The 57671-nt window shown below is 40.7% G+C and carries 55 protein-coding genes and 1 riboswitch (1 of these 56 only partly in view); of the genes, 5 read left to right on the plus strand and 50 right to left on the minus strand.

Translation table 11 applies throughout. The features are described 5' to 3' along the window. The 6 genes from N4597_RS05445 to dapB form a co-directional block, all read right to left on the minus strand. On the minus strand, positions 1–123 hold the 5' end (the start) of the coding sequence (locus N4597_RS05445; RefSeq protein WP_260902761.1) for an SGNH/GDSL hydrolase family protein. The gene continues 816 nt to the left of window position 1, outside the view; 123 of the gene's 939 nt are visible here — the first part of the coding sequence; the start codon lies at positions 121–123; its stop codon lies beyond the left edge, outside the window. 205 nt (positions 124–328) lie between these two features. Further along, on the minus strand, positions 329–838 hold the full coding sequence (locus N4597_RS05450; RefSeq protein ID WP_260902763.1) for a dihydrofolate reductase: 510 nt from the start codon (positions 836–838) through the stop codon (positions 329–331). A 14-nt stretch (positions 839–852) separates the two neighbouring features. Next, on the minus strand, positions 853–1809 hold the full coding sequence (locus tag N4597_RS05455) for a thymidylate synthase (protein WP_260902764.1): 957 nt from the start codon (positions 1807–1809) through the stop codon (positions 853–855). Positions 1810–1822: 13 nt separating this feature from the next. Further along, positions 1823–3718 (minus strand): ABC-F family ATP-binding cassette domain-containing protein, encoded by a 1896-nt coding sequence (locus N4597_RS05460; protein ID WP_260902766.1) that lies wholly within the window; start codon positions 3716–3718, stop codon positions 1823–1825. 15 nt (positions 3719–3733) lie between these two features. Continuing rightward, positions 3734–4945, minus strand: a complete 1212-nt coding sequence (locus N4597_RS05465; RefSeq protein ID WP_260902767.1) for a CCA tRNA nucleotidyltransferase — start codon at positions 4943–4945, stop codon at positions 3734–3736. Beyond that, the gene (gene dapB / locus N4597_RS05470; RefSeq protein ID WP_050612220.1) at positions 4942–5727 is read right to left on the minus strand and encodes a 4-hydroxy-tetrahydrodipicolinate reductase; all 786 of its coding nucleotides are present in this window, start codon (positions 5725–5727) and stop codon (positions 4942–4944) included. Before dapB ends, N4597_RS05465 begins: the two co-directional genes overlap by 4 nt. A gap of 164 nt (positions 5728–5891) precedes the next feature. On the opposite strand from dapB, the gene N4597_RS05475 reads away from it, so the two are divergent. Next, complete coding sequence (locus N4597_RS05475; protein WP_260902768.1) at positions 5892–6776, plus strand: YitT family protein; 885 nt, start codon at positions 5892–5894, stop codon at positions 6774–6776. Positions 6777–6867: 91 nt separating this feature from the next. On the opposite strand, the gene N4597_RS05480 is transcribed toward N4597_RS05475, so the two are convergent. From N4597_RS05480 to yaaA, 3 genes are all read right to left on the minus strand, one after another. Then, the gene (locus N4597_RS05480) at positions 6868–7050 is read right to left on the minus strand and encodes a hypothetical protein (protein WP_260902769.1); all 183 of its coding nucleotides are present in this window, start codon (positions 7048–7050) and stop codon (positions 6868–6870) included. 115 nt (positions 7051–7165) lie between these two features. After that, on the minus strand, positions 7166–8644 hold the full coding sequence (locus tag N4597_RS05485; RefSeq protein ID WP_260902771.1) for a glycoside hydrolase family 1 protein: 1479 nt from the start codon (positions 8642–8644) through the stop codon (positions 7166–7168). 149 nt (positions 8645–8793) lie between these two features. Further along, on the minus strand, positions 8794–9534 hold the full coding sequence (gene yaaA, locus N4597_RS05490; RefSeq protein ID WP_260902772.1) for a peroxide stress protein YaaA: 741 nt from the start codon (positions 9532–9534) through the stop codon (positions 8794–8796). Positions 9535–9636: 102 nt separating this feature from the next. Here yaaA and N4597_RS05495 point away from each other — a divergent pair, with 102 nt between their 5' ends. Further along, the gene (locus tag N4597_RS05495) at positions 9637–10467 is read left to right on the plus strand and encodes a site-specific integrase (protein WP_260902774.1); all 831 of its coding nucleotides are present in this window, start codon (positions 9637–9639) and stop codon (positions 10465–10467) included. Positions 10468–10518: 51 nt separating this feature from the next. Here the strand turns inward: N4597_RS05495 and N4597_RS05500 are convergent, their stop codons facing one another. From N4597_RS05500 to N4597_RS05525, 6 genes are all read right to left on the minus strand, one after another. Next, positions 10519–10671, minus strand: coding sequence for a hypothetical protein (locus N4597_RS05500; RefSeq protein ID WP_167588743.1), 153 nt, complete (start codon positions 10669–10671; stop codon positions 10519–10521). Positions 10672–10696: 25 nt separating this feature from the next. After that, positions 10697–12364, minus strand: coding sequence for a LeoA/HP0731 family dynamin-like GTPase (locus tag N4597_RS05505; RefSeq protein WP_260902777.1), 1668 nt, complete (start codon positions 12362–12364; stop codon positions 10697–10699). Positions 12365–12378: 14 nt separating this feature from the next. Further along, complete coding sequence (locus N4597_RS05510; protein WP_260902778.1) at positions 12379–14622, minus strand: GTPase; 2244 nt, start codon at positions 14620–14622, stop codon at positions 12379–12381. Positions 14623–14762: 140 nt separating this feature from the next. Beyond that, positions 14763–15725 (minus strand): hypothetical protein, encoded by a 963-nt coding sequence (locus N4597_RS05515; RefSeq protein WP_260902779.1) that lies wholly within the window; start codon positions 15723–15725, stop codon positions 14763–14765. Positions 15726–16212: 487 nt separating this feature from the next. Continuing rightward, positions 16213–16464, minus strand: coding sequence for a hypothetical protein (locus N4597_RS05520; protein WP_050612229.1), 252 nt, complete (start codon positions 16462–16464; stop codon positions 16213–16215). Between the two features lie 589 nt (positions 16465–17053). After that, complete coding sequence (locus N4597_RS05525; RefSeq protein ID WP_260902780.1) at positions 17054–17308, minus strand: hypothetical protein; 255 nt, start codon at positions 17306–17308, stop codon at positions 17054–17056. Positions 17309–17825: 517 nt separating this feature from the next. On the opposite strand from N4597_RS05525, the gene N4597_RS05530 reads away from it, so the two are divergent. Next, positions 17826–18797: a helix-turn-helix transcriptional regulator gene (locus N4597_RS05530; RefSeq protein ID WP_260905226.1), complete on the plus strand. Its 972-nt coding sequence runs from the start codon at positions 17826–17828 to the stop codon at positions 18795–18797. Between the two features lie 57 nt (positions 18798–18854). Here N4597_RS05530 and N4597_RS05535 read toward each other — a convergent pair whose 3' ends face one another. The 14 genes from N4597_RS05535 to N4597_RS05600 form a co-directional block, all read right to left on the minus strand. Beyond that, positions 18855–19253, minus strand: a complete 399-nt coding sequence (locus N4597_RS05535) for a hypothetical protein (RefSeq protein WP_260902782.1) — start codon at positions 19251–19253, stop codon at positions 18855–18857. 30 nt (positions 19254–19283) lie between these two features. After that, entirely contained in the window at positions 19284–20150 is an 867-nt protein-coding gene (locus tag N4597_RS05540; RefSeq protein ID WP_260902784.1) for a hypothetical protein, read from the minus strand. A 276-nt stretch (positions 20151–20426) separates the two neighbouring features. Next, a complete protein-coding gene (locus N4597_RS05545) occupies positions 20427–22067 on the minus strand; it encodes a hypothetical protein (protein WP_260902787.1) in 1641 nt (546 codons plus the stop codon). 247 nt (positions 22068–22314) lie between these two features. After that, positions 22315–22893, minus strand: coding sequence for an ECF transporter S component (locus N4597_RS05550; protein WP_170092173.1), 579 nt, complete (start codon positions 22891–22893; stop codon positions 22315–22317). Positions 22894–23010: 117 nt separating this feature from the next. Beyond that, a riboswitch (FMN riboswitch) is annotated at positions 23011–23130 on the minus strand. A gap of 76 nt (positions 23131–23206) precedes the next feature. Next, positions 23207–23929, minus strand: coding sequence for a pseudouridine synthase (locus N4597_RS05555; RefSeq protein WP_101812116.1), 723 nt, complete (start codon positions 23927–23929; stop codon positions 23207–23209). Continuing rightward, positions 23929–24522 carry an SMC-Scp complex subunit ScpB gene (scpB, locus tag N4597_RS05560; RefSeq protein WP_260902792.1) on the minus strand — a complete coding sequence of 198 codons (594 nt, stop codon included), beginning with the start codon at positions 24520–24522 and terminating at the stop codon, positions 23929–23931. The genes N4597_RS05555 and scpB overlap by 1 nt, the downstream gene beginning before the upstream one ends. Next, the gene (locus N4597_RS05565; RefSeq protein ID WP_056976612.1) at positions 24512–25267 is read right to left on the minus strand and encodes a segregation and condensation protein A; all 756 of its coding nucleotides are present in this window, start codon (positions 25265–25267) and stop codon (positions 24512–24514) included. Before N4597_RS05565 ends, scpB begins: the two co-directional genes overlap by 11 nt. Next, on the minus strand, positions 25257–25619 hold the full coding sequence (locus N4597_RS05570) for a RibT protein (RefSeq protein WP_050612237.1): 363 nt from the start codon (positions 25617–25619) through the stop codon (positions 25257–25259). Before N4597_RS05570 ends, N4597_RS05565 begins: the two co-directional genes overlap by 11 nt. A gap of 65 nt (positions 25620–25684) precedes the next feature. After that, positions 25685–26569 (minus strand): site-specific tyrosine recombinase XerD, encoded by an 885-nt coding sequence (xerD, locus tag N4597_RS05575; protein WP_260905230.1) that lies wholly within the window; start codon positions 26567–26569, stop codon positions 25685–25687. Then, the gene (locus N4597_RS05580; RefSeq protein WP_089144710.1) at positions 26565–27446 is read right to left on the minus strand and encodes a CvfB family protein; all 882 of its coding nucleotides are present in this window, start codon (positions 27444–27446) and stop codon (positions 26565–26567) included. The genes xerD and N4597_RS05580 overlap by 5 nt, the downstream gene beginning before the upstream one ends. Positions 27447–27460: 14 nt before the next feature. Beyond that, entirely contained in the window at positions 27461–27916 is a 456-nt protein-coding gene (locus N4597_RS05585) for a DUF441 domain-containing protein (protein ID WP_050612239.1), read from the minus strand. A 53-nt stretch (positions 27917–27969) separates the two neighbouring features. Next, positions 27970–28206 (minus strand): hypothetical protein, encoded by a 237-nt coding sequence (locus N4597_RS05590; RefSeq protein ID WP_056976609.1) that lies wholly within the window; start codon positions 28204–28206, stop codon positions 27970–27972. Between the two features lie 113 nt (positions 28207–28319). Next, the gene (locus N4597_RS05595; protein WP_260902798.1) at positions 28320–29978 is read right to left on the minus strand and encodes a formate--tetrahydrofolate ligase; all 1659 of its coding nucleotides are present in this window, start codon (positions 29976–29978) and stop codon (positions 28320–28322) included. A gap of 114 nt (positions 29979–30092) precedes the next feature. Further along, a complete protein-coding gene (locus tag N4597_RS05600) occupies positions 30093–30467 on the minus strand; it encodes an EbsA family protein (RefSeq protein ID WP_260902799.1) in 375 nt (124 codons plus the stop codon). 101 nt (positions 30468–30568) lie between these two features. Between N4597_RS05600 and N4597_RS05605 the strand changes: the two genes are divergently transcribed. Beyond that, positions 30569–30955 (plus strand): ribonuclease HI family protein, encoded by a 387-nt coding sequence (locus N4597_RS05605; protein ID WP_260902800.1) that lies wholly within the window; start codon positions 30569–30571, stop codon positions 30953–30955. Positions 30956–30989: 34 nt separating this feature from the next. On the opposite strand, the gene pepT is transcribed toward N4597_RS05605, so the two are convergent. From pepT to N4597_RS05655, 10 genes are all read right to left on the minus strand, one after another. Beyond that, positions 30990–32231 carry a peptidase T gene (pepT, locus tag N4597_RS05610; protein WP_089144715.1) on the minus strand — a complete coding sequence of 414 codons (1242 nt, stop codon included), beginning with the start codon at positions 32229–32231 and terminating at the stop codon, positions 30990–30992. A gap of 12 nt (positions 32232–32243) precedes the next feature. Continuing rightward, entirely contained in the window at positions 32244–33026 is a 783-nt protein-coding gene (locus tag N4597_RS05615; RefSeq protein WP_260902801.1) for a Nif3-like dinuclear metal center hexameric protein, read from the minus strand. Continuing rightward, on the minus strand, positions 33013–33717 hold the full coding sequence (locus tag N4597_RS05620; RefSeq protein WP_260902802.1) for a tRNA (adenine(22)-N(1))-methyltransferase: 705 nt from the start codon (positions 33715–33717) through the stop codon (positions 33013–33015). The genes N4597_RS05615 and N4597_RS05620 overlap by 14 nt, the downstream gene beginning before the upstream one ends. A 70-nt stretch (positions 33718–33787) precedes the next feature. Next, positions 33788–34861: an RNA polymerase sigma factor RpoD gene (gene rpoD / locus N4597_RS05625; protein WP_235804502.1), complete on the minus strand. Its 1074-nt coding sequence runs from the start codon at positions 34859–34861 to the stop codon at positions 33788–33790. 79 nt (positions 34862–34940) lie between these two features. After that, positions 34941–36770: a DNA primase gene (dnaG, locus tag N4597_RS05630; RefSeq protein WP_172585202.1), complete on the minus strand. Its 1830-nt coding sequence runs from the start codon at positions 36768–36770 to the stop codon at positions 34941–34943. 170 nt (positions 36771–36940) lie between these two features. Continuing rightward, positions 36941–39019 carry a glycine--tRNA ligase subunit beta gene (gene glyS, locus N4597_RS05635; RefSeq protein ID WP_260902805.1) on the minus strand — a complete coding sequence of 693 codons (2079 nt, stop codon included), beginning with the start codon at positions 39017–39019 and terminating at the stop codon, positions 36941–36943. Position 39020: 1 nt separating this feature from the next. Next, entirely contained in the window at positions 39021–39938 is a 918-nt protein-coding gene (gene glyQ / locus N4597_RS05640; RefSeq protein WP_050612249.1) for a glycine--tRNA ligase subunit alpha, read from the minus strand. Between the two features lie 473 nt (positions 39939–40411). After that, positions 40412–42172, minus strand: a complete 1761-nt coding sequence (gene pyk / locus N4597_RS05645) for a pyruvate kinase (protein WP_050612250.1) — start codon at positions 42170–42172, stop codon at positions 40412–40414. A gap of 98 nt (positions 42173–42270) precedes the next feature. Beyond that, positions 42271–43236: a 6-phosphofructokinase gene (pfkA, locus tag N4597_RS05650; RefSeq protein WP_056976598.1), complete on the minus strand. Its 966-nt coding sequence runs from the start codon at positions 43234–43236 to the stop codon at positions 42271–42273. A gap of 128 nt (positions 43237–43364) precedes the next feature. Continuing rightward, the gene (locus N4597_RS05655) at positions 43365–46670 is read right to left on the minus strand and encodes a DNA polymerase III subunit alpha (protein ID WP_260902811.1); all 3306 of its coding nucleotides are present in this window, start codon (positions 46668–46670) and stop codon (positions 43365–43367) included. A 129-nt stretch (positions 46671–46799) separates the two neighbouring features. On the opposite strand from N4597_RS05655, the gene N4597_RS05660 reads away from it, so the two are divergent. Then, positions 46800–46982 (plus strand): YjzD family protein, encoded by a 183-nt coding sequence (locus N4597_RS05660; RefSeq protein ID WP_050612253.1) that lies wholly within the window; start codon positions 46800–46802, stop codon positions 46980–46982. Positions 46983–47224: 242 nt separating this feature from the next. On the opposite strand, the gene N4597_RS05665 is transcribed toward N4597_RS05660, so the two are convergent. From N4597_RS05665 to N4597_RS05715, 11 genes are all read right to left on the minus strand, one after another. After that, positions 47225–47401: a hypothetical protein gene (locus N4597_RS05665; protein WP_260902812.1), complete on the minus strand. Its 177-nt coding sequence runs from the start codon at positions 47399–47401 to the stop codon at positions 47225–47227. Between the two features lie 108 nt (positions 47402–47509). Next, positions 47510–48100 (minus strand): NUDIX hydrolase N-terminal domain-containing protein, encoded by a 591-nt coding sequence (locus N4597_RS05670; RefSeq protein WP_260905232.1) that lies wholly within the window; start codon positions 48098–48100, stop codon positions 47510–47512. Positions 48101–48140: 40 nt separating this feature from the next. Beyond that, positions 48141–48905, minus strand: a complete 765-nt coding sequence (locus N4597_RS05675; RefSeq protein WP_050612265.1) for a DeoR/GlpR family DNA-binding transcription regulator — start codon at positions 48903–48905, stop codon at positions 48141–48143. 74 nt (positions 48906–48979) lie between these two features. Continuing rightward, a complete protein-coding gene (locus N4597_RS05680; RefSeq protein WP_260902815.1) occupies positions 48980–49648 on the minus strand; it encodes a fructose-6-phosphate aldolase in 669 nt (222 codons plus the stop codon). Positions 49649–49671: 23 nt separating this feature from the next. Further along, a complete protein-coding gene (locus tag N4597_RS05685; protein WP_260902817.1) occupies positions 49672–52128 on the minus strand; it encodes a glycyl radical protein in 2457 nt (818 codons plus the stop codon). A gap of 13 nt (positions 52129–52141) precedes the next feature. After that, a complete protein-coding gene (locus N4597_RS05690; protein ID WP_260902820.1) occupies positions 52142–52918 on the minus strand; it encodes a glycyl-radical enzyme activating protein in 777 nt (258 codons plus the stop codon). A 252-nt stretch (positions 52919–53170) separates the two neighbouring features. After that, positions 53171–54565, minus strand: a complete 1395-nt coding sequence (locus tag N4597_RS05695) for an MFS transporter (protein WP_056976762.1) — start codon at positions 54563–54565, stop codon at positions 53171–53173. A 107-nt stretch (positions 54566–54672) separates the two neighbouring features. Then, the gene (locus N4597_RS05700) at positions 54673–55530 is read right to left on the minus strand and encodes a metallophosphoesterase family protein (protein WP_260902822.1); all 858 of its coding nucleotides are present in this window, start codon (positions 55528–55530) and stop codon (positions 54673–54675) included. Positions 55531–55631: 101 nt separating this feature from the next. Further along, complete coding sequence (locus N4597_RS05705) at positions 55632–56267, minus strand: DUF998 domain-containing protein (RefSeq protein ID WP_167588712.1); 636 nt, start codon at positions 56265–56267, stop codon at positions 55632–55634. Between the two features lie 70 nt (positions 56268–56337). After that, complete coding sequence (locus N4597_RS05710; protein ID WP_167588711.1) at positions 56338–56820, minus strand: ECF transporter S component; 483 nt, start codon at positions 56818–56820, stop codon at positions 56338–56340. Beyond that, positions 56795–57646, minus strand: a complete 852-nt coding sequence (locus tag N4597_RS05715) for a PfkB family carbohydrate kinase (protein WP_260902823.1) — start codon at positions 57644–57646, stop codon at positions 56795–56797. The genes N4597_RS05710 and N4597_RS05715 overlap by 26 nt, the downstream gene beginning before the upstream one ends. Between the last annotated feature and the right edge of the window lie 25 nt (positions 57647–57671).

Raw genomic sequence — 57671 nt, forward strand, 5'->3', positions numbered from 1 at the left:
ACTTACAGTCGGGCTGACTTCTTGATGAGTCTTGCTACTGGTTAGCCTCATAATAGAAAAAAATGCCCCAACCAATACTAGCACAACGCCTAAGAAGATTAGTCCTTCTTTTACTTTCGACATACATATTCCCTCTCATGAATTTACTAGGTTAGTTCCCTTTATTTTAACGCATCGACGTAAAAATGCCTAGTTTATCAATTGGCGAACTTACGTTTTTATAATACAACTTTAAGGATGAAAAGACCAATATTTTGTCCTAACAAAAAGTGATTACCGGAAATTACCGATAATCACTAAAATTTTTGGTGCATATTATCCTTTTAAATTAATTTTCTTTACGCTTATAAACCCGGAATTCGTAAGGATATTTATTTCTTTCATCAACTTGACCAGGGGTTACCGAGATTAAGTCAAATTTTTGGTAATCTATCTCAGGGAAGGTAACGTCCCCAGCAAACACGGCGTCAATCTTAGTTTGATATAAAATATCTACCTGGTCTTTTAATAACTCAAAGAGACTAGCCCCGCCAATCACAAAGACTTCCTCAGCTTGATGTTTTGTTAGCCAAGTTAACATTTCTTCGACTGAGTTAAATACAGTTAGGTTTTCAGTCGTTGCTGCTTGCTTTTTGAGGGCGGCACTGCGAGTTAAAACTAAGTGCAAGCGATGAGGTAATAACCCCGGGAAACTGTCAAAGGTCTTGCGGCCCATTAACATGGGGTGGCCCATAGTTTGTTTTTTAAAGTAAGCCAAATCGGCAGGTAAATTCCAAGGGAGTTTACCCTCGTTACCAATATGCCCCACTTGATCTTCTGCCCAAATGTACGCTAACATCTAACTCCTCCTAACTAAACAGCCACAGGCGCTTTGATAGCCGGACCGCTTTGGTAATCTAACACTTTAATGTCACTCATTTCAAAGTCCATAATGTCTTTTTTAGCCGGATTTAGCCATAGGCTCGGCGCATCAAATGGGGTCCGTTTTAGTTGCTCTTCGACCTGGTTAAAGTGGTTCTTATAGATATGAGCATCACCTAAGGTATGAACGAATTCGCCAACTTCTAATCCGGTTTGGCGGGCAATTAGGCTCGTTAACAAGGCATAACTAGCAATGTTAAACGGCACCCCTAAAAAGACATCCCCGCTTCGTTGGTAAAGCTGACAACTTAGCTTATTGTCAGTAACATAAAATTGGAAGAGGGTGTGGCAAGGTGGTAGCGCACTAGTTGGGACGTCCTCTGGATTCCAAGCGGAGACAATTAACCGTCTAGAATCTGGGGTTTTCTGAATGGCTTCGATTACGTTCTGGATTTGGTCGATGGTTTCGCCCTGGCGGGGTTGCCAGTGACGCCACTGGGCTCCGTAAACGTCGCCTAAATTACCAAACTTAGCGGCAAACTCGTCATCATTGACAATCCGGGCGCAGAAAGCTTGTTTTTGCGCCTGGTAGACCTCATTAAAAGCAGGATCTGCTTGAGCTCTGAGGCCAAAATCTGTCATATCCGGCCCCTGGTAGTCGCTACTTTGAACCCAGTTTTTAAAGGCCCATTCGTCCCAAATATGGTTTTTATGTTTTAGGAGGTATTGGATGTTAGTGTCTCCTCTCAAAAACCACAGTAATTCACTCTTGATCAAACCAAAAGGTACCCTTTTGGTGGTTAGTAAGGGAAAACCCTGACTTAAATCAAAGCGCATTTGGTAGCCAAAGAGACTCTTAGTCCCTGTTCCAGTGCGGTCAGTTTTTTCGTGCCCTTTTTCTAAGATATCACGAATTAATTGCAAGTAAGGTTGCTCTACAACAGTCATTTTTTAGTCCTTTCTAGTCAACGTACTGGCTAAGTTCATCCCAACGGTCCATCTTGCTTAAAATTTCTTCATCAAGCTGGTCGATTTGGCCTTGGAGCTCCCCTAACCGTCCATAATCGGTTCCGGGTACCTGCCCCATTTCGGCTTCTAATTGAGCCTTTTTAGACTCTAGTTTATCGATTTGCTCTTCTAGTTGGTCATATTCCATTTGTTCTGCGTAGGTCAACTTAGTTTTGACCTTGCTTTGGTTGGCACTAGGAGCCTTGGTGGGCGCGGTCTTAGCCTTTTTCTTTTGGGCCTGACTTTGCTTCTCATTTGTTTGCGCTAGGTAATCAGTAAACCGGCCCCGGTAGTGGTCGATTTTAGCAGCCCCTTCAAAGATTAACAGCCGGTCAGCTACCTTGTCTAAGAAGTAACGGTCGTGGGAAACAGTAATTACGGTCCCGTTGAATTTATCTAGGTAGTCTTCTAAGACTGTCAAGGTACCAATATCTAAATCATTGGTTGGTTCATCCAATAGTAAAACGTTAGGTTGTTCCATTAAAAGTTTAAGTAGGTACAACCGACGCTTTTCTCCCCCAGACAACTTCCTAATTAAAGTCCCGTGCATAAACCGAGGGAAGAGAAATTGCTCTAGGAGGCTCGTTGTTGAGATTCGTTCGCCATCCTTATTAACGACGCTTTGGCCCACTTCATTTAAGTAGTTAATGACCCGCTTATCATCTGGAATATCCTCAGTTTGTTGGCGGTAGTAAGCCATTTTCACGGTTTCACCCTGGATTACCTGGCCAGAATCAAGGGGTAAATCACCGGCTAAGGCGTTTAGAAAACTTGACTTACCAGCGCCATTGACCCCAGTAATCCCGATTCTTTGCCCGGCTTGAATTAAAAGGTTAAAGTCTTGAATAATCTTGTGGTCACCTAATGTTAGGCTACCGTCCTTAACCTCTAGGACCTTTTTACCCAGCCGTTGTTGACCTAGGTTAATATCAACGTCGGCGTCGACTTGGAGGGTGTTTAGATTGTCCTTTAATTCATTAAAGCGATTAATTCTTGCCTGTTGCTTAGTAGTTCTAGCTTTAGCCCCAGTCCGCATCCAGGCTAATTCTTTTTTATAGAGCTGTTGTTGCTTGTGCTCAGCCGTGATTTCCCGCTCTACGCGCTCGGCTTTTTGGCTAACAAAGGCTTCATAGTTACCGGTGTACTCATATAATTTACCAAAAGATAATTCCATGATTTTAGTAGCCACTTGGTCTAAGAAATAGCGGTCGTGAGTAACAACTAGCAAGGCGCCCTTATAACTAGCCAGGTATTCCTCTAACCAGGCGATAGAATCAAAGTCAAGGTGGTTAGTTGGCTCGTCTAAAATCAGTAAATCAGGTGCTTGAATCAAAACTTGGGCTAACCCTACCCGCTTTCTTTGCCCCCCAGAAAGGGTGGCTACTTTTTGATCCATGTCCTTAATATGCAACTGGGTTAAAATGGTGCTGACTTCGCTTTCAACATTCCAAGCGTCCTCTTTAGTCATTAGCCGTTCTGCTTCATCAAACCGGGCCTGTAACTTTTCATCCGTTGGGTTAGCACTATAAGCAGTCAGAACTTCTTCGTAATGACGGATGGTTTTAAAGACTGGACCTGCCCCGTCATAAATTGCTTCCATGATGGTTTTTTCGTCGTCTAACTTAGGTTGTTGCATTAAGTAACCAATCCGGTAATCATTGGGCTTAATCAACGCCCCCTTATCGGCCGGATCCACCTCGGTTAACGCGTTCAATAATGTTGTCTTTCCTGAACCGTTAGTCCCGATTAACCCAAGCCGGTCATGTTCATTGATTATGAAATTTAAATCTTCAAATAGGGTCTTTTCACCATATGTTTTGGTAAGCCCTTCAACACGTAATGTCTGCATTTACTCTAGTTAACCTCACTCTTCTAATTGACTACGCCCGTACTCTAGTAAAGCGAGTTTATCATTTTTTACTTGGCGGTTTAAAACGGCCTCTTCAATCTGGTCTAATAACTGTCCTAAAATTGGACCTGGCTTTAAATTAAGCAGCGTGATTAAATCCTTGCCATTAACAGCTAGCTCAGCCCGACTGTGGATAGGTAAGCCCTCGTAGGCTAATAGTACTGCCATACTGCTATAATCGGCCAAGCCTAATAAGCGTGCCACCCGACAAGCTACAGCCAACATTTCTGAACCGGTTAGGTATTGCAGCTTAGGACTCAAGTCTCCGGCTTTCATGGCTTCTAGCGCACGCAAAGCCTTGGTTACTTGGACCTTGAGTTCATTTGAGCCCTTCCAAGCATGGACCAGCTGTCCTCCTTGTTCAGGATGATAGTCAAAGCAAGCGGCTAATAAGGTCCAAACCTCGGCTTCATTATCAAGGTGTAAATTTTCAATGGTTAGCAGGCTTTCTAACTGGGCTTGGTGTTCCTTAAATTGAGGACAGTAAGCAAACAACCCGGTGGCCATGAAGTCCGCTAACCCCGCCTTAGGATTTTTGCCTAGCATTAACTTAACCCACTCGACGTTAATTCGTTCTAGGGCAATTTTTGCTAATAGAGCCGCGTTTTCCTTAATAGCAGCTAGAGTTTGGGCTTCAATTTCAAAGTCTAGCTGACTGGCAAAGCGAACCGTCCGCATCATCCGCAAGGCGTCTTCATGGAACCGTTCGCGAGCTTGTCCTACCGCCCGAATCGTTTTTGACTCAAGGTCGGCTAACCCATTAAATAGGTCGATTACTTCGCCGTCTGGCCGTAATGCTAAGGCATTGATTGTTAAATCCCGCCGTTTTAAATCTTCTTTTAAGGAGCGGACAAATTCAACTTTATCTGGACGCCTAAAATCTTGATAGGTAGATTCGGTCCTAAAGGTTGTAATTTCGTAACCAATTCCATGGTCGATAACCATTACCGTGCCGTGTTCAATCCCGGTATCGACTGTTTTAGCAAAAAGTTCCTTAATTTCTGCTGGGTAAGCGCTGGTTGCGATATCCACATCATGAATAGGGAGATTTAAAATGGTATCACGAACGCTGCCGCCAACAAAATAAGCCTCAAAACCAGCTGCCTGGATTTTTTCCAAGATGGGCAAAGCTCGTTTAAAGGCTTGCGGTAGATTAGTTACTCTCACAGAATGTTTTCCAATCCAACCATTAATTCGGAGTAGTTACGGATTTTTTCCGTAGCTACGGCCACACCAGACATAAAGGAAATCCGGTCAAATGAATCTTGGCGAATTGTGAGGGCTTCTCCCTTACCCCCGAAGAGAACTTGTTCATGTGCTACGTATCCAGGTAAGCGTACGGCGTGGATGCGCATTCCTTCGTAGTTTGCTCCCCGTGCACCTGGTAATGTTTCTTTTTCATCTGGGTTACCTTGGTAATGTTCCTTACGAACTTCGGCAATCATTTTAGCCGTATTTAAAGCAGTCCCTGACGGAGCATCTAATTTATTATCATGGTGCATTTCAATAATTTCAACGTCAGGGAGGTACTTAGCAGCTTGCTTAGCAAATTGCATTAACAAGACTGCTGAAATCCCAAAGTTAGGTGCAATCAAGCCCCCTACTTGCTTTTCTTTGGCTAGGGCTTGTAATTCCTTAACTTGATCATCAGTCATCCCTGTAGTCCCAATCACTGGCGAAATACCATGTTCTAAGGCAAACTTGGTATTCTCAAAAACAGAAGTTGGGCGGGTAAAGTCAATCCAAACTTCAGCGTCCGTCTTAATGTCGGCTAAGTTTGTAAACACTGGGACATCCGTTTGACTATAAGCTGGATTTTCGTTTAAGTTCTTTTCACTTGCCATTGGGTCAAAGACACCCACTAAGTCAAATCCTTCGTGTTCTAAGACCATTTGAACTGTGGTATTACCCATCCGACCCTTAAAGCCGGCAACTAATACTTTCACCATGAGCAAAATCATTCCTTTACAATTTTATTTACCAATATATTAATCTTATTCTAACACATAACTAAGCTTTGAGAAAATAATGAGAATTGAGTAGCTTTTTCGTTTTTCAGCCTTTAAAAATGCTATGATGGACTAGAAAACTTAATAAATTGAGGTGAGTTTTAATGGTCGCAAGTGATGAAAAAGAAAAAATTAGCTTCTTAGACCTTTTAATGATTACAATTGGCTGTGGTTTGTATGCACTTGGCTTTGTCAAAGTTAATATGGCCAACAGCCTGGCAGAAGGTGGAGTGACCGGGATTACCTTAATCGTCCGCTACTGGTTACACATTGACCCTGCTTATACTACGCTAGCACTCAACATCCCTCTGATTTTAATTGGTTGGCGCTACCTTGGTAAACGAGCGCTCATTTATACCATTTATGGTACCGGCATTCTCTCAGCCTGGATTTGGGTCTGGCAACGACTTGATTTTCAGCTAAATATTCACCACGACATGTTTATTGCTGGGATTTTAGCTGGGCTTATCGGGGGCCTTGGCTCTGGGATTGTTTACCGCTTTAACGGCACCACCGGGGGTTCTGACGTCGTTGCCCGTATTTTTGAAAAGGAGCGCGGGATAGCCATGGGTAAGTCCCTTCTGGCCGTTGATACCTTGGTTTTAGTGGCCTCTCTTTCTTATATCGACACCCGCAAAATGATGTATACTTTGCTGGCATCTTATGTCTTTTCACGGGTCGTTAACTTTACCCTTGAAGGTGCCTACGCGGCCCGGGGAATGATTATCATCTCCCAGTTTAACGAAGCGATTGCCCAAGACATTATGAAAGAAATGGACCGCGGGGTAACCTACCTTGACATTGAAGGTGGTTATTCTAGGGAAGCTGGGCGGGCAATTTATTGCGTTGTCAGTCCGGGAGAAATTATCACCGTTAAACGGATTATCGCCCGCTATGACAAACGGGCCTTTATTTCAATTATGGATGTGGCCGAAGTAACTGGTGAAGGCTTTACCTACCGGGTAACCAAAAAGAAATTATTTGGATAAATAAGAGACTGCCCCAACGACTCAAAACAAAAAAATCGCTGGTAATTAACGTTTTAAGTAACGCAATTACTAGCGATTTTTGTAATTTAAATTAAGCCTCTTCCCTTGCAACTTCATTTTTCATTCGAATGAAATAAGTTGGTAAACTTTCGTAGCTTGTTAAATTCTTATTAGCAATCATTGCTGCCGTTTCTTTAAATGCTGCAAATGTTTCTTCATTTGGAAGATAGATATTCACTTCATCTTCATTACTAGTGTCTATAAATTTTGTCAAGGTAGCCTCACCTGTACTAAATATACTATTTCCCCTCAAAAACATTAAACCATAAAAGTGTACGACCGTATCCAAATAATATGTGCATTATCTTAAAAGCTTTTTGAATATAGTTTTAGTCTAAATCTGCCCCGTTAGAAGCGATAACTTTCTTATACCAGTAGAAGGAATCTTTAGGGAGCCGCTCTAAGCTACCATGGCCTTCATCATCACGGTCAACGTAGATAAAACCATAACGCTTAGACATTTGCCCGGTTCCGGCAGAAACACAGTCAATGCAGCCCCAAGTCGTGTAAGCTCTGAGGTCTACCCCGTTAGCGACTGCTTTGTCCATGGCTTGAATGTGTTGACGAAGGTAGTCAATCCGGTAGTCATCGTGGACTTTGCCATCTTCAAGCTTATCAACAGCGCCTAGACCATTTTCAACAACCATCATTGGTAAGTGATAGCGATCATAGATTAATTCTAGGTAGTATTGTAAGCCAGTTGGATCGGTAGCCCAACCCCAGTCAGAATACTTAAGATATGGGTTCTTAGCACCTGCAGAGAAGTTACCACTAGCCTTATCTTCAACTTCATGGGTGGTTACCATGTTAGACATGTAATAAGAGAAGGTGTACATATCAACTTTCCCTGCCTTAAGGTCTGCTAAATCTTGGTCGGTAATATCCAGGGAAACATTATGTTCATTCCATAAACGTTTAGCAAATGATGGGTATTCACCCTTACATTGAACATCACCACAGTAGTGAATATTTTGTTCCCAGGCATAGCGGTTTGCCAAGATATCCTTAGGATCTGGTGAACCAGGATAATTAGCAATTCCACAAATCATATTCCCAATCATAAAGTCAGGATTAATTTCATGCCCAATCTTTACTGCCTTAGCAGAAGCCACAAATTGGTAGTGCAGTTTTTGGTAGGCATGTTGGTAAGCTTCATCAGAAATGCCCCGGCCTTGATTGAACATTTCCATTAAGAGCAAAGCAGAGTTAATTTCGTTAAAGGTTAGCCAATACTTAACTAAGTCCTTGTACTCGGTAAATAGGACCTTCGCATAGTTAACGTAAGCATCAATCATGCCGCGGTCTGACCAGTCACCATACTTTTCACTCAAAGCCAATGGGTCTTCGTAGTGAGAAATAGTTACTAATGGTTCGATATTATACTTACGTAGTTCTTCAAAGACCCGGCGGTAGAAGTCAAGCCCCGCTTGGTTAGGTTCACTCCCCTCACCGTTAGAAAAAATTCTAGTCCAGGCGATTGAGAGCCGGTAGGTCTTAAAGCCCATTTCAGCAAAGAGCTTAATATCTTCCTTATACCGATGATAAAAGTCAATCGCAACGTGGTTAGGATAGTATTCATCATCAAAGATGGCACCCTTAGCCCCCTTAGGCAATCCTTCTCCCGGAGCGCCTGCAATCTTATCTTTTTTGCCATTTAAGGTATAAGTTAAATACCGAGGTGAAGTTAAACTACCAGCGGTTTGAATATCTGTCACTGATAAGCCCTTACCGCCTTCATCATAGCCACCTTCAACTTGATTAGCTGCTGTAGCGCCACCCCACAGGAAGTCTTTTCTAAAATTAGCCATTTAGCATCCACCTTTCATATTTTTCTTAACGGTACAATAATAACATGTTGGTACAAATTTGTAAAGCGGTAACATTTGCTTGTAGAATAAACAAGAGATAGAATTCCCCTGTTTCTTTTTGTTTTTTTATCAAAAGTTAAAGTAACCTTCTATTGTTTAATAAAAACTAACTCGCTAGCCGTAGAGTCTGCTTCACTATAGTGGTAGCCATAGCCTTGATAACTCTTTACAGCTTCTACCCCCTGAGCCTTAACTTTAGCTAAATAAGCAACCATGTCGCCTCGCGCTTGCTTAGCGGCGGTGGCTTTTACGACTAACTTCCCATTTTGACGCTGGGCAAAGCGACAGCTTACAAAGCAGTCACCTGCTTGCAGATAAGGACTAACCGCCTTGGCATACTCCTTAGAGGCCAGGTTTAAGACTAACTCCCCGGGTGCAAATAGCTCGCGATAAAGTTTGTCAGCCCAGAATTGGTAGAGAGTTGGACTTGAAAAGCCCTTAAGCTTAGCCTGCATTTCCAGGCGGTAGAGATTAATACCGTCAAAAGGACGTAGTAAGCCATAAAGGCCTGAAAGGATGTAGAGGTGCTTTTGAACGTAATTTAACTGGGCTTGGGTAAAAACATCCGCCCCTAGCGCTTGAAACTGTAGGCCCACGTAGGTAAATACGGCCGGACTTAGTTGCCTTTCAAAACTAAAATCCTGGATGCGCTGATAATTCTCTAAGGCTAATTTATCGCTGCAACGCCACAAAGCCTGTAGCTCTTCTAAACTCAAAGCCTGTAAGTAAGTCATTAAGAGCTTACTTTCATTTAAAAACCGTGGTTGACCAAGCACTTCAAAATCATCACAGGCTTTCATTTGCTTGGCCGGTGAAATAATTATTTGCATCTATTGCTCACTTCCTTAGCTTTATTCTAGCAAAGTTTTCCTCCTGTCACCAAGTGTGATATAATCATCTTAGTTAAAGTAACTTTTTATGGAGGAACTAACATGGACTTTCCCTATGCCGACCGCTTTAGTCACTACCTTAAACATGACCGTCTCCTAGCAGACAATACCATCAACGACATCAACCACGACGTGGCCGACCTCTTTAATTACTTGCGCCACTTCAACGTCTTATACCAAGTCAATCCCGACTTAGACCAGCTCGAAGAAACGGATATCCGGGCCTATTTCAATATGCTCCAAGTCGAACGTAACATTAAAAACACCACCTACAATAAGGTCTTAACCCACCTTACCACCTACTTCAACTTTCTCTTTCAAAATAAACTAACTACCAGCCTCCCCACCATCGGCTTAAAGGGTCTAAAACGCCAAACAGATGACAGCCTGCCCCTTAACTGGGTTGACCAACTCCCACTCCTGTTAAGTGATGACAGCCTGTCTTATTACGGCCGCTTGGTTTTGTTGTTAACCAGTCACTTTTATACCGTTAAGGAAATGCTTCAACCCGGCTTTTACCAGATCCTGGACCGTGAAAGCTGGTTGGACTTTGAACAATCCTTTTTAGCCGAATTTAAAAACCACCAAGCCGACTTACAGGCCCGCCAAAATAGCTTGGAGCTCTTCTTAAAACAACGGCTCAACTTGGCTAACCCCACCCTAACCTTGCCAGCTTTACACAAGTATTTGAAGCAAGACCAAGCCCAGCTTCCTTTTAGCTTTAAGCCCAGCCAACTTTACCAAAACGCCGTCTGCTACTTCTTAGTCAGCCACCAAGATTTAAGCGACCAGCAACTAGCCACCCGCCTGCGCCTAGATTTAACCTCGCTTAACTACTACCGCCAACTAAATCAACGCCTCAACCAAAACTAACAGGGTGCCTGCCAGACGGCAGGCACCCTGTTTAGCGTCTAATATCCCAAATTAGTCTTTCTTCTTGCGTGGTTGGCCGGCATCGCTACGCTTAGCCCGCCAAGCACCGTCCTTATTGCGTGACCTATTTTGCCCCGCAGTTGGCCCCGTCTTCACCACTGGTCCATGGGTATCCTTTGGTGATTTGCTTCCAAAAATTGACATAACTCTCGCCTCCTTTTAGTAAAACTTAGCCTTGAAGTAATTTGGCATATTCTTTTTCAATTTGCTTCCCACGATCCTGCCATGCTTCAATATCATTCAGAGTTTTTTCTAATTCGTGAATTCCATTTTCCTGTTCTTCTATAATCTTATCTGTTTCCAAATACTTAGGGAAATAACTTTTCTTAAACTCTTCATCATTATTGACTATCCCTAAGAAAATGTTAACAATCTCTTCAATCGCATTGGCGAGCCGTTCTCTATCTTCTTCAAATTTGACTTGATCATTGATTTCCTTTGCATAGCCAACAATGCTAACAGCAGTTCCAATAATCGGAATCGCCTTATTAAGCCCAGAAGCTACCTTGATAGCACCCCAAGGTTTAAATTTAAAACCAGACGCAACCACATCACGAATTGCTAATACAGACTCATTATTAAATCTAAATGCAAATAATTTAGGAATTTCTTTCTTTAATGCATCAGTAACTAATTTTTCTGTTTTACTTACCTGCGTTACGTATGTGTCAATAGTATTATCCAAACTGTTATTGATACTTTCTACATAGGACCTAAGTTCATTTTCGATATCTGTTTTAATAATTTCACCGTTTTCTCCTACCTGTCTGTGTACAATTTCTGGCAAGGTCTCTTGTACAGATGATCTTATATCTGCAATCGTCCCCTTACGAATCCCGTTTAAGTATTCTCTCATCTGTTTTTGTGCACGAGTAATCTTATCTTTATCTTCTTTATGGTTACTCTTAATTTCTGCTAAAGCATCCTTTTTATCTGTTACTAATTTGTTGAGTTTATTCACTACTTCCGAAATCTCATCTTTATTTTGAGTGACAACATCCTTGATAATACTCTTGTTAGTTTCTAAGAGTATTTCTTCCGTACTACCTAATTTTGAGACTTTTTTAGCCGTTGTTTCTTGGAGAATTTTAATATGTGACAACCGCTCATACTCATCCTTATTTTGTAACCAATAATCTACTCCTGAATCAAATGGATTAGCAGAAACAGCTACCACATCAATTTCTTCATCCCCACTAATAATATCGAAGTTCCTTAAACTCTCAATCACTGTATCACGTTTAATCTTATAGCTTTCCTTATAGTCTTCCTCATCTTCAACATCAGCAACCTCATCAAACCTTCCCAACACGAAAATTGTCCGTGACAGTAATCCTAAATCCTTAAATAACCATACTAATTCCTCTTTATGACTAGCTTTAATCGGATTTTCAGGATTCATCACATATAAGACAAGGTGTGCTTCACTTACATATTTCTCTGTAATATCCCGGTACTTAATATCATCTTCAGTACTACCAGAACCAAACAAACCCGGAGTATCAACCAATTTGATCTTATTATCCACATCATATATTTCTACTTTATCAGACGATTCGGCTAAACTTATCTTCATAGAACTCTTATCTAATTTTCCCGTCCAAGCAGCTGCAATCGTTGTTTTCCCTTCTGAAAAAGCCCCGATTAAAGCAACATTTAACTCATCGTTTTCTTTGTTAAAGTTAGCAATACTATCTTTAACCTTTTGAATAGTATCGTCACCAATCTCTAAACCATAACTTTGACCGGCTTGCAAATACTCTTGTAGTTCACTAAGAACCTTATTAACTTTTTCCTTTTTTACTTCAAATGCACCCACTGTATCAACATTTTTCATGATTACACCTCATTTTATAAGTTAGTTACAATTTTGCTTAACTTTTCTTCAGTTTCAATGTATTTTTGCTTGGTTATTTCAAACGCCCTGGCTTTTTCATACAAAGTAGCACAGACTTTATTTAATTGTTCTTTAACCTTTTCGAATAGCTGTTCATTTTTTTCATCAAAAGTGCTATCAATTTCTGTGCAGCATTTCTCTATATACTCACTTCTAGCTTCTCGTTGTTTAGATTTTCTATACGAATGGTCGAAGAACCCCCATACCAACTTACCAAAAGATACAATCGCACTTAAAATACTTATAAACATACCACCTGGAAATAAAAGAGCAACTAAACTCGTAACTAAGCCAATAGTTTCGCCCAAGTAACTTTTATTCTTCACATTAATGGTTAAATTTTTTAACTCTTTTCCTAAATCTAAATCCATATCACTTTTTCTAAAGTCTAATTCAGTTTGAATACTACTTGTTGCTTTCTTAATACACTTCTCAATGTCTTTCGACAATTCCACTATTTGCTGTTCTAGTCTAGCAGCATATTCTGCTTGTAAACTCTCTATGTTCTTTTCTGATATTTCTTTTAAAATACCTTCAAACTCCTTATTATTAATATCACTCTCTATTTCAGTGTCAATTTCAGCCCTAGTCTCATTTCTAAAGTTAGATATAACTACTCTTTTTATTGTAGCTACTTCTAGTTTAAAATTATCTAACTGCTTTTTAATATCTTTAGTGGCATGATTTAAATGTTTACGGATAACTTTAGTCTGCTCATCCCACTCCGTAAATCCAGTGTGAACACTACTACTTGCCCCTTCAATAGCATGTCTAACCTTTTTAATATTAGCTGATTTAATTTTCCTCTGGCTATCTCCAATAAGGCCCGTTTTGTTATCGGTCATCCAGTTAGCAAAGTCTTGTAACTTTGACTCCCGTAACATTTCTTCCTCTGTAAATTTCTTTAAGAAGCTATTCTTATTTCTGTAGAATTTCCTCATATCCTCATTTTCTTCAGACGCATATACATTCGCTAATGCTAAGAAAGCGGGATAGGCGCTTACAACTTTATAGCCTTTATATGCCCCTTCCAATTCAGTCATTAAAAAGTCACTCGTTGCTTCTAATTGTTCTCTTTCCTCCGAAGTTAGTAGCTTACCTTTAAGTGCTACCAATTTTCCTGGACTAGGTATCGGCTTATTGTATAGTAAGTACACTTCTTGTTCTTGAGAAAGATGCTTTTTTATCTTATCAAGTTCGCTTGTGTCATCATTACCGCCTGCTTCTTGTAATTTTTTAGCAGCTTTCCGCATATATATTACCGCATGAGCTTTTTGAACAGCTTCTTCAATCTGAGCCTTAACCAGTCCCTCCTTACCTTCAATCCCTGGAAGATCTAGCAGCTTAAAGTTTTGTCTATTAACAGTAAATTCATAAGAAGTTACATCCCTTGTAAAATCTTGTTTAAGGCCAATAATTGCACCGTCCGCATACTGTTTAACTTTTTCATCTAAGTCAGCAATACTCTCAGTTATCTTGTTTAATTCAGTTTCTAACTGCTGTAGCTGCTCAGTATTACGAAGTTTTTCATTTTGTAATGTTTCTTCCACATCATCTATCTTAGCAATTAACTCACCATCTTCATTTCCTTTCAGACTGTCAGCTAAATCTCGATATTCTATTTGTTCAGGGAGTTTCTTAAACAACGCAGCTAATAAATTCTTATTAGAAGATACCATCTTCATTAAAATTTTATAATTTAAATCAGATAATTTATTTTTTTCTGCATATATCTTTCCTTCAACGTTGCCTAGTTGCTTTGAAAGCTCTGTTAATTCGCTTTGTAAGATCCGCTCTTTATTCTTAAAAACTTCAGTAACTTGGTTTTTTTCTTCCTCGATACGATTCTTTTCTTGCATAGCACTTTCAAATGCAACTGCTTGCTTTTTATACTGCTCTCGCTGTTTAACTTTGGTTTTCTCGTTAAGTAAAATTCGCAAAGCTTCAATGGTTGTTGATTTACCTGCATTAGTTTCACCATAGAAGGCAATAGTAAATGTATTCCAGTCAGAATTTTTTTCTAATTCCTTAATAAGGTCACTTAAGTCCTGTTTATTTTTGGAAATATTTCCAATCGCTTTTTCTTGGAGAGATTTAATATCTTGATTATCACTTAAATCAACCTTTAAAGTTGCTAGTAAGTCGTCAAGACTATTCTCAACTGAGCTATATATCTCTCTTCCGTTAAAGTTTTCCATAACTATACCTCAACCTAACATCGTATTTTTCTCTATACCATCCCTAATGTTTGCTGTTACCCTCTGCAAAATTTTATTGCATTAGGTTATTCAATGTAGCTGTTTACATTATTTTCTGCCTGCTTTAAACTATCAGACAGTTAGTCGTCACCTTCTTCTAATACTTGATTGCGTCTACTTACTACATCTTCGATAATAGGTATTAAAACATCTCTTGCATATTCTTCTTTATCATCACTTTTATATACATACTCCAATGACTCTCCATCTAGTTCTTCCATTAATTTATCGACAGCTTTTTCTGCTTCCTTTATGTTCAGTCGGTAAGCTTTTGCCAGTTTTTTAAATTCAGATTGAAGTATCTTTATCATTTCATTAATGTTTTCACCAATGAAAGCTTCATGAATCTTGCCAGTTGCCGCACCAACAGTAGCAGAAACAGCCGCTGAACCTAGCGTCATCCCAAGCTTGCCAATAGGGTTAAGGCCCACACCCTTACCAATCGTCTTCTTCAAAGCTAGCTTAGAAGTTGCCTTAGCTCTTTTCGCAGTGGTAGCTGTTAAATTTTTAGCTAATCGTTTACTAGAGATTCTTTCTCTAAAAATATTAGCGATTTCAAACGAAGATAGTTCCTCATCAGAAACATCCAAATCTTGTTCCTCATTTTTAGGGGATTCAGCAACACATTCAGCCATTTCTTGCAATAATGAACACAAGGGAGTTTTATTTACAAGAGTTTCATTAATAGTTATAGACATCCCGTCATGAAAGAACACTAATAACTCATTATTACAGTCTTTTTCTTCGAAATCTAAAAGCTCCACACTCTCTATATCTTCATACCAAAACATACCTGGTTTTTCTAAAGCTTGATGGTAATATACTTTTTCATCTGTAAAAATATACCCACTTGTGCCATTACCCATAATGCTAGTATCATAAAAACCGAGAACCGTTTCAGTTTTTAGGCCCCTAGCAAATTTTTTAATTGCATTTTCAAGTTTCTTAGATGAAACATCTTTCCAAGTGTAGCATTTGAAGCTTGTTGCTAACTGTGGGAGATATTTCTCCACTATTTCAATTTTCTTTTTATTTGGTACCATATAAAAAACCTCCTAGTAAATAACTATAATCCTATTCAAAAATCTCTATAATCGCTTTGACCATAAAGTAATTACTAACTAATAATCAATCAAAATAACCACAGTTATTACTTGTGAAACAATCTAATTAAAACTATAAATTGTAATATTATCGGTCTATGACTGTATCGTCAATTCTTTTTTGATTAGTAAAATAATTCCAAGTAAAAGTACCCCGACTATGTAATAAAATGCTAGCTTAAGACCAATTTTTTATAAGTCAATAAGAAGTGCAATAACAATTAAAATAATAACAACTATACATCCATCTCTCATTATATTTGCATTTCTTGTTAAAATTTTATACACATTATATAGAAAAAGTAAAATCCCGAGGGTAAATAATAACTCTATTAAAGCTAAAAAATTCACAACTATCATCTCTCTTCGTATTTAAAACATAACTGCACCTATTCCCAAAATCTTCACTTGACACTTGAAATAGTTACTATTTTAAATCTTCTTTAATTTCATTAATCATCCGGCGAATGGTATATACACTATAACCTGTTTTCATAGCCGTAGCCTTAATATCAATCTCGCCTTTCTGATTAGCTATCTCCTCTTTGACTGACTCCCGCGAGTAAAGTCGCATGGGAAAATTAATTTGCATCCCCCGAAAATTTTTGTAGATTTTCTCTACATCTCGTTCGTTTAAAATTTCAGCCAACTCCTGATAAACCTTATTGTATTCGTACATAGTTAACACCTCTTCCTTAATTAAAAGTTACATAATAAAATTTACTCTAAAGCCAAGTGCGTATCTATTAGCTTTGATTTTTGCATTTACACTAAGTTTGCATGATAATTGCTAAAATCATTCTTGTTGACTATATTATTAACAAAATCCTGGACACTATTTGACCAGGCCTTAAAAATTTACCATTATTAGTAAAAAATGAGCTCCGTTAGATTGAATAAAATTTAACGAAGCTCATCTTTATATTAATTAAGTAAAGTATTTAATTATACATAATACATAAAAAATAGATTTATTTTTCAAGTTTGCAAATATATATCAACATTTACTTTTTACTATATAGATTGTTGTAAACACTGCTACAGTAACTATTAAGGATAGTACCGCTATGACTTCTAAAATAGTGCCCTTCCTTTGGTTACACCCTCTATTTTTGGGGATTTAAGAATATATAAAACAAACACTTTATATGCTATAGAAAGGAATACTATAGCAAAATTTAATCAAATTAAAGTTCGTATTTTTATTTTCATCTTGGCGGCCCACATTTAAGATGATATTTTCTTTTATGTCAAAGCTAAGCTCCGGGTTAAATGTTTTTAATTGGAAAACCATTTCTAATCAAGTCAATCGGTCGCTTCCACTTCTTAGCCAGATAACTTTGCATCGCCCGTCCCTCACAGCTAATTAGGTCACAAGCCTTAATCATATCTTGTTGAAGAGACTCTTGGTAGTTAATAATATCCATCCAGTAGGGGTTAGCATCAAGTTTTAAAATTACCTGACCATCAAAGTGTTGTTTAAAATAGTTAATCGCCTTCCCATAGTCGGGATAAAGCCCCAAGCAAAAGAGCCGGTCAATTTTGCCTTGATAATTTTTAAGATAATCGACCAGGTAGTCAACCTCAAGTTTGGGGAGGTATTTTAAGTAGGTGAGCTCCTCTTTTTTAGCTGTGACTAGTTTAACTTAGTAACCCAGGTTGGTGAAGCTATAGGCGATTAAGACACAGTCTTTTAAAAGTTGTTCGTTTCTATAAGCCACGTATGGACAGAGGGCTACTAGTGTTTTCATAAAAAAACCTCACTCGTAATATATATTTATGGGCCATAAAAACCCACAGATTTAACTAAATAATAATTTCTCAATACTTTTGGTAAAACTTACCTCCGGTATCGTTGTCTATACCAAGATACCCTAAAACTAGGTGTTTATCTATGATTATTTACATTGCATTTGCCCAGTAACTATGCAAGTAGTTGCTAAGATTAGACATTATTTGACCTGTTAGCAACTTTTCTGCTTAATTTAGTGGACACAGCTAACTAGAGTCCTTAAAATAAAAGTGACTTTATTGAAAGGAATGATAACTATCGAAAAAGCAAACGCTGCTACTAGACAGCTTTATCTCTACCGGCTTTTAGCTTCGGGGGAGCGCCTGGCTAAAAAGGACCACCAAGATAAGTTTAAAATTGACGCCCGCACCGCCCAACGAGACTTTGCTAGTATCCGAAATTTTTTAAGCGACTATTTTAATAAGTATAACCTGGAATATGACGCCAAAGAACATAACTATTACCTAAATAGCAATGGCCTTGGCTTAAGTAAGGCCCAGTGCTTGGTCTTAATCAAGGTCTTACTAGCAAGCCGCAGCCTAGCGAAAAAGGAGTTAGAACCTTTAGTCGCTTCCTTAGTGGCCTTACTTACCCCCCAAGACCAAAAAGACATCAAACCCATCATCCGCAGTGAACTGGCTAGCTATGTTGAACAAAAACACCTTAAGGATAAGCAACTTTTGGCGGCAATCTATACTTTTTCCAAGTTAATCTTGCAAAAAGAAACTATCACAATTGAATACCTCACCCAAAGGCATAAGTATATTACTCGCACCATCGCCCCGGTGGCCTTGACCTTTTCGGATTATTATTTTTATATCGTGTCCTACAACCCCCAATTTAAAAAGAACATCATCTACCGGTTAGACCGAATTTTAAATTGGAAGTATTCTGACCAAAAGATTCCTGACGATCAGCGAATTCCTTTTGACTTAGGGGACGAAAAAAAGAAGATTCAGCTCATGTATCCCGGTACACCAATTACTGTCCAATTTAAATACACCGGGATTGTGGAAGCTGCTTTGGACAAGTTTCCCATCTCAAAAACCATTAAAAAAATTGACGAGCAAACCTTCTTACTGGAAGTAACTACCTACGATACTGGGGCCTTAATGTGGTTTTTAAGCCAAAAAGACATGGTAACCATCGTCAGTCCGCCTGAGTTTCGCGACGAGATGAAAGCCACCATTCAAAGGATGCTGGCCAATTATGAAGACTAGCAAAAAACGAGGCTGGAAAAAATTTTTCCAACCTCATTTTTTTATTTAGCTTTTAAACTATGCGATAGCTTCAGTAACTTTCTTTAGAGCATCTAGATATTCTTTGATTGCAACTGTTTGTTTTTCAACAATATCTTCCGTTAAGCCAATTTTTTCTGCGTATTCCTTGATAAATTCCTTTTCGTTTTCATCAACAGTCCCATCTGAATATAGTAGCCCGAGTGTTTCTAATAGAACAATCTTTTTAATAGGTAGCTCCGAGCTCTTAAACACCGCAACAATTTCATCAATTGAAAGGATGTCTTCTTCATTCCAAGTAGGAATGTCCATTTCCTTACAGTATTCATGAATCATCATTTTTTCTTCTTGGGCAAAGACATCATTTGACTTTGACGCATGAACACTTAAACTAATAAAAGCTTCTTTTTCTTTTCCAGATAACTTTCCTAAAAACATTAACCATTCCTCCTAGATACTTAACTTTTACTAGAACTCAGCCCGAACTTTGTCCAAAACTTGATCTGCTTTTGAAACAACGGAACGCACTTCGTATTTATTTACAATACCGATACCATCCTCAGCATGATTTTCAATCTTTAACTTAGTCTTAAGCATTTTATACAGTATTCCTACAAGCAAAACGGTATTTTCTGTCGTTTCCTTCTCATCTCTAGTGAAATCGTTCCAATTTTTCTTTCCATAATAATTAACAATTTCATCCAACCTATCCAACCGTTTTCTATATTGAGTTTCAACTTCCATTAAGGCTCGCTCAAAGTTTTTGGCCACAGTAGTTAACTCTTTAAGATAACCAACGATTTCTTCAACCTTTTCTTCAGTCCTTGAAGCCTGCCTATAAGCTTCATCAGCTTGTTTGGATAACATTGAACCGGTTATGCTTAAAATAACGCTTCCGACAGCTAGACCAGTACCTCCTAAAAGGATAGATTCAAGTGCCATCCCACTACATACCATAGCTACTCCACTCGAGATTTCCCTTAACTCATCGGCTTGAAATTGCGGGAGATCTATCCGCTCAAATTTCATATTCTTAAAATCAGGCCGGCCTTGAATCTGTTCAATTATATTCGAAAAAGTTTCAAAGCTAGCCCTTATTTTCAATTCACGTTTAACAATGGAGTCCATCAAGGCTGTTGTTTCCTTGTTCTGTTCTTCACAGCGGTTAATGGCTTGTTCATGCTTTTGCTTAGCAAGATTCATGGTGTCATTTGCTTCCTTCATTTTAATACCACCATAAATTCCAGGGGCTAATCCTGCCGTAATCCCCCCTGAACGAATTCTAGCAACACCCGCAACGGCGGCTAACCCGCCAATAATAAGTGGTAATGGCATCTTAATTTCCTCCCTGTTTTTTATTTTTTAATGCCTTGGCTTGTAATTGCCTACATACCTTATAATTCATCTCATAATATTCTTCTTTGGTGTAAAGGTCCTTAAAAAAAAGCTCATAACACTTGTCAACCCTGCAAAACAAGGGACGCTTATCATAAATGGAACACTTATTTCCCACCAGGTATTTACAAGTGCCATCCCCTCTATCTAAATCCTTATATAAGGGCGATTTATCAAGATTGCGACAACACTCGCCACAAGAACTACATTTAAACATCATTCAAATACCAAATGATTTGACCGATTGCCCATAAAGCTGTCAAAATTACCTTTCCAAGGAATTTTAATGTCAAAGGTCTTGTAAGCAGCCAGCAAGATTGTGTTAAGTTCTGCTTCTGACTTGGCAGTTTCAATCTTTAAAGCTAGTTGCTGGTATTTTGCCGTCTCAGCCCGGAAGCTGGCAATATCAATCTGGCTCAATTTGGCAGCCAATTCTTCAAAGGCATCGGCGGCTGCTTTATAGTCAGCTACTACTCCTTGAAGCCCCAGGTAAAATTTATCTATCAGTTTATTGATAAAATCGCTCCTATCCAAGAAAATAAGTAGCGTGCAGGAAAGCAGTCCACTTACTAATGATGAACAAAATGTAATCACAGTTGGTCCTATTGGAGTAGCAGCTATAGGTGTCGTAGCAATTAATTCACCAACGGCTGACCCGACAAGGACACTCGCCCCCGTAGCTAAAATTACTGTCGCAGTTTTTATCCGCTCTCCTAGCTCAAGGTTATCGGGATTGAATAATAAGACCTTTCCCGCTTGCACAACCGATGCATAAATTTGCCGAATCGACTTAACAACATTTTTGGCCGTGGTAAAAAAGATATTACAGATAGTGGTTGTCAGGCTTGACAAGGCCCCCGCTAAGAAACCTTCACCAAATTTAGCCAGAATTTCCCGGTACTTTTCCTTGGCGTTTGCAAACCCCTTTTTAATTCCATTAGCAACCGCTTCTAACATATCTTTTAAACTTTTACCTGGTGCCAGCGCCTGAAGTTCTGCTTTAGCTGCAGCCCATACTTCATAAAGTACTAACCCTGCTGCCTGACGCAACCCCATTTTTGCACCGAGACTGCCGGCACCTTTAACCGTAGCCGTTAAAAATTTTGAACTCGTATAATAATCAAATGCAACTTGTCTATCATAGGCTTTTCTTGCGTGTTGTTCTTCAGCCCGCACCTTATTCGGATTAATTTCTTCTTGCTTCTCTAGTTTATTCAATTCCTTGCGTTCTTTATCGGATAGAGAAGATTTGGCTTGTAATTCATTAATCCTAGCCTGCCTTTGGGGACCTTTCTCCGCCCAAGTTTGCAAGTATTCTTCTTTATCTTTAGCTTGCATGGAACGATTGATGCTCCTATCCGTAGGCTTGAGGTTATCTTTAGTATTTGCAAGGTCCGTTCCCTTTGTCCCAGCTAAGATGCGCCCTGGATCGTCATGAATCTCTTTAGCAGAAATAACATGGTCTAAATCCATCTTGGCATTACGGGCCACTTTCTTACCTGTATACGCGTCTGTTAGGGTGCCATTCTTCTTGCTTTCACTCATCTTTCTATTGATAGCGATATAACGTGGATCTTGATGATACTTTCTTGAATCGTACGCCCCCCGCTTAGCATAATCAGTTGCATTTTGAGCATTTTTGTAGTGCATCTTGGGGTCTTTACTTATTTGTCTAACATTATGGATAGTATCAACATCTCCCCCATGTTGGTCTTGAATAAAATCCAAACCAAAAGATGTGATTAAACTCTGAACAATTACATTTTCGTACTGCTTCCAGACGTCCTTGAGTACGTTTTCATTTTCGTCAATATCCGGTGCAAAATCATTGTTTACTTCAGCAACAAAAGAAGCCATATAACCACCTCCAAGGATATTTTACACAATTTAGCTAAAGATTATCCACCATAATTAGTCTTTGCATTTTTATTAGTTTTGATTATGAATTTGACTTCTTGATTAAAATATAAAACAGAAGCTAGACAGTATTTGTCTACAATTAAAAAGTTCCAGCCAAATTTTTAAGCTCAGCTTTTACTCAAATTCTCAATTAAAATTTTTCCATTAAAAAAGTGCCCACCTAAAGGCAAGCACTGCTTTGATTTTAATGACTTAACTGACTAGCTTTTTGGCCTAACCAAGCGTGAAGCTTAGCGTAGACTAACGCAAAGATGGTACCAACTAAGGCCCCCTTGATTAGGTTGAAAGGTACGACCCCAGCTAAGACCATGGTTGCTAGTGGTACATTTAGTTTAAGACCTAAGACCGCAATATATAGCGGGGTAATAACCAACCAATTAGCTAACGACAAGAAGAAAGTTAAGCTGACCGTAGCTAAACTAATTGCTTTGACGTAAGCAACAAACTTAGTCTCTTGCTTTCTTAGGGTAAAGTAAAGCGGTAAGCAAAAAGCAAAGCTAGCTAAGAGGTTAGTAGAAACCCCGATAAGACTTGCCACAGAAACTCCTTCTACTAAAAGGTAAAGTAAGGAGCGCACAACGGCTACCAGGCTACCACCGGCTGGTCCTAAGGTGAAGAAACCTACTAAGATTGGCACGTCGGCAAAATCAATCTTCATCCACGGTACCATTGGAATAACGGCAAAGGAAAAGAACATTAACAAGTAAGAAATTGCGGCTAAGCATGCAACTAAGACATACTTTTTCGTTGAAAAATGGTTCATAAAAGAATCCTCCCTAGCGGATTATCTTCATGCTTCCAGTTTTCACCTAAGTAAAAGAAGAAACCACTTACACCTAGTTAGGGCAAGTGGTTTCAGCTAGTCTTTACTTAAATAAAATACTATCTTCTTCCATCCAGACTATCACTGTCGGTTTCGGAATTGCACCGAATCAACCTTAAACAAGGGTCGCGGACTTTTACCGCCGGTCGGGATTTTCACCCTGCCCTGAAGATAAACCATTAATTTTTAACACCTATATTCTAGCATAGCTAGTTATGAACCGCAAGTATTTTTACTAACTTTTGATAAGTAATTATCCTTGCACTAACTGTTTTAACCCTTTGACCTCCGCAGCCGTTAGCTTGCGGTAGTCCCCTGAAGTTAGCCCGCTTAAATCCAAGAAAGCGTAACGTTCCCGCTTTAACTTGTTAACCCTGTAGCCTAGGGCTTCAAACATTTTTTTAACCTGGTGATAACGACCCTCGTGGATAGTTAATTGCACTAAGGAAATCCCCTTAGCTTTATCCTGTTTTAAGAGCTTGGCCTTAGCTTTAGCCGTCTTTTTACCATCCACTACTAGCCCTTGCCGCAGGCGCTTTAAATCCTCAGTTTGAACTAAGCCCTTAACTTTAGCCACATAGACCTTATCCACCTTAAAGCGCGGGTGCATCAAGGCATTAGCTAACTGACCGTCATTAGTCATAAGCAGTAAACCGGAGGTATCATAATCTAAGCGCCCCACCGGATATAAGCGCTCCGGAATCTCTTCAAAATAATCAGTAACTACTTTCCTGCCCTTATCATCACTCACTGCGGAAATGACTCCGCGGGGCTTATAAAAGAGATAGTAAGCCTTTTTTTCTTGATCAATCGCTTGACCGTTGACTAAAATAACGTCGGCTCCTGTTACCTTGGTACCTAACTCAGTAACTACCTGGCCGTTGACCATTACCTTACCAGCCAAGATTAATTTCTCACTGGCCCGGCGTGAAGCTACCCCGGCGTTAGCCATTACTTTTTGTAACCGTTCTGCCACTACTGTTCACCTTCATCCTTATTTAAAGTTTGTTGGAATAATTCTAAAAAGTCAGTTCCATCTGTGCGGGGCTCCTCATCTTCTACCTTAGGAAGGGCTGGCAGAGCGGCCAGTGATTCTAACCCAAAGTAGTCTAAAAAGGCCTCGGTTGTTTTATAAACAATCGGCCGCCCCGGAAGCTCTAAGCGGCCCCCCTCTTCAATCAACCCTAATAAGAGGAGTTTTTGCAGCATCCCGCTGGACTGAACCCCCCGGATTTCATCAATGTCTAACCGCGTGACCGGTTGCTTGTAGGCGATGATTGCCAAGGTCTCTAAGGCCGCCCCCGATAACTCGGTCATGGTTGGCGATTCAAAGTAACGTTTCACTAAACTAGCAAAGCCCTTCTTAGTCGCCAAACGGTAGCGCTCGTCTGCCTTAAGTAATTCAAAACTACAAGTTTTATCTGCCTGATACTTGGATTGTAGTTTACCTAACTGTTCCACGATTGCTGGCTTTAATAGTCCCGTCAACTGGGATAACTCACTTAAACTAATCCCCTCTGTCCCACTGACAAAGAGTAAACTTTCAATTTTAGCTTGATTAGAAAGCATCTTTTTCCCCACTTATCATTAAGATTGGCCCCAAAGTTACTTCTTGTTTAGCAACGACTGTTCCTTGCTTAACTAACTCTAAGAGGGCTAAAAAAGTCGTCACCACTTGCTCTAAATCAGTTTGGTCCGCAAATAGACTGTCGAAGTAGATTGGGGCCTTAGCCTGCCGAATTTTTTGCTTTAAGACCACCAAGGTATCCTTAAGGTTATAGCGTTCCTGGTAGACTTGACGCTTAACTGGTTTAACTAATTGCTTCTTAGCCAAGAGGCGGGCAAAGGCCTGTTGCAAGTTTGCAACTGTAGTCGCCCCCGCCTTTAATTGCCCTAACTTAGCATCTGACGGAACCTGAGCTTGCTCACGGCCAACACTTTTTTGCCGTTCGGTCGCAAAGTCCTTTAGCTTTTCAGCTGCTAACTGAAAGGTTTGGTGTAAAACTAATTGTTGAACCAAATCTTCCCGTGGATCCTCGTAATCTGCTTCCACCTCAACTGGTTGATTAGGCAAGAGCATCTTACTTTTGATGTTTAATAAGGTAGCAGCCATCACTAAATACTCACCGGCAATGTCTAGCTCCAGGGTTTGCATTTGGTGCAGGTAGGCTAGGTATTGCGAGGTAATAGTCACCATCGGAATGTCATAAATATCCATCTCGTTTTGCTTGATCAAATGAAGCAATAAGTCCAGTGGCCCTTCAAAGCTAGCTAATTTGAAGGTTAACTTCGTTTGTTCACTTTCATTCGCCATCTTTTCTTTGTTCCCACTTCGTAATAATTGCAGCAATCTCCAAACTGCCCATCATCTTTGCTTCAGGATAAAGGGTCGCCAATTCGTCTAGGATCTTATAAGTAACCCCTTCATTACGTTCAGCCGGTGAAAGGGCAATATGGCGGACGATGACTTGTTTATTGACTAATTCAAAGCCGACCACGCCCGAAAAATCACCATTTTCATTTTTCCAGAGGTATAAAAAGCGACTGGCATCTTTTTGATACCAATCTAGCTCTGTTTGCAGGTGGGAGATGTCCTTTAAATCAGGGATGAATGACAGCAGTCCCATTGCAATTTTTTTATAACTATCTTTATATTTATAGAGCATAAAAGCCCCCCTAAAAATAATTTACATTCTTCTAAAAGATAACACACTTTAACTTGAAGCACAACTTAAGCCCGGGGATGATTCTGCTTATAAACTGCACTAAGCCGTTTTTTAGACAAGTGCGTGTAAAGTTGGGTGGTAGAAATATCAGCATGACCCAAAAGCTCTTGAACAATCCGGAGGTCAGCCCCATTTTCTAAGATGTGGGTTGCAAAGGAGTGGCGTAAGGTATGCGGCGTCACGTTTTTTTCAATTCCAGCCTGCTTAACCAGAGCCTTAAGGTTTTTCCAAATACCTTGGCGGGTTAATTGGTTACCATGAAAGTTAACAAATAGATAGGGATTACGTTTTTGCTTAACTAGTTTAGGCCGACTCTGCTTTAGATATAACTTGACCCACTTAGAAGCCACATCGCCAATGGGAACTAAGCGCTCCTTTTGCCCCTTACCAATCGTCTGAATAATCCCTAATTCTAGGTGTAAATCAGCCAATTTTAAATTAACCAGCTCGCTAACCCGTAAGCCAGTTGCATACATTACCTCTAAAATAGCCCGGTCACGTAACCCTAAAGCTTCCCCAGTCTTGGGTGTCTTTAAGAGGGCTTCTACTTCTTTAGGCGATAAAACCTCCGGTAAGCTTGCCTTTTTCTTAGGGGTGTCAATTAATAGCATCGGATCAACCGCTACTTTACCTTCTTCAACCAGATACTGGAAAAATTTGCGCAAACTCGTCACTAGGCGTAAGATGCTAGCATTAGCTAGTTTCTCCTTAGTCTGTGCTTCTAAGAAGTCTAAAACCACCTTCTTATCGACTGCGGTTAACTCCACCTTTTGCTCAGCTAAAAAAGCACTAAACTTCTTAAGGTCATTTTGATAACTAGCAACACTGTTAGCCGCTAACCCCCGTTCAACAACTAGGTAATGCAAATAATCAGCGACTAAATTGTTAATAGATGTCACCTTCAGTCTGATTTAAAAGTAGCTTACCCTCACTTTGTTTAACTAAGCCCGCCTTCATCAAATGACCGACGGCCCGCTTAAATTGGCCCTTGCTAATCCCAAAGTAAGCCTTAATTTCTGCGGGGCTCGACTTATCTGTAAACGGTAAACTGTGATCTAGCGAATGACTTAAGGCGGCTAAAATCATTTGGGCGTCGTCAGAAATTGCCTCATAAGCTCTAGGGCGTAGGGACAGATTTAAGCTGCCATCGTCTCTAACCCCAATTACCCTTGCAGAAAGCACTTGGCCTAAGCGTGGTTCGTCAACCCGCTCACTTGGGTGGATAAAACCTAGCTGATAATCAGTTGTGATTACATAAGTTCCCACTAATTTTAAGCGGTAAACCCGGGCAGAAACATCCCGATTCTGTAACTTCTTAGTCGCCCTAAGACTAATCTGCTTAAACATTTCTTCGGTTGCTAAGGTTGCCCATAAACGCCCCTTAACATCTACCTTTAAAGCAACCATTAATTCGTCACCAACTTTAGGCCATAACTGGGTTAAAGTTGGCAATTCATCTAAGGATAAAACCACATCCTTATTAGGCAAGCCAACATCAACGAAGACCCCAAGGCTCTTATTGACCTTGACCACTTTACCCCAAGCATAACGCCCTATGCCACTCTTAGGGAGTGTTTTTGTCAACTGTAACTCATGTTCTTCGTTTTCATAGGCAAAGCCAGAGATGGTTGCCCCCATTTTGGGTAACTTATTCAACTCAGCCTTTGCTAAGCGAAAGGTCAACCCTTCCGTTTGGGCAAAGACATAGTGTTCGTTTTCATCGATTACTTGAGCGGAAATTTGCTTTCCAATTAAATCTGCTAACATTTTTTCCTCACTTCTTAAAAATTCAAATTAAAGGCACTGATAATACAATAGGTAATCCCAGCGGCAATCACCGGTCCAGCAGCGACCCCTTTTAAGAAGACTACCCCCATAATAGTTCCGAGCACCAAGGCAACGGTAACCTGCGGTGAGCTCGCTAACAGGTTGACCCCGTTACGCGATAAGACAGCGACCAGCACCCCGCATAAAACCGCAATCCAACCAGCTGGGCTTCTAAAGGCGGCTAGCAAGTCCTTAAACCCAATCTCACCCGTAGCAATTGGCACCAAGACGGCGATTGTAATAATGATAACCCCCCAGTTAATTCCCTTAGCGTGGATAAAATCAAAGAGCTTATCGGCAAAAGGTAAAAGTTTCACCAACATCACAAAGCCAGTTGCAATCATAAGGGACATATTTTTACCTAGGTACGCTATCAACATAATTAAAGCTAAAAAGAGCCAAGTTTGCACTATTCACACCTCACCTAATTTTTTCCAATTATTTAATTGTACTCTATTTTAGACTAGTCCACAACGTATAAGTGATGGCTGGTGAGGCGATACATTGCATCGCCATTGTATTTTTCAATGCTCCGTTTTGTAACTAAGCCATTTTCGGTTACTAAAACGATCCGGTTAGTAAAAACAGGCTTAGTTTCTAGAGGCTGCCCGTCAGCATAACGATAGCCTTGGGCTGCTAATTGATTAAGCACCCGTTCATAGGCGCGTTGGCTTCTGATTAAATAAGCTGCATTTTGCAAAAATCTCACTTCCTTCAAGAATATTTTACCAAATTTCAAGCTAAACCAAAAAAATAAGCCCAGACTTCTTACAGACTAAGAAGTTTGGACTTATTTTTAGCTTAAGCAGCTACTTAGTAAAGACCTGAAATAGTGCCATCATCGTCCAAATCCATCCCATCGGCAGCTGGCACCTTAGGCAGGCCAGGCATTGTCATTACATTTCCAGTTAAAGCCACCACAAATTGTGACCCTAGCTTAGGGACAAATTCACGCACATGAATCGTAAAACCTTGTGGTGCCCCCAACAACTTAGCGTTATCAGAAAGCGAATATTGGGTCTTAGCCATACATACAGGTAACTTATCCCAACCGTACTTGGCAAATTCTTTTAGTTGCCGCTTAGCCTTAGGGCCATATTCAACCTTGGCGCCACCGTAAATATTTTTAACGATTTTATCAATCTTAACGGTTAATTCATCATCACTAGCATAAAGGGGACTAAATTCGTGTTTCTCTTCCACCCGGGCTAACACTTCAGTAGCTAATTCGACTGCACCCTTGCCACCTTCGGCCCAAACGTTTGCAATAATTGCCTTCACGCCATCTGCTTGGCAAAGTTCTTGAATCTTAGCCAACTCTGCATCCGTATCGGCAGTAAAGCGGTTAATAGCCACGACTACCGGCACGTTATAAGATTGCATGTTCTTAATGTGTTTTTGTAAGTTCTTATACCCTTCAGCCACAGCTGTCACGTTTTCTTGATCTAAGTCGGTCTTCAAGACGCCCCCGTTCATCTTCAATGCCCGGGCAGTAGCCACAATCACGATGGTATCTGGTGTCTTACCTAAAACCGGTGTTTTAATATCGAGGAATTTTTCTGCCCCTAAATCAGCTCCAAAGCCTGCTTCAGTAATTGTATAATCGGCCAATTTCAAAGCGGTTTGCGTAGCTAAGACACTGTTACAGCCGTGGGCAATATTTGCAAATGGGCCCCCGTGAACGATTGCAGGTGTGTGGGCCAAAGTTTGCACTAAGTTGGGCTTAATTGCATCCTTCAAGAGCAAGGCAAGGGCACCGGTCACCCCTAAATCGTTGACGGTCACTGGTTCCTTGTCGTAAGTGTAGCCCACTACAATTTGGCCTAAACGTTTCTTTAAATCGGCGATATCCTTAGCTAAGCAAAGTACCGCCATCATTTCAGAAGCAACCGTGATATCAAAACCGTCCTCACGTGGTACTCCTTGCGTCAGGCCACCAAGCCCAACCACAACGTGGCGCAAAGCCCGGTCATTGATATCTAAGACCCGCTTCCAAATAACCCGACGAGGGTCTAAATTGAGTTTATTTCCTTGATAGATATGATTATCAATTAAGGCAGCTAAAGTGTTATTAGCGGCTGTTAAAGCATGCATATCCCCTGTAAAGTGGAGGTTGATGTCTTCCATCGGTACCACCTGTGAGTAACCACCACCAGTGGCACCACCCTTCATCCCCATCACTGGACCTAATGAAGGTTCACGTAAAGCAATCATTACTTTCTTATCTAGAAGGTTTAAGGCATCACCCAACCCAACTGTTACGGTTGATTTTCCTTCCCCGGCTGGAGTAGGGTTAATGGCTGTTACTAAAATCAGTTTACCCTTGGTTTGGGGACGAGCTGCTAGAGGTAACTTAATCTTAGCTTTGTAGTTACCATATTGTTCAATCTCATCTTCACTTAGCCCCGCTCTTTTTGCCACCTTAACAATTGGTTCCATCTCACTTTGTTGTGCAATTTCAATATCTTTCACGGAAAAATCCCTCCCTGTTAAGTTAAGCCTAGTATAACCTTAATTTTCGTTTTTGTCAGTATTAATTCGCTAAATATTTTAAAAAACCGTTTTTACAAGCCTTAAAAGCGAACTTTATAATAATGAATTGAGTTTTTGATAGAAAAGTTCCCTCCTTGCTAGCGGCATCAACACTTGGTAAGTCCGAAACTTGGTCTTTATTTCCAAACCATTTTTAAACTTACGCACCCCTACAATCTCTTGGTAGGCTAGCTTTTTATTGTTAAAGGGAACTACCGCCCGTAAAACTAGCCCATCTTCTTTAAAAAACATCTGCCGTCTAAAAACTTGCAGAAAAGTAGTTAAAAAGAAGAGGCCAAATAAGAGTGCCGACCAAATTTGAAAGTAAGTAAACTCTAACCAGGTAATGATTGCACTCAGCAAAATAATTAGTGTGTAAGACCAACTTGTTATGCTGGTTGTCCACTCAGGTTGATAAAAAAATTTCACTACTACTGCACCTCACTTGCCCATTTATTATAACATAAGCCCCCTTAAATTTTGGCTTAGCCTAAGTTATAATTAGCTTAAGAAAATCTTCGGAGGCCTTTATGATTAAACTTTATACTGATGCAGCTAGTAAAAACAACCTAAGTAGTGCCGGAATCTTACTGGTGCATGATAAAAAACAAATTCAGCTAAGCCACCCCCTGACTGCCAGTGATAATCACCAAGCAGAATTTCAGGCGGCAATCGCTGGTTTTAAACAAGCACTAAGTCAGTTTGCCAATGAGGAAACCGTCTTTTTTTACAGTGATAGCCAGCTCGTAATCGACAGTCTTAATAAAAATTACAGTAAGCATTATCAAGAATTGTTAGCAGAGTTAAACAGTTTGATTGACTCCTTCAAGCTAGTCGTTTGGCAGTGGGTCCCTGAAAAAGACAATAAAGGCGCTCACCAACTGGCTTTACAAGGCCTTAAAAAATTGACCAAGTAAAAAGCAGGACCAACCCGCCCTGCTTTTTTAGTATTTACTTAGCTGCTAGCTTAGCAATTTCAATGATTAAATCGACGGCCTTTTCCATAACTTGAACTGAAACATACTCGTAACGTCCGTGCATGTTTTCGCCCCCAGCAAATAGGTTAGGGGTTGGCAAGCCCATAAAGGAAATCTTGGAGCCATCAGTCCCACCCCGAACCGGGAAGATTAGTGGCTTAATATCTAGATTTTCCATTGCTTCTTTAGCTAAATCTACCACCGTCATATCTTTTTCAATTACTTCGCGCATATTGTAGTATTGGTCCTTAACTTCTGCCTTTACCCGTTTTTGGCCTAGTTCTTGGTTCATTTCGGCCACGATTTCGTTAAGCAATGCCTTCTTAGCTTCGAACTTTTGCCGGTCGTGATCACGGATAATGTAGGTTAACTTGGCCTCTTCCACGTTTCCTTCAACACTTAGTAACAAGAAGAAACCTTCCCGACCAGCAGTTAATTCAGGTACTTGATCTTGCGGCAAGCGACTTTGGAAGTCCATTGCTAACAGACTAGCGTTAACCATTACGCCCTTAGCCGTACCAGGGTGAACATTTTTACCCGTAAAGCTAATCTCTGCTTGGGCAGCGTTAAAGGTTTCATATTCTAGTTCACCTAAAGGACCACCATCAACTGTGTAAGCTAAATCAGCATCGAAGTCAGCCACGTCAAAGTGGTCAGCACCGGTCCCAATTTCTTCATCCGGTCCGATTCCTAATTGTAAGGTGCCATGCTTAATTTCTGGATGCTTGAGCAAGTAAGCAAAGGCAGTAATGATTTCGGCTACTCCCGCCTTATCATCGGCCCCTAATAAAGTCGTCCCGTCAGTTGTAATTAGGGTGTGGCCTTGATAGTTCTTTAAGTTTGGAAATTCAGCTGGATCCAAAACATATTCCCCAGCTTCATCTAACTTAATCACGCTTTGACCATCATAATTATCTACAATTTGGGGGTTAACATTTTTAGCGTTGAAGTCAGCAGTATCCATATGGGAAATAAAACCCACTTTCTTAGCACTCTTACCTGCTTCTAAGTTACTTGGTAAAGTTGCTAACACGTAGCCGTTAGTTGGGTGGATGCGGACGTTACTTAATCCAAGTTCCTTAAGTTCTGCCGCTAACTGCTTGGCAAATTCAACCTGACTTTCAGTAGATGGAATTGTGGTTGAGTTTTCATCCGAACGAGTTTCAACCTTAACATACTTTAAAAAGCGGTCGGTTAATCCTGGATAATTAGACACAAAAATCACTCCTTAACAAAAGATAAATGGATCTGTATTTAGTTTAGACTCAATTACAGGTAAATTCCAGCCTTTTTGCCTAATAATTTGTTCAAAGAGCGATTTTATATGTGGTTTGCAGATACTTTCAACATGGTGCCCCACATCAAAGACATTCAACCCAGCCGCTAAGACGTCATGGCCCGTATGGTAAGAAATATCTCCGGTCACATAGGCCTCGGCTCCTTGAGCTAGGGCTGCTTCGCAAAAGCTTCCACCAGCTCCACCTAAAACTGCTACCCGTTTAACCTTAGCATTTAAATCGGCGCTAATCACCCGTAATCCCTGTAGCTTAAAGACTTGCTTACAGTAAGCCGCAAAGTCTGCTACCGTCATTTCAGTGGCTAGATTTCCAATCCGGCCCAAGCCATCTTCTCTTAAAGGCTTAACCGCCTGTAAGTCTAAAGCCATTGCTAGCCAATCATTCATTCCACCCGCGGTGCAATCTAAGTTAGTATGCGCTGCGTAGACGGTAATATTATGCTTAAGTATCTCTGCGTACATTTGATTTTGAGGCTGAGCCAAATCAAAGGGTTGAATTGGCCGAAAAACGGCCGGATGGTGGGCGAAGATGAAATCACAACCATTAGCAATTGCTTCGGCAACCGTTTCTGGTCGAACATCTAGGGTGACCATCATTTTTGTAACCTCTTGTTCAAGAAAACCCAGTTGTAAGCCAACCGGATCTTTAGGCATTGCCAATTCCTTAGGCGCAAAGCGTTCAAATTCAGTCACCAATTCTTTAACTAATACCATTTAAAACACCTTCAATTTCCTTAATTGTTGCTAAGATTTGAGCCTTTTTGGCAAGCGGCACCACCTTAGCTTGTTCTAAGTGAGTCAAAATCTCTTCTTGCTTAAGAATCTCTTGGCGCCACTTAGAAATGAAGACAGGATTTTTTGCCTGCATTAAAAGTGGGCCAAACATTAACGCCTGTTCATTTAAGTGAGCCTCAGCAGGTGCATAGTCGGCCACGATTAACTCATAGGTGTGACCATCTTCTGCTAAAATTTCTTCAGCCACAATGGCATACCCTGCCTGCATTAACCATTTTCGCACTTCTTTTTCACCTACGTTAGGTTGTAAGATTAAACGTGGGTGGTTAGCTAGCTTAGCTTTACCTTTTTCAAGAATTGAAGCAATTAAAGGTCCGCCCATCCCACAAATGGTAATAGTGTCAACTTGGTCGGTTAGTTCGATAGCAGCTAAACCATCTGCTAGGCGGGCCTCCACCTTACCAACCAAACCCTCTTTTTTAATTTCATGTTGGGCATTTTCAAACGGCCCTTTCACCACTTCACCAGCGATTCCAAACTTAATTTGCTTATTTAAAGCCAGGTAAGCAGGTAAATAAGCGTGGTCTGAGCCGATATCTGCTAAGACCGCCCCTGTTTTAACATATTTTGCCGCAGTTAATAAGCGGTTAGATAACTTTCTTGCGTCCATAAAAACCTCTCACTTGATACAAACTTACTAAAAAAGCGGGTCACCGAAGCTGATAACCCGCCTAGTATTTTTACTCTAAAAAGTCCTTTAATTGCTTAGAACGTGATGGATGCCGTAACTTTCTTAAAGCCTTAGCTTCAATCTGGCGAATTCGTTCACGCGTAACCCCAAAGACCTTACCAACTTCTTCAAGAGTCCGGGTCCGACCACCATCATCCAACCCAAAGCGGAGACGTAAGACGTTTTCTTCCCGGTCGGTTAAAGTATCCAAGACACTTTCTAATTGTTCTTTTAACAACTCATAAGCAGCATGTTCAGCTGGACTAGTCGCATCTTGATCTTCGATAAAATCACCTAAGTGGGAATCGTCTTCTTCACCAATTGGTGTTTCCAACGAAACGGGTTCTTGCGCAATTTTAAGAATCTCACGAACTTTTTCAGTCGGCATATCCATTTCTGCCCCAATTTCTTCAGGCGTTGGTTCCCGACCTAAGTCTTGTAGCATTTGGCGTTGAATCCTAATTAACTTGTTAATTGTTTCTACCATGTGAACTGGAATCCGGATTGTCCGTGCTTGATCAGCAATCGCACGGGTAATTGCTTGTCTAATCCACCAAGTAGCATAAGTTGAGAATTTAAACCCTTTCCGGTAGTCAAACTTCTCGACCGCCTTCATCAAGCCCATGTTTCCTTCTTGAATTAAATCAAGAAATGACATGCCCCGGCCTACATAGCGTTTAGCAATCGAAACTACTAACCGCAAGTTGGCTTCAGCCAAGCGTTGCTTAGCTTCCTCATCGCCTTCTTCAATTCGTAAGGCTAATTGAACCTCTTCATCAGCGGTTAACAAGTTAACCCGCCCAATTTCTTTTAAGTACATCCGAACTGGGTCATTAATCTTAACAGTTGAAGCAGTTTCTTCCTCTTCTTTTTCGGCATCCTCTTTAGCTTCCTTAGCCTCTTTGTCAGCAGCCATCAAACTAGCTTCACTTGGATTACCATTTTCGTCTACAACAGAAATACCGGCATCCTCAATCCGGCCAATCAATTTATCCATTTGGTCAGCATCAAGACCGAATGGCTTAACTAATTGATTGGTCAATTCTGTATAAGAAATCTCCTTTTTAGGCTTATAGGCCCGAATTACTTCCCGGAGTCGTTTGTTGTATGCAACTTCATCAAAATTATTGTTCTTCTTCTCTTCTGCCAAAGTGAAGGCCTCCTTAATGTAATGCTTGTTTAACTTGTGCTATTTGCTGTTTTAGCTTAATCTTTTCAACCAATAGCCGTTGGGCTTCCTCTGTGTTCCCTAAAGACATTGCCCGCTCAAACTCCTGGTCGTTTTGGTCTAATTTAGCCAACAGCGGCGCTAATTTAGTAATAATGATGATACAGTCATCAATCTCTTCAGGCTGAGCCTGGGGTGGAAACTCGGTCATTTCCAAGGAAACCACTAACTGTCTTATCGGCTCTTCCTTAATAAAATCCAAAAATTCAGCACTATTATAGTCTTCATGTTGGGCAAAGTAAGCTTGCGCAACCAAGTAACCTCGTTGATAAATTTCGGTAAAAAAATGAAACTGTGCGTCGGCCATTAACCTCAAAAAGACCCCTTGCTCATGTAAGAGTCGATAAAGTAGTAGTCTTTGAGCCGTGATTACTTGCGAAACCTTTGCTTGTTTTTCAACCGGTGGTACAACCGCACTCGTCTTTAAATCAGTCAGTGGTTTAGTTTGTACCTTTAGCTTGGTCTGTAAATCCCGCAACTGCGCTTCTAAGTTAAGTTTTTCAAGCTTGAACCGTTTACTCAAACGATTTAAGTACAAGTCCTGTTGAATTTTGTCCTTTAAAGGTGCTAGTACCTCTAAGACTTGTCTTAAGTAAAGCAACTGGTCGTTTTCGGTCGCTAAATTCTTTCCCCGCTCAAAATATTGTAGGTAAAAGTCTAGCGCCCCCACCTGATTAGCAGCTACCGCCTGCGCAAATTTCTCTTCACCGTATTTCTTTACGTATTCATCAGGATCCAAGTTTTCCGGTAAATTAATAACACTTAAATTAAAACTTCCCTGGCTTTCAAATAATTCCAAGGCCCGCTTGGTTGCCAGCTGCCCTGGGTCATCACCATCATAACAGATACAAACCTGATTAGTTAGGCGCTTTAACTGGTAAACTTGTTCATCAGTTAGGCTTGTCCCCATCGAAGCAACCCCATTTTTTACCCCCGACCGGTAAGCTGCCAAAACATCCATAAACCCTTCAAAGAGGATAACACGTTGTTTTAAGCGAATTTCACCCTTGGCTTTGTCGAAGTTAAAAAGCACCTTGCTTTTATTGAAAATTGCTGTTTCCGGCGAATTAAGGTACTTGGGCGCTTGTGGGTTAGCATGTAGCAAGCGGCCCGAAAAAGCCACTACCTGCCCGGCTTGATTGTTAATGGGAAACATAATCCGATCTACAAACCGTTCGTGCAAACTCCCGTCTTGCCATTCTAAAAACAGCCCTGACTTCCGTACCAACTGATAATCGCTAGCCTCTTCTTTTTTAAATAACTCCTCTAACAACGGTTGTTCAGGCGCAAATCCAATCCGAAACTCCTTAATCAACTCTAAACTTAGCCCGCGGTCTTGCAGGTAAGCAAAAGCCTCTTGGCCCAGCTTAGTATTGATTAAGACATGGTGGTATAAATCTGCTGCCCGGTTATACAGTTGATACAACTTTTGCCTAGGGGAGTTTTTTTCAGCGGCCGTTTGACCTACATCGGTTGCAATTTCGATTCCCGCTATCTGGGCAACTTGCTTAACCGCTTCAGGAAAGGTAACCCCGTTTAGTTCCATTAAAAACTTGAAGACATTTCCCCCCCGGTGACAGGAAAAACAGGTAAAAATTTGCTTTTCCTCGTTAACCGAAAATGAGGGCGTCTTCTCGGGATGGAAGGGACATAAGCCAAACCAGTTCTTACCAGACTTATGCATTTGAACCGATTGACCAACCACATCTAAGATATTGACTGACGTTCTCACCCGGTCAATAACTTCCGCGGGAATTAAACTCAACTGTGAATCCCCCCTCAAATGAACTTAACAGACACAAATGCCTGCTACACCCATTTTGAATAATCATAATCTATTTTAGCTTAATTTCACCTTATTAGCAAGCATTTAACTTAGACAAAAAAATGGTGTTAATCCGCGGGATTAACACCATCACTAATAAGCTATTTTTACTACTTAACGTTAAGTTTATCTAGTTGACCGAAGATTGTAGTTAGGTCAGCTAATTGACTTAGTTGTAATAAGCGGTTGTTCTTAATTGCTTCGTCATTAGCCATTACCATCGTTTGGTCAAAGTAAGTGGAAATTGGTTGCCGTAACTTACGTAAGAGTTCATAATCCGCAGCTACATCAGCAGAGAATTGCTCCTTAACTTGGGCTACCGCTGCTTGTAAGGCAACTTCCGACTCATTTTCAAACAAGCTAGCATCTACCTTGGCATCAGCTGCGAAGTCAGGAGCCTTCTTAGCCAAGCGAACTACCCGAGTTAAGGCTTCGATTGTTTCCTTAAAGTCAGCATCTGCCCGGTGCTTCGTTAAAACAGCCGCAGCCTTTTGACTCGTTACAAAGCTATTAGCCTTAACAGCAACTACTGTGTCTAATGTGTCGTGGCTGTATTTGTCTGCAGCTAAAACTTGGTGCAAGCGATCTAAGATAAAGCTTTCCATTTCAGCTTGACTGTCAGTTGGGACAATTTTTTCAAACAAACTAGCATCAGCCTTATAAGCAGCCTTGATTGCTTGACTTAAATCTGTTACCGCTAGATTCCAGTTTTGATCCAAAGCAATCCGAACAATTCCTAAAGCTTGCCGTCTTAAGGCGTAAGGATCATTGGAACCAGATGGAATCATCCCCGCAGCAAAGAAAGCATAGATACTGTCTAACTTATCGGCAATTGAAAGCAAGGCCCCAACCGGACTGGCTGGCAATTTACCTTCGGCGCTAGTTGGCATATACTCTTCACTCATAGCCTTGGCAACAGTTTCTTTTTCGCCTTGCATGCGGGCATAGATTTCCCCCATAATTCCTTGCAATTCAGAAAATTCACCGACCATTCCGGTTACCAAGTCAAACTTGTAAATCATTGCTGCCCGTTTCAAGTCGGCTAATTGTTCTTCGGTAAAGCCTAGCTTTTGCCCCAGGTTAGCAGCCAAAAGTTGAACCCGTTGCATCTTTTGGTAAATCGTCCCAATCTTATCGTGAAACATGACCGTCTTCAAACGTTCAACGTATTGAGCGATTGTTTGCTTTTGGTCTTCTTGGTAGAAGAACTTAGCATCTTCTAGCCGGGCAGTTAAAACTTTTTCATTCCCTGCCACGACATTTTCAAGGTAAGCTTTATTCCCGTTTCTAACAGCAATAAAGAATGGTAACAATTTACCAGCTTGATTTCTAACGTAGAAGTAGCGTTGGTTGTCCTTCATTGAGGTAATCAATACCACGTCAGGTACTTCTAGATATTTGTCAGCGAATTTACCTGCAAAAACAGTTGGATATTCCACCAAGTTATTAACTTCTTCTAGTAAATCTTCATCAACATCGACTACCCAGTCATTTTCCTTAGCTAAAGTAGCAATTTGGTTGCGAATCATATCCTTACGTTCAGCTGCATCAGCAATAACCATCTCTTTAGCCAACGCTTCAGGATAGTCATCAGCGCTAGCAAAGCTAACCGGCTTGCCTAAGAAGCGGTGCCCTTGGCTAAGACGGTCAGTTTTCACATCCAAGATTGCGAATGGAACAACCTCTTGGTCCAACAAAGCCACTAACCACTTAATTGGCCGAACGTATTCAAAATCATTGCTACCCCAACGCATCATAGTTGGGAACTTAAGTGACATTGCTACTTCTTTAAGCTTAGGCAAAATCTCAGCGGCTTGCTTACCTGCAATGAACTTTTCAACGTGAACATATTCAACCCCTTTGATTTCCTTGAAGAAGATATCATCAGTTGTCATTCCTTGCCCCCGAACAAATCCTTGGGCGGCCTTAGTCCAGTTGCCATCAGCATCTAAAGCAATCTTTTTAGCAGGGCCCTTTGCTTCTTCCTTAATATCTGCTTGCTTATCTGCTAAACCTAAAACTTTAACGGCTAATCGTCTTGGCGTTGAGTAAGCCTTAACTGCTTCAAACTCCAACCGTTCTTCCTTCAAGAAATTCTTAACCTTAGTTACTAACTGTTCTACACTAGGAGTCACTACGTGGGCAGGAATCTCTTCTAAACCAATTTCTAAAAGAAAAGTATGTGCCATCTTACTTGTCCTCCTTCAAAAGTTCTTGGCGTAATTTTTCATCCTTAATCAATGGATAACCTAACTTCTTACGTTCAGCCACAAACACTTTAGCCACTGCCTTAGCCATGTTTCTAATCCGGGCTAAATAGCCAGCCCGTTCAGTAACGGAAACAGCCCCCCGTGCATCTAATAAGTTAAAGGTATGGCTACACTTCAAAATGTAATCATATGCCGGGTGAACTAGACCGTTAGCGATTTGCTTTTTAGCTTCTGTTTCGTAAACATCAAATGCCTTAAAGAGCATTTCTTGGTTACTTTCTTCAAAAGCATATTTAGAGTGTTCGTATTCAGGTTCTTTGAAGATATCACCATATTTAACCCCATCAGCCCATTCCAGGTCAAAGACGGAATTGACGTCTTGAATGTAAGATGATAGCCGCTCTAACCCGTAGGTAACTTCAGCGGCAACTGGCTTAACTTCTAGCCCCCCAACTTGTTGGAAATAAGTGAACTGGGTAATTTCCATCCCGTCTAACCAAATTTCCCAACCAACACCGGCACAACCCATTGATGGGTTTTCCCAGTTATCTTCCACAAAACGGATATCATGTTCTTCTGGAACAATCCCTAAGGCCCGCAAACTATCAAGATATAATTCTTGGATATTGCTTGGGGATGGCTTCATGATTACTTGGAATTGGTGGTGTTGGAACAAACGGTTAGGGTTGTCACCGTAACGGCCATCGGCAGGACGGCGAGATGGTTCAACGTAAGCCACGTTCCAAGGTTCTGGTCCCACTGCCCGTAAAAATGTATAAGGGCTCATTGTGCCGGCACCTTTTTCTGTATCGTATGCCTGCATTAACATGCAACCTTGCTTAGCCCAAAATTGTTGCAAGGTCAAAATAATATCTTGCATTGCTAATTTCTTCGTCATGCAAAAAACTCCTTTGTCTTTATTCGGAAAAAACCTCTTAGCATCACAAAAAGTCGTCCCCATGTGACGCCAATAATGGTCACATAGGGACGACTTTTCCAAATCGCGGTTCCACCCTACTTCTAGTTTTGCCTAGCAACTTCATTACGTAAAGCTCCAAAAGCGCCAACTACCTTTTAAAAGTACCTGCTTTCACCACCCCAGGCTCGCTTACCTTTTTGAAAGATAGCCCTCTTTCATCAACGCTTCATTTATTAAACAAAGATAGGATAATCGTTTTTTGATCAGCTGTCAAGTAGGTAAAGGTTTTCAAACAATGGATTTTTTCTTTTTTATTATCCTATCCCTTTAGCACTCCGCCTTTCAATATGCTTATCGCCGTACCTTTCTTACTCAAATTACGACAAAAAAGCCCTCCACCATAAGCGGAGGGCTTAACCTAACTATTGTTAGTCTTTCCTAATACCTGGGAATTAAAGTGCGTTAGATGCACCGTGGTAAACAATCCCACGACGTGAGTCAACTGTGATAACTTCACCGTCAGCTACTAATTCAGTTGCGTTAGCGGCACCAACAACAACAGGGATACCCATTGAGATACCAACAACAGCAGCGTGTGATGTTAAACCACCGTTTTCAACAACTAAAGCAGCTGATTTTTCGATAGCTGGTAAGTAGTCCTTATCAGTTGTCTTCACAACTAAAACGCCACCTTCTTCAGCCTTTTCAACAGCTTCCTTAGCAGATGTAGCAACAACAGCCTTACCAATAACTGTTTCGTCACCAACACCTTGACCTTCAACTAACTTAGAACCAATCAATTGGATCTTCATAACGTTAGTTGTACCCTTTTCACCAACTGGTACACCAGCAGTGATTAAGATTAAGTCACCTTCCTTAGCAAAGCCAGCCTTCTTAGCTTCTTCAGTTGCTAAGGCAAACATTTCATCAGTTGAAGCAGGAGCTTCAGCCATCACAGGGTAAACACCCCAGTTGATAGCTAAACCGCGACGAGTACGGTCATCAAATGTTACAGCTAAGATATCAGCATCTGGACGGTACTTAGAAATCATACGAGCTGTGTGACCAGACTTAGTAGCAGCAACGATAACCTTGATGTTCAAGTTGTTAGCTGCTTCAGCAACGGCACGACCGATAGCTTCAGTAACATCAGTCTTGTCGAAACGGTTTAATGAGAATTCACGGTGTTGACGTAAAGCATTTTCAGCCTTAACATCAATCCGAGCCATAGTTGCAACAGCTTCTACAGGGTAGTCACCGTTTGCAGATTCACCAGATAACATAGTTGCATCTGTACCGTCAAACACAGCGTTAGCAACGTCAGAAGCTTCGGCACGTGTAGGACGTGGGTTTTCTTGCATTGAGTCAAGCATTTGAGTAGCAGTGATAACTGGCTTACCAAGTGCGTTACACTTCTTGATTAAGCTCTTTTGTACCAAAGGCACGTTTTCTGCTGGGATTTCAACCCCCATGTCACCACGGGCAATCATCAAACCATCAGAAACCTTGATGATTTCATCAAAGTTGTCGATACCTTCTTGTGATTCAATCTTAGGGAAGATTTGCACGTGTTCCATGTGCTTTTCTTCTAAAAGTTCACGAATATCTAAAACGTCTTGTGGCTTACGAACGAAAGAAGCAGCGATGAAGTTGATTTCGTTGTCTAAACCGAAACGAATGTCATCTGAGTCTTTTTCAGTAATACCAGGCAAGTTGATAGAAACGCCAGGAGCGTTAACACCTTTACGTGAACCAAGTGTACCTTCATTCAAGACTTTACATACTAATTCCTTAGTAGCTTCATCTTTCTTTTCGATTTGCATGTCAATCAAACCATCATCGAATAATACGTGGCCACCTTCGTGAACATCATCGTATAAACCTGGGTAAGTAACAGCAATCTTTTCCTTTGTACCTTCAATAGAAGCATCCATTGAAATCCGCACTTCGTCACCAATGTTGAAGTGAAGCTTACCTTCTTTTTGAACAGTTGTCCGAATTTCGGCACCCTTAGTATCAAGCATGATACCTACCATCTTACCAGTAACTTTTTCAGCTTGACGAACTAAGTTCATCCGGCCAAGGTGTTCTTCATGGTCACCGTGTGAGAAGTTGAAGCGGAATACGTTAGCACCTGCTTCAATCAATTTAACGATTGTGTCTAAGTCCGAACTAGCTGGTCCAAGTGTACTTACAATCTTGGTCTTTTTCATGAGTAAAGTCTCTCCTTTAAAAATAGTACATGTAAAACTGACGTTTATGTCTGTTATTACCAGTGATAAATAATAATTACGCTTTTAACAAGCAATGTTTAGAAACGAATCCGATCGTTTAAATCGGCCAAGGAAACATCTGTCTTGTGCTTGTGGTTTTCCAAGGTATCAATGATATCCTTAGCAACAAGTTGGTTATCGCGGATACCAACTGCTAAACCACCCTTGCCTTCAAGTAATAATTGAACGGCATAATCACCAAAACGACTTGCTAAGACACGGTCCTTAGCAGTTGGCATGCCCCCACGTTGTACGTGAGCCAATGTAACTGCCCGGCTGTCAAAGTCACCGTATTGGTCAATTTGGTCTTTTAATTCTTGTGCTGACATTACACCTTCAGCAACAACAACGATACCATAGTCCTTGCCGCGCTTCTTGTTGTCAGTCAACTTAGCTGCGATTTCTTTGGCATCAAATTCACGTTCAGGAATAACGATTGCATCTGCGCCTGCAGAAATTCCTGACCATAAAGCGATATCGCCGGCGCCACGACCCATTACTTCTACAACAAAAATCCGTTGGTGTGAACGGGCTGTATCAATAATCCGGTCCAAGGCTTCGGTTGCAACCCCAACCGCAGTATCAAAACCAATTGTAAAGTCAGTTCCTGGAATATCGTTATCAATAGTCCCTGGAACCCCAATTGAGTTGAAGCCATGTTTAGTAAGCTTCATGGCACCATGGTAAGAACCATCGCCCCCGATAACTACTAAAGCATCAATTCCAAGCTTCTTCAATTGTTCAATTGCTTTTAACTGAGTTTCTTCTTCAGCAAATTCTGGGAAACGTGCTGAACGAAGAATAGTACCCCCACGGTTGATAATGCCGTCTAAATCATTTAAAGAGTCCATTTTGAAGACATCGCCTTCAACTAAACCCTTATAACCATAGTTTACACCGTATGCTTCAAGGCCTGCATGCATTGCAGAACGGGCGATTGCACGAACAGCTGCGTTCATACCTTGTGAATCGCCACCACTTGTCAAAATACCAATGCGTTTCATTTCTTCACCTCAAGTAAAAATTCTGTAGTACTACTTTCTCCACAAGTTATCTTACCACTTTTGCTTAAGCTTGTCTTGTAAAAAAAGAAATTTCTCAGATTATTTACAAATTGTTTTCATACTCTTTTTCATTTTTTCAAAACTACATTTTCTTGACCTAATAAATTGATAAGCTCGGCCTCTAACCTAGCATCCGTGCTTAGCCAGTAACGCTCATGTAAAAGGCGTTTAGTCCCTGCGCTTTCATAATAAATAATCACCGGTGTTTCGCCGTGATTAGCTTGGAGCGTACTGGTTAATTTTAACTTGGCTAAGGCATTATTTTCCGGCGTCAGCCTTAGATACCAGCAAGTTTTTTTCATTAAATCTGCAAACTTAATTTGCTTAACTATAAACGATAGTCCGTTATGTTCTTGCACTTCCCCACTAACTAAAAGTGACTGGCCTTTCTTTAAACGTAAGCCGTAGCGTCTAAATTCGGTGGGAAAAAGGGTCAAGTCTACTTCGCCACTTTCGTCGCTCCCGGTCAAGAAGGCCATTTCTTCATTATTTTTGGTTCTAATTACCTTTATTTTCCGGATGTAAACTAATAGGCGTGCTTTCATGTTTACTTGTAAATCGCCAACGGCTGTTACCGGATAAAAGGTTTTTATCCAACTATATTTTTGAAGTAGGTGCCCCGAGATAACTAGCCCCAAATACTCACTTTCTTTATCTAGTTGTTCTTCTAGGCTAAAGGGCTCTACTGGACGGTCGACCGTTTCTAGTAAGGATTGCAATACTGGACTATCGGTCAGCTCAATGGTCTTTAACTGACTTTCTAGGTTAGTCAGTAATTGCTTACGATTAGGCTCAAACTCGTCAAAGGCTCCCACATAGATTAGTGGTTCAATCAAAGCCGCTTGCCGGTATTTTTCAGGAATTCTTTCTAAGAAATCTTGAAATCCCTTGTAATTACCAGCTTGTCGTCTTTCCAACAGGATGGCGTCACAAAAATCCCGGCGAATTTTTTTAATACTTGCTAACCCAAAGTAAATTTGGCCTTGGCGCAAGGTAAAACCTTTTTGACTCAAATTAATATTTGGTCCCTTAACATTAACTTGGTATTTCTTAGCTTCTATCACATACTCTCTTATTTTCGGACTAGCTAGTAGTGAATTGAATAAGGCCGTGTAAAAAGCAGCTGGGTAGTGCGCCTTAATGTAAGCCAGCTGAAAGGCAAACTTAGAGTAAGCAACAGCGTGCGACCTGTTAAAACCGTAGTTAGCAAACCGTTCAATGTAATCGTAAACCTGCTTAGCTACGGAAACCTCATAGCCTAACTTTTTAGCACCTTTGATAAACTGGTCTTTCAACTCTAAAATTAGGTGATCATTCTTGCTACTAATTGCTCGGCGCAAAATATCGGCTTCTCCTAGAGTAAAGCCTGCCATTGTCGAAGCTACTTGCATAACCTGTTCTTGGTAAACAATGATTCCGTAAGTCAGGCCCAAGATTGACTTCAAATTATCGTTAGGATAAGTAACCTGCTTGAGACCATGCTTTCTAGCAATAAACTCGTCAATATTAGCTAACGGACCCGGACGGTACAAAGCATTAACTGCGGCAATATCTTCAAAAGAAGTAGGTCTTAGTTTCCGTAACACATTGCGAATTCCACTCGATTCAAATTGAAAAACTCCGGCCGTATCACCACGAGCAAATAATTGTAAGGTCAGCTCATCATTTAAATCAATCTGCCTAACGTCAAGCTCCGTTTGATATCCCCGCTTAACTAAGCTTAAAGCCTGTTCCAATAGACTAAGGTTGCGCAACCCAAGTAAGTCAATTTTCAAAAGTCCAACCGCTTCTACCTGCTTTTTAGCATACTGACTAAGCCAAATTCCATCATTCCCCATGTGCAACGGAACAGTTTCAACTAAGTCTGTATCGCTTAAAATTATTCCCGCAGCGTGTTTGGAGTAATGCCTTGGTAGCCCCTCTAAACTTAACGCTAGCCGAAACAACAATTTATTTTTCGGGCTATCATTCACTAAGTTACGCAAACTTTGAGACTGTTCATAAGCCTCTTTTAAGCTAATTTTAAAGACCCGCGGAATCGCTTGGCTCCATTTTTCTAACTCAAAGCTATTAAGTTCTAACACCCGGCCAACATCCCGGAGCGCCTGCCGCGCCCCAAACGTATCGAAGGTAATAATTTGTGCCAGGTGGTTTTGACCATACTGTTTTTTTAAATGGCTGATAACTTCATCCCGGCGATTATCCGGCAAATCGATATCAATATCTGGCATTTGCGCCCGCTTCTCATTTAAAAAGCGCTCAAATAGCAACTGGTACTTTAACGGGTCAACATCCGTAATTCCTAAACTGTATGCCACCAATGAACCAGCTGCTGATCCCCGCCCAGGATCTAGCATAATTTTTTGACTCCGAGCAAAGTTGGTAATATCGGCCACAATCAAAAAGTAATCGTCAAACCCCATCTTATTAATAACAGCCAACTCAGATTCCAGCCGGTCAAAGTAAGGTTTAGTTTCATTAACAGTCGCTTTTCTAAGCTTAACGTCCAATCCCTCTACACACAGCTTACGTAAGTAACTTTCCGAATCTAAGCCACTTGGCGTCTTAAAATGGGGCAATTTTGTTTTAGTAAATTCTAGCTGCAAATCAACTTGCTGGCAAAGCTCAGCAACATTAGCATAAGCTTCTGTAAGCCCTGCTTGCTCATACTCTGCTTCAACCTGGGTAGGACTCTTCAAGTAATGTTTACCCCTTTGCTTGCCTTGTAAATCTGCTTCTTTTAAGGTACGCCCGCTCTTTAGTGCTGCCAAGACTTCCTGTTGTAAAATATCTTTAGGTTCAAGGTATTCAACTCGCAAACTTGCCACTAATTTGCAGTCTAGCTGTTCGGCCAATTTGATAAGCGTTTGCTTGCTAAATTCATCAAAATTGGCTTCAATTCCAAAGTACAAATTAGACGCCACTCGTGCCTTTAAAGCTGTAAGCCAGGTTAAATTAGCAGCAGGATTGCTAGCGATAAGATAAGTCAAGTTTGGGGGCAGGATTACTATCAAATCACTTAAATTAGCATCAACTTGCTCTAAAGTTAGACTGACTCCTTCAGGTTTAGCTAACTTCAAGGAAGATAGCTTCATCAAATTTTGATAGCCAGCTGCATTCTTAGCAAGCAACACAATATCACTGGTTATTAAATCACTTTGACTACTGGTAAGCTGAAGTGTTATCCCCACCAACGGTTTAATATTTGCCCGTAGACACGCTTGATAAAAAGTCAATGCCCCATACATTACGTTGTAGTCGGTCAATGCTAGCGCCTGATAACCTAATTTTTTAGCCGCTTGAACATAATCTTCAATTCTCAAACCAGATTGCAACAAACTATAAGAACTAATTACCTGTAAGGGTGAAAACATTCTCTCACCTTCCTTTGCCCTTTACTCATTTAACTACTAAGGTTATTATAACAAATTTCTCGTAAAAATTTTCTTATGCTTTTTTAGGACAAATGTGTTAAACTACTTATATATTGTGAGGTGCTCATGATGGGAAAACAATTAACAATTTTATTTTGGGGATTCATCTACGGTGAAGTCTTAGGCTACATCGTTTCCGCTTTAAGTGGCTACACCTTTGACGCTAAGCTTTCCGGCTTAATTCCAATGATTGGCGGTTTTATCGTTATTAACTGCTTATCTTACTTCGTCAAAGATTCCCAAGAAAAATAGAACTTATTTAAGGTGCTAACTTCTGAAAGCTAAGTTGGCGCCTTTTTCAATTGAATTTTAAAATGAAGCAGATAGGTATGATTTTAAACTTCCTAGACATAATACGTGCGCAAAAGTGAAACTCACGGAACTAATACTGTAGACAGAAATGTTTCAAAGCTAATATAACAAAAGGTATATAAACTGACACTTGAAAATATAGTTCCTAGCAATTTTTTGTTGTAGTTGTTTTCCCAACCTTTTTATTTTAGATAATTCTCTTTTACATAGTCGTCAAATTCTTTTAACCTTCGACGCAACTCAGGGTCGTTCTTCTCCCTCTCTGCAATCTTTTTTCTTAATTGCTTCTCCTCCTTAGGAGACAGGCAATCTGTATCGTCAATATCCATCCACGTTGGTCTTTGTTTATTTTCAAACATAATTGAAAATCACCTCCTAGCCCATGAAAACTCGCTAAACTTTTCGCTACCTCAAATTACATCAAAAAATAATCCAGCTACTCATTTTAAAGTAGCTGGATATTACACCTAATCAAAAACAGGCTCCCAGTTAGGATCGCAGTAAGCTTGAAAACACATTTTAACTTGCTCTTCATTATTTTTGGCCAGGGCAAGTTGGGGTAAGTTATTTTCGGCAAAGTAGGCGTAACCGGTAGTTTCAATATTTTTGCTAAAACTACCACTCCTTGCCTGGCAGAGGACAAAGACTTTGCAAACGCCGTACGCATATTTAGGGGGATTATGCTTATTTCGATCGTGAAGGGCAATAATCCGCTCTACGCTAGCATCTAGACCTGTCTCCTCCTTGATTTCCTTGAGCGTATTTTCTTTAAGGGACAGATTTACTTCTACCCACCCACCTGGAAGTGACCAGCTACCGTCGTTTTCATGAACCAGTAGTATTTTATCATCCTTAAAGATGGCTGCCCGGGTGTCTAACTTGGGTGTTTGGTAACCACTGTCGCTACAAAACAAGCCTGTCACTTGTTCCAAAGAAAGACCACTCTTTTGGGCCATCATCTCCGCAGCAATTTCACGCAGGCGCTGGTAACGTGCGCGGTCATAAATATCTTTACCATAAGTCAGACCCGCTTGGGCAATACTTTGTAATTCGATAATCCAGTCTAATAATTAGTCTGCAGCCATTCCCCACTTCTTACTAATCTTTAACATACTTCACTTTTAAATCGGGTTTAAAGTAAGCACGGTACTGAGCTGATAAAGGCTCATCCGTGATCAAAACGTCAATATCCTTAAGATCAGCAGATTTATACGGAGAAGAATTTTGGGCCTCAAATTTATATTTTTGGGCGACAAGGACCACCTTCTTAGAGCGCGCGATGACCTTTTTTATAATAGTTGCATCGTAAGCATCGACAATCGTAATCCCATCGGCCTGAATCTTTGACGTCCCCAAGAAAGCAGCGTCAAAAGTATAATTATCTAATTTAGCTAACGTTTCTAGCGAATAGGTGTAACGGTTCCCTTTATCAATTTTACCTCCCAATAATTCAACTGCAGGTAATTCGTGCAGAGTTAACCTAATGGCATTATCAATCGAATTGGTGACCACGGTAGTATTAACCTGCCCTAAAAGTTCACACATTTGCATTAACGTAGTCGAAGCCCCAATAAAATATAGACCGCCTGGATGGACTTCTTGACTGGCAAGCTTAGCCATTTTGGCCTTAATTGGAGACTGGATGTGGGTTCTAGTGACGAAGCCTGGTACATTGTTAAGCTTAGCTTCCATTAGGCCACCATGAATTCGTACTGCTTGACCAGTCGAAGTCAGCTTTAAGACATCCCGGCGCGCAGTATCAAAAGCAATCCCAAAGTGGTGGGCTAACTGTCTAGTTGTCAGTTGGTGTTTTTTAGCTAAAAGCTGTTTTATTTCTTCTAGGCGTTGGGTCTGTGAGTACAAAAAAATCCCCCCTCACTAATAATTTTAACACAAAGAGGAATAACTCATAGCAAGTACAAGTTATTCCTCATTAATTAAATCCTATTTCTGCCTTGAGTTGCTTGCCAATCATTAGCAAAGTCAGCTACGGCCTTGGCAATAGCCGGATTTGCAAAACCAGCTTCATAAATAGCTGGACTTGCGGTAACAGCTTGTGCTCCGTGGGCTAAAGCGCTCGTTACTTGGCCAACATTCTTAAAACTAGCAGCTAAAATCTTAGCTTGGCTGTGCTTTCTTTCAATCGCTAAGGCTAACTGATCAATAACCTCTAAGGGATTAGTGTTGAGATTTTCCATCCGGTTGTAGTAAGGAGCTAGATAATCCGCTCCCGCCTCTAGTGCAAGCAGGCCTTGTAAGCTAGTATAGATGGCTGTCGCCGTAATTTGGAACCCTTCTTGCTTAAGCTGCTTGATGGCTTTTAAGCCTTCGGTTGTCACCGGTACCTTAATGTAGAGGTTACCACCCAACTGTTCTTTTAACTTATGAGCATCCGCAATTATTCCCTCGCAATCGGAAGCAACCACTTGAACATGGATACTTGGAGTGGGACCAATAATTTGTCGAACCGTTTTAACCTGAGCAAAAAAGTCAATTGCCCCTTCCTTTTTAACAATCGTTGGGTTAGAAGTAATTCCTGCCAGGGGCAAGATTTGCGCCCATTTCTTAATTTCAGCAATGTTTAGTGAGTCAATCATAAATTCCATTAGTTTTTCCACCTTTATTTAAATTAGACTGCTTGTTCAGTCCGCGCAATAATATCATCTTGAGTCGCCTTAGATAAAACATTGAAGAAGGCCGAATACCCTGCCACTCTGACAATTAAATCCCGGTGTTTTTCCGGATGTTTTTGAGCATCAATCAGCGTTTCCCTAGACACAACGTTATATTGAATATGGTAGCCATGTAACCTGTTGAAGAAAGTCTTCAACAGCATAATCAATTTTTGTTTGTCTTCTGGCTTAGCCAGTGTTTGTGGGTTAACCTTTTGATTGAGTAATACCCCACCTACAATTTCTTCGGTTGGTAATTTAGACACAGACTTTAAAACTGAGGTTGGTCCTTGTTTATCCATGTTGTGGGCAGGCGAACACCCTTCAGCTAGTGGGGCTTTAGCGTGCCGTCCATCCGGTGTCGCCATTGCTCCGTAGCCTTGACCCACGTTTGCAGAAATTGAGGAAGTTCCAGAGTAACGAATCCCCCCAATTGGTCCCCGACCATAGCGCGTATTCGGATACTTGGCAATTTCGTCGACGTAAACGTCATAGCAAGCTCTCACTAATTGATCAGCGTAGTCATCGTCGTTACCATATTTAGGGGCATCATTGATTAACATTTGGCGAATTTCTTCCCCGCGTTTACCGGCAAAATCACTATCTAAAACCGCCCATAGTTCCTTAGGACTTATCCTATGTTCTTCAAAGACCAACTTCTTGATTGCAGCTAGAGAATCTGCTAGGTTGGCAATTCCCACTTGCAAACCAGAAATAAAATCATAGACGGCTCCGCCTGCCTTAATGTGCTTACCCCGTTTGATACAATCGTCCGTTAAAGCAGAACATAAAATGTCAGGCACTTCCCGCTCAGAAGTCAAATCAACCGCATTTTCAACGATAACACTCATCTTCGTTAGGTAGCGAACAGTTTTATCCCAGGCTTCTTTTAATTCGGCATAGGACTTCATCTTTGGGAAATAGCCATAGTCAGGAGCAAACCGCTCACCAGACGTCTTGTCAATTCCCCGATTCATTGCAATCAGTAAAATCCTTGGAAAGTTCATATAACTCATCCCGGTACACCGATAACCCCATTTACCAGGAACTGCCGTTTCAACACAACCAATGGCTGAGTAATCATACGCATCTGCTTCCTTTACCCCTTTCTTAATGAAGGAAGGAATGATGATTTCGTCGTTATTAAAGGCAGGCATCCCAAATCCCAGCTTCATGACTTCAATAGCCTCATTCATAAAGTCGGGGTTTAATTTAGCATGGTAACGGACAGTTAAGTTAGGCTGAGGTAAGTGCGCTTGTGCAACTGACTTTAAAACTAAAAACGATAATTGGTTAACTGCATCTTGCTTGTCCCTAGTTTGGCCACCAATTGTGACGTTTTGATAAAGAGGTGAGCCAGCCGAAGAAAAAGTATGGGCTTGGCTTCTAACCTTGTTAATAGTTAACGTCTTAATCCAAAGATTAGTGAGTCGTTCTACGACACTAGCTTCCGTTTCGATTCCCGCATCTAAATCCGCTTTCATATATGGGTACAAATACTGGTCTAAGCGTCCGTAAGACAGGGAGTGGCCGTTAGATTCAATTTGGAGAATACATTGAATAAACCACACCGCTTGTACTGCCTCCGCAAAGGTTTGCGCTGGGTAATAAGGCACCCGGTCGCAAGTCGCTGCAATTTGTAGTAACTCTTTTTGCCGCTGGTTTGAAGCCGTTTTCGCTTGGGACCGCGCTAACTTTGCAAATCGGTGAGCATAATCTTTAACCGCTTCAATCACAATTAAGATTGCGTCGTAGAAATGATACTTATCTAGGCTATCTGGTTTAGTTAAATCCAAGTTGGCCTTAGCCTTTTTGGTCTGTTCTTCAAAACCGACTAAACCCAGCTTTAATAACTTTTGGTAGTTAACTGCTAGGTGCGCATCCCCCGAGTTCATCTTACCTTCCATCCCAAAGAATCCGGTTTGCATGTAAACTTGTACCTCTTTGGGAAGCATTGTATCCGCATGTGCCCGCAAATTATTTTGCTCCCAAAACGGGGCAATTTTTTTAAGCTGTTGCTTGGTTTCTTCGGTAATATAAAAGACATCCCCATCGCGTTTTTCAAACTTGTCTAGTTCATCCAAAACAAATTCCAAAGTATACTCAGGAAAAATCGGCGCATCCTTGTCACCCGAAGCTTGGTTACCGACAATCAAAGTTTCATCGTCAATATATAGCGACATTTTGGCTAAAATATTTTTTAACATGTAAGCTCGTTTTAAAACCACCGGCTGTGCTTGGTACTTACGGTAAGCTTCGGTTGCAAGTAAAGCTCGTTGAGCATCAATATACGGTTTTTTATTAAGGACTTTATCGCGATAAGCATACATTCGTGGAGTTAAGTAGCCAAAATGCTTCTGAGAGTTTGTTTGAACATCGTTAGTATATTTTTGGGTTAAAAGTGCTGTTGCCATCGTTTTTTCCTCCTTAGAAATAACAATCTATGTCATGGTGTAAGAAAACCGCTTGATAATCTTTTAAATCCTCGGGATGTAAGGCTTGATAAGCTGCCATTGTGTACTGGCGCTTAAGTAACCGGTATTTGTTTTGTCCAAATTGGTGAAACGGTAACAGTTGCACCCGCTTAACTTTCATTTGGTCAAAAAGTTGTGCAAACTGCTCTGCATCCTCTAACGAGTCGTTAAAATCTGGAATCACCGGAATTCGTAGCACAATTTGCTTACCAGCTGCAAAGGCGGCAGTAATATTTCTAATAATTAGTTCGTTACCACCACCAACCACCCGCTGATGCTTGGCTGAATCGTAATGCTTTAAATCAGTGTAGATAAAATCAACATACTGGATTAAGTCAAGGAACTTTTTGGTTTGAACGTAAGCAGTTGTTTCAATTGCGGTATGAATTCCTGCCTCTTTAGCTGCTTTGAGGATTTCCTTAGCGAATTCATACTGAGCAAAAATTTCACCCCCAGAAAGGGTTAAGCCTCCCCCAGACTCTTCATAGAAAGGCTGGTCTTTTTTGACCTCGGTCATAATCTCTGCAACTGATTTTTCCTCGCCCATAATGACTGGCCGCTTGGTTTGACTATCTAGCATTTCTTCTGGTTGGCGTTTTTGTGACTCGGGATTAGCGCACCAGGGACAATGTAACGGACAGCCCTTTAGAAAAACAGTGGTCCGGATTCCTGGACCATCATGAATCGAGAAATGTTGGATGTTAAAAATGATTCCCGTATCTTTAGGCATCTAGTTCACTTCCTAACTTTGTGAAAACCTTATCATTTTCTACACCTATATTCTAGCACGGTTTCGTTATTTTGAACCTAATTAATCAGCATTTGCTCCAATCAAATCAGCACTTATCAGCGTTTTAACTTGAAATACGTTTTTATATTTACTTAACCTTACTAACCAGCCATTTTTCCATCAGCATTTAACCCTAAATCCGTACTAAAAAACCTTCTTTCCCTAAACGTTGGGAAAGAAGGCCTAAACTTCTTACTTATCAAATTGTTTTTTGGCCGGCACGTGTCTCTTATGCAGGATTATAACACTAAGCAGGCCGATAAATGAAATTATGGCTAAAAAACCAAAACTCAACTGACTTCCAACTTTAATTGCCTGTAAGGACGTATTGCTACCCTTTTGGGCAAAAGTCAAAATGCCCGAAATAATAGCAGTTCCCAGTGACCCAGCATACTGTTGCGACATACTAAAGAGTGAATTTTGATCCGCTTTTTTAGCTAGTGGTACAGCCTTACCTGAATCAGTCATAACGTTCCCAAACGCGGTGTTAAACCCAGCTCGGGTGAAGATATAAAAGATTACAATCAAAGCAACCGTTAGCTGCTTAGTCAAACCGGCAAATAACACTGCCCCTAATAGCATCAAAAAGTTCCCCAGTGGAATCGGTTTATTAGCCCCACTCTTATCGTACCAGCGTCCAGACAGCGGAGCAATTATTGCACCAGCTAATGAACCTGGTAGTAACATTAAACCAGCCACCAAAGAATTGACGTGTAGGTAATTCTCGGCAAAAATCGGAATAATGAAAGATAAGGAAATATTGGTAAACTGCAAGCCAAAGTAGTCTACAAGCCGCCAACTAACATAAGAATCCTTTAAAATCCTTAAATCAATTAGGGGGTTAGCCTTGGTTAGTGACCTAAAGATAAACAAGGCCAAGCACACCAAACTAAGAATAATTAACCCCACCGCTAAGCCTAGGCGGGAACTGAGTTGTTGCAACCCAAATTCCAGGCTAGTTAGAAAAGAAATTAAGTAGATAAAACTTAGGAGGTTGAACTTAGTTTGTGGATAGGTTTCATTATCCTCAAAGTTAAGTAAGCCTGCCACTAAAGCTAAACCTAATAAGATTACTACAAACACAAAGCAGTAACGCCAAGTTAGGTAGTGATTCATTATTCCCCCATAAGTCGGACCCAAAGCTGGTGCAAGTGAAATTAACATTGCACAAATTCCCGTGTAAGTCCCCCATTTCTTGGCGGGAACCTTATTAAAGACGACCGAAAACATTAACGGGGTAGCAATTCCGGTAGCAGCTGCTTGTAGTAATCGGCCTAACATTAACAACCAAAACTCAGGAGCAAATAAACATAAGATTCCACCGATAATAGCTAGGCTGCTTGCCACTAAAAATAACCGCCGGGCCTTAAACCTTTTTAGTAAAAAGGCGGTTGCTCCCATCATCAAAGTCACCATTAATAGGTAGCCAGTCGTCAACCATTGCACTACTGCTAAGGGTTCATTAAAAGTTGACATTAAAGTGGGGAAGGTTACGTTAAGGGAAGTTTCAATCAAAATTCCCGTAAAGGTTAAAATCCCCACAGAAGCTACGGAAATATTGGTTTTCCGCGAAACTGTCTCATTCATGAAAAATTCCTCCAAAAATAAAATGAGCTCTTGAGATTTAACTTCCTCAAAAGCTCGCAACTACGCTACTATTAGTATAGCATGTTATTTTCATTTAAACAGTCTTTTTAATTTTTAAAACGTTTTTTTGCCTGGTTATAAGCTAGTACATCTTGCCGGTAACCACGCTCAGTATTAATTTTAGCCAATAGTTGATAATCATGGCTGTGAATCCGCCCACTTTCGAGTTGTTCTTCATACAAGTCTAAGTACGGAAGCTCCACTGCTTGCGCCCGCTTAAGCTCTGCTTGGTGGTCATAGTCTACCTTTCGAAAATCAACCTCAGTTAGCTTTTTTTCTGCCAAGGTCAAAACTAAGTAATTAGCCCGTAAATCAGCCTGGAAGATAGGATGCTGACTAAACGGCTGGCCGACTGAGCCTGGATTAAAAATCAGCTGTTCTTGACTACTATAACGCATAAGCGGATGGTGCACGTGAGCATAAACTGCCAAATCTAAATCTGGTTTTAACTCAAATAACTGATCAAAGTTAGCTTGGTCAGCAAGCGGATATAAAGACTGGCCGTGGTTAAAGGTAGGCAAATTATGGGACAAGCCAACTTTTAACCCAGCTAGCTCTACTTGCTTTGCCAAAGGCCAGCGCTCGATTTCCATTACCACCTCTGGTGCTAGTCGTTTAGCCAGGGTTTGGGCTAACTTGGCAAAGTAGATTTTACTTTCCTTATCGGTTGGTAACCGCCCTGCAATCGAATTGACTAACAGGTCATCCCAATTTCCCCGCAAACAATAGCTAGGATTCATTTGGGTAAACAGTTCCCACAAGTCTTGAGCTCCTGGCCCAGGTGAAAATAAGTCACCTAAAAACCAAAAATCATCAACCCCTAACGCCAATGCATCCTCATACACTGCCTTTAGTGCAGTATAATTTCCGTGAACGTCGCTAAAAATCCCAATTTTTCTCGTCATCTAAATCCCTCTAACTAATTAAGTCTACACTTAAATATAAAATGAACAGCCCAAAATAACAAGCGCTACTAAAAAAGCCACTTAGACTGGCTAAGTAGCTTTTAATTACGCACCCTTATTAAGGCTAACTTGTGGTGTAACTCCAAGCAAGCTAAGATTAGCAAGGGCAAATACATCAAATCCAATGCTACGCACTGTAACAACCCTACGGTGCTAGCCTTGGTTACTAACGGCGATTCCATTAATAAATTTAAGCCTAGACTCAACAACTGACTACCCCAGATAACCGCTACTAAGAACCGATTATCATGCTTAATTTTAGCAATTAATAAGTTAGCTAAATAAAGGCCTAAATAACCCAACACAGAAGCAATACTGTGTAAGAAACTGTGCCAGTTAGCAAAGGTTGAACCTGAATACACAAATATCGAGGTCAGCAAACAATCTCCTAATCCATACAGGGCTACTAATAAGGCTAATGGTTTAGCATACCTACTTGCAGCCTGTCTTTGTGCCCACAAGTAAATGTAATAAGCCCCTAGCATAAACAAAATGCCATCAATAAATTCCCAACGGTCAAAGGCTTGGTGGAAGGGAAACTTATTACTCCCCAATTCACTTAGCAACTGAATCTTACTATTAGCACTAAAAAAGCCCATGAAATATGGTAGACTAATTTCTCTAATTAACACAATCAATATCAATAAAAAACTATATTCACGCGTCAACCTTCTCATCACTCTCACCTCAACTGTTAGTTTACCACTAAAATAACTAAAAACAGCGAAGAAAGTGTGAATTTTATATTCAGAAGGCCAGGCGTTTATTCAAACCTACGACTAATAAATAACCAACAGTTACCCCAATCACACCTTGAAGCAAGTTTAAGGGGATACCCACTAAGCCAGTTGGAACCGTATAAAGGAAGCTATCGGCTCCGAAATAAACTGTAACCATCACTAAGGTTCCCGCTAAGGGCCCCAACCACTGCCTTTTTTGACCTAACTGCCCAATAATGTATCCCTCAGTTCCATGGGCTAGTAAGGAAAAGAACATATATTGAGGGTAACCCGAAATCAGGTCAAGTAATAAACCGCTTAGTGCCCCAACAACTCCGCCAGCCCGGCTACCGAATAAAAGCGCCGCTAAGACAATTCCTGCATCACAAAGGTTGATATTGCCGTGCGTAAATGGAATTGGAATTAAAAAGGTCCGGGCAATTACCACGTTTGCAGCGGTAATAATCCCAAGTAGTGCAATTTTTTTAGTTAATGACGTCATCAAAATCATCCTTTCTCAAAATAAACTCTGCCAGCAAGGAACTTAAATCGAGTCCATAGCTATCAGCCCGGTCACTGTTTAAATTGGCTACTAAGGTAGAATAAAGCAGGTTTGTTGTTACCCTAATTGCTTTTGAAAAGGAAAGACCCTTAAGTAAAAAGCCACTTAGCAAAGCGCTAAAGACATCCCCTGCCCCATAAAAATGACTCGCTAAAGTTGGTGTTAGTGCATATTGTAACTTACCCTGGTCTAACCAGACACACCCTCTTTTTTCACCAAGACTAATTCCAGTAATAACTATGTCAGCCCTAGGATTACTAGTGGCTAAAGCCTGTAATAGCTTCATATACAGTTCAGGCTTACTTGCAGCTGATTTAATTCCCGTCAGTAAGCTCGCCTCCGTTAGGTTAGGACAGATAACGTCAGCCAAGGTGAGTAACTCTTTTTTCTGACTTAGTAACTCTACAGAAATATTAGGGTAAAGTGCACCCTGATCTGCACAAGCGGGATCATAGATTACTAAGGGCGGTTTAGTTGTTACTAACCACTGTTTTAACAAAGCTCCGACTTGTTCATCTTCATAATAAGCAACTAGCGTCCCACTAAACTCTTGTCCTATTTGGTGCCAGTGGCTAAAACTGTGCTGTAAAAAGGCAGCCGTATTAAGTTTAGCGGTCTTACCAAAGCCTTCACTTTGAGTGGATAATAAGACGGTTGGGCTAAGCGCCAAGTTAACTCCAAACAGCTGCATAATAGTTACCGCACTACTCAAAGACATGCTACCAATTCCGGCCAAATCAGCTGCTAATAAAAATGTTTTATTAATTTCAACCACCTACTCTTATTGCTTTCTAATTTAA

The organism is Ligilactobacillus agilis (assembly GCF_025311475.1).
Lineage (GTDB): Bacteria > Bacillota > Bacilli > Lactobacillales > Lactobacillaceae > Ligilactobacillus > Ligilactobacillus agilis.

Coding starts and splice junctions, on each gene's coding strand:
- N4597_RS05450 (WP_260902763.1), bottom strand. CDS start 838: ATGTTAGCGTACATTTGGGCAGAAGATCAAGTGGGGCATATTGGTAAC.
- N4597_RS05455 (WP_260902764.1), bottom strand. CDS start 1,809: ATGACTGTTGTAGAGCAACCTTACTTGCAATTAATTCGTGATATCTTA.
- N4597_RS05460 (WP_260902766.1), bottom strand. CDS start 3,718: ATGCAGACATTACGTGTTGAAGGGCTTACCAAAACATATGGTGAAAAG.
- dapB (WP_050612220.1), bottom strand. CDS start 5,727: ATGGTGAAAGTATTAGTTGCCGGCTTTAAGGGTCGGATGGGTAATACC.
- N4597_RS05475 (WP_260902768.1), top strand. CDS start 5,892: ATGGTCGCAAGTGATGAAAAAGAAAAAATTAGCTTCTTAGACCTTTTA.
- N4597_RS05485 (WP_260902771.1), bottom strand. CDS start 8,644: ATGGCTAATTTTAGAAAAGACTTCCTGTGGGGTGGCGCTACAGCAGCT.
- yaaA (WP_260902772.1), bottom strand. CDS start 9,534: ATGCAAATAATTATTTCACCGGCCAAGCAAATGAAAGCCTGTGATGAT.
- N4597_RS05495 (WP_260902774.1), top strand. CDS start 9,637: ATGGACTTTCCCTATGCCGACCGCTTTAGTCACTACCTTAAACATGAC.
- N4597_RS05500 (WP_167588743.1), bottom strand. CDS start 10,671: ATGTCAATTTTTGGAAGCAAATCACCAAAGGATACCCATGGACCAGTG.
- N4597_RS05505 (WP_260902777.1), bottom strand. CDS start 12,364: ATGAAAAATGTTGATACAGTGGGTGCATTTGAAGTAAAAAAGGAAAAA.
- N4597_RS05510 (WP_260902778.1), bottom strand. CDS start 14,622: ATGGAAAACTTTAACGGAAGAGAGATATATAGCTCAGTTGAGAATAGT.
- N4597_RS05515 (WP_260902779.1), bottom strand. CDS start 15,725: ATGGTACCAAATAAAAAGAAAATTGAAATAGTGGAGAAATATCTCCCA.
- N4597_RS05520 (WP_050612229.1), bottom strand. CDS start 16,464: ATGTACGAATACAATAAGGTTTATCAGGAGTTGGCTGAAATTTTAAAC.
- N4597_RS05530 (WP_260905226.1), top strand. CDS start 17,826: ATGATAACTATCGAAAAAGCAAACGCTGCTACTAGACAGCTTTATCTC.
- N4597_RS05535 (WP_260902782.1), bottom strand. CDS start 19,253: ATGTTTTTAGGAAAGTTATCTGGAAAAGAAAAAGAAGCTTTTATTAGT.
- N4597_RS05540 (WP_260902784.1), bottom strand. CDS start 20,150: ATGCCATTACCACTTATTATTGGCGGGTTAGCCGCCGTTGCGGGTGTT.
- N4597_RS05545 (WP_260902787.1), bottom strand. CDS start 22,067: ATGGCTTCTTTTGTTGCTGAAGTAAACAATGATTTTGCACCGGATATT.
- N4597_RS05550 (WP_170092173.1), bottom strand. CDS start 22,893: ATGAACCATTTTTCAACGAAAAAGTATGTCTTAGTTGCATGCTTAGCC.
- scpB (WP_260902792.1), bottom strand. CDS start 24,522: ATGCTTTCTAATCAAGCTAAAATTGAAAGTTTACTCTTTGTCAGTGGG.
- N4597_RS05565 (WP_056976612.1), bottom strand. CDS start 25,267: ATGGCGAATGAAAGTGAACAAACGAAGTTAACCTTCAAATTAGCTAGC.
- N4597_RS05570 (WP_050612237.1), bottom strand. CDS start 25,619: ATGCTCTATAAATATAAAGATAGTTATAAAAAAATTGCAATGGGACTG.
- N4597_RS05580 (WP_089144710.1), bottom strand. CDS start 27,446: ATGTTAGCAGATTTAATTGGAAAGCAAATTTCCGCTCAAGTAATCGAT.
- N4597_RS05605 (WP_260902800.1), top strand. CDS start 30,569: ATGATTAAACTTTATACTGATGCAGCTAGTAAAAACAACCTAAGTAGT.
- N4597_RS05615 (WP_260902801.1), bottom strand. CDS start 33,026: ATGGTATTAGTTAAAGAATTGGTGACTGAATTTGAACGCTTTGCGCCT.
- N4597_RS05620 (WP_260902802.1), bottom strand. CDS start 33,717: ATGGACGCAAGAAAGTTATCTAACCGCTTATTAACTGCGGCAAAATAT.
- glyS (WP_260902805.1), bottom strand. CDS start 39,019: ATGGCACATACTTTTCTTTTAGAAATTGGTTTAGAAGAGATTCCTGCC.
- glyQ (WP_050612249.1), bottom strand. CDS start 39,938: ATGACGAAGAAATTAGCAATGCAAGATATTATTTTGACCTTGCAACAA.
- pyk (WP_050612250.1), bottom strand. CDS start 42,172: ATGAAAAAGACCAAGATTGTAAGTACACTTGGACCAGCTAGTTCGGAC.
- pfkA (WP_056976598.1), bottom strand. CDS start 43,236: ATGAAACGCATTGGTATTTTGACAAGTGGTGGCGATTCACAAGGTATG.
- N4597_RS05655 (WP_260902811.1), bottom strand. CDS start 46,670: ATGTTTTCACCCTTACAGGTAATTAGTTCTTATAGTTTGTTGCAATCT.
- N4597_RS05660 (WP_050612253.1), top strand. CDS start 46,800: ATGGGAAAACAATTAACAATTTTATTTTGGGGATTCATCTACGGTGAA.
- N4597_RS05665 (WP_260902812.1), bottom strand. CDS start 47,401: ATGTTTGAAAATAAACAAAGACCAACGTGGATGGATATTGACGATACA.
- N4597_RS05680 (WP_260902815.1), bottom strand. CDS start 49,648: ATGGAATTTATGATTGACTCACTAAACATTGCTGAAATTAAGAAATGG.
- N4597_RS05685 (WP_260902817.1), bottom strand. CDS start 52,128: ATGGCAACAGCACTTTTAACCCAAAAATATACTAACGATGTTCAAACA.
- N4597_RS05690 (WP_260902820.1), bottom strand. CDS start 52,918: ATGCCTAAAGATACGGGAATCATTTTTAACATCCAACATTTCTCGATT.
- N4597_RS05695 (WP_056976762.1), bottom strand. CDS start 54,565: ATGAATGAGACAGTTTCGCGGAAAACCAATATTTCCGTAGCTTCTGTG.
- N4597_RS05700 (WP_260902822.1), bottom strand. CDS start 55,530: ATGACGAGAAAAATTGGGATTTTTAGCGACGTTCACGGAAATTATACT.
- N4597_RS05705 (WP_167588712.1), bottom strand. CDS start 56,267: ATGAGAAGGTTGACGCGTGAATATAGTTTTTTATTGATATTGATTGTG.
- N4597_RS05710 (WP_167588711.1), bottom strand. CDS start 56,820: ATGATTTTGATGACGTCATTAACTAAAAAAATTGCACTACTTGGGATT.